This is a genomic window from Corynebacterium ulcerans (assembly GCF_900187135.1).
GTDB lineage: Bacteria > Actinomycetota > Actinomycetes > Mycobacteriales > Mycobacteriaceae > Corynebacterium > Corynebacterium ulcerans.
In genome coordinates this window covers 57,672-115,342 of the sequence record NZ_LT906443.1, presented here as the reverse complement: position 1 = coordinate 115,342, position 57,671 = coordinate 57,672, and the positions used below count along the sequence as shown (strand labels likewise).

The following is a 57,671-nucleotide window of genomic DNA, read 5'->3' as shown; positions in this document are numbered from 1 at the left end:
AGAAGATCGACGTCCACAACCGTCCGGGTTCCCAAACCGTCACAATCAGGGCACGCCCCATAGGGAGAATTGAAGGAGAAAGAACGCGGTTCAAGCTCATCCACGCTCAACACGTGGCCATTGGGACACGCCATCTTCTCTGAAAAACGCCGAAGTCGATTCGGGTCGGAGGCATCGAGGGACACAAAGTCCAAAGCGACAACCCCGTCGGCTAGTCCCAGCGCAGTCTCTACCGAGTCCGTTAAACGCTGGCGCTGCGATGGCTTCACCTGAAGCCTATCTACCACCACGTCAATATCATGCTTGATCTGTTTCTTCAGCGTGGGAGGTTCCGTTAAGGAATACACTTCCCCATCGACCTGCACTCGTGAGAAACCTTGGGAAGCTAAATCTGCGAAAAGATCGACAAATTCCCCTTTACGAGTACGCACAACGGGGGCCAGTACTTGGAACTTCAGTCCCTCTTCCATGGCTAATACCTGGTCAACGATCTGCTGTGGAGTCTGACGCTCGATCACAGCATCGCAAACCGGACAGTGCGCGGTGCCTGCTCGTGCAAACAGAAGTCGGAGATAATCGTAGATTTCCGTGATCGTGCCAACCGTGGAACGCGGGTTGCGGTTAGTGGATTTCTGATCAATGGACACGGCAGGAGAAAGCCCATCAATAAAATCAACGTCTGGTTTGTCCATCTGTCCCAAGAACATCCGAGCATACGACGACAAAGACTCAACATAGCGCCTCTGCCCCTCGGCAAAAATTGTGTCAAAAGCTAAGGATGACTTGCCTGATCCCGATAGCCCCGTGAACACCACCATAGAGTCACGCGGAATATCAATATCCACGCCTTTTAGGTTGTGTTCCCGTGCGCCACGCACTACAAGACGATCTGCCACTCTATTCCATTCCTCACCATTGCCGAGCCATTAATACTCGTTGTAATACTCGCTGTATCCGCAGGCCTATGATTTTTATCAATCTTCTGCTTATACCCAGGTAACCACTAACGCCACAAGAGACGCGCGATACCTTCAACCTCTTTTACACAACTGGCCCAGACAAAGTTGTATTCCCAATCTCGCACGCAAGCTTAGGCATCCGCAGGCCATAGGGTTTCCCCTAGACTACACCACATTCGAACATATGGACGCTTTTTGGGTTCTTCGCTATCGTAGGATGCATGAACAAACAAGACATAACACTTGCGCATATTTCCGTGTCGGAAATGGATAACAACTGTTATCTCCTTTGTGTAGGGAAAGAGGCATTGCTTATCGACGCCGCCGATAACCCACAGGCCCTACTAGATTTAGCCGCCGAAAACGATGTCTCCATCACCGCAGTTCTCAGCACCCACAGCCATTGGGACCATCTGCGGGCACTCCCCCAGATTCTTGAGCGCACAGGCGCCAAGCACTTTGCGCCTCAGCCCGATGCCGCAAATATTAATGCCCCCATAGATGTCCTACTCACAGACTCAGACGTGCTTTCGTTTGCCGGCCACGATTTTCCAGTTCATATTCTGCATGGACATACTGCAGGCGGTGCTGCGATTGCAGTCCCTATCGGAGAAACCACGCATCTCTTTGTAGGCGATTCGCTTTTCCCAGGAGGGGTAGGAAAAACAGAAAACAGCCAGGATTTTATCAAGCTTTTAGATGACGTATCGACCAAACTTTTCCAAAAGTACCCGGATACTACAGTTGTTCATCCTGGCCACGGAAAACCCACCACCTTAGGAACAGAGCGCCCTCACCTCGATGAATGGCGGGCCCGCGGCTGGTAATTCGGCAGCGCACATCACCGCAGCAAGACCTCAGACGCATGCTTCATGCATTAACAATAAAGGAAGGAAAATTCCACCAACACAACGTATTGATATGTACCATGGCTTACGTAGGCGTTGGATAGCGCGCACGCCGTTGCTATGGCATGCGCAAACTCGACTCGCTACCTTTTCTGGCGATTACTTCATTGCTTTTATCGCCAAGATCCCCAACGGCTGCGCGTCGAATAAATTACGAAGGAGACTTTGCCCATGATCCGCAAGATCGCCCGACCGATGCTCGCTTCCGTTTATATTGCTGACGGCGCGGACACCGTTCTCAATAGCCAAGCACATGTGGAAGGGACTCAGACCGTTCTCGGTCATCTCCGTACAGTTCTTCCGCGGAAATATTATCGTCAGATACCGGATGACCCTAAGCTCATCACACAGGCAGTAGGCGGTGCAAAGATTGGCGCAGGAACTTTGCTTGCACTCGGAAAATCCCCGCGTCTTGCTGCAACAACGCTTGCAGCGCTGAGTGTCCCTACGATCCTTGCCCGTCACGCTTTCTGGGAAACTCAGGATCGTGAGGAGAAGACAGCCCGTAAACAAGGTTTCCTTACCAGCGTCGCACTGCTTGGCGGACTGGCTATCACCAGTGTCGATACAGCAGGAAAACCAAGTTTAAAGTGGCGTGCCGATAAAGCAGCACAAAAAGCCAGCGCCCAAATTCAGCAAGCGCTTCCAACAAAATCCGAAACAGATAAGCTCGCTGAGCAGGCACAAGAAACTGCGTCAGCCTTTGCCTCCACTGCTAAGGATTGGATCGGTGATGCCACCGATAAGGTAACCGAGTACGCACAAGCTGCTCAGGACTACGTGGAAGACAACAAAGACGATTGGCTCGCAACGGCTCAAAGCAACGCAAAAATCGCTAAGAAAAAAGCGGTGAAAGTTGCCGCTAAGGCTCAGGAAAGAGCTGCAGAGGCCTACGCTCAAGCCGAGAAGTCAACTGGTCGTTCCGCTAAAAAGGCCAGTAAAAAAGCCTCTCGCTTACAAAACCAGGCAGAAAAATCTTTGAATAAGGCCATGAAGCGTTTCGACGGAGCCTTCTAACTACCTCTACTTTGTTTTTGAGATAATGCCGGATCGGGATACCCGATCCGGCATTTTATTTAACTAAGGACTCGCTGCACACTCTTTTTGTTTTAGCGCTATGCTGGATAACTCTTCAGGCTCTGAAGCGGATCACATTCTGTTTTTGTAGAGCACATCAGATGAAACATATTGTCGAGTTTTATACACGTAATGGGAAAGGCTGTGTATTGAAGTCTCAACAGGGGGCAGAGATTAGTCAACGCCACGATCCTCGAGGGTCCAGCAACACAACAGAACCTCATGCAAGTACCCCAGATAACAACCAGGCTGATGCAGTTATCGCCGAGCAGGGGTACGTCGATAAGCTTTTTGGCAAACTTGACGCCGAGGTCTTACGCGCCAATGAACGACTCCGTGAAGTCATGCTCCACGTTGACCCTTCCAACCCTGATGCGGAAGCTTTGGTACGCCGGGAAACGGAGTATCACTCCCTTAATCAAAAAATTGATCGTCTTAACCTCGCCCAACTGGGCTTAGTCTTTGGTCGTATCGACGTCTACTCTGAGTCAACTGATGCCATCGATAATCCGGTGCCTGGGCAACCCCACGTCGACCGTCGCTACATAGGCAGGATGGGATTAGACGATAGAGACGATGATTATCGGACGCTCCTCCTTGACTGGCGCGCTCCTCTGGCGAGGCCTTTTTACTTAGCAACAACTGCCAACCCGGAGAATGTCTGTGCACGAAGGCACATCCGGACTCGTGGACGCACGGTTACGGGTGTCGATGACGAGCTTCTCTCTGGCAATCAAAGTGCGGAGGCGACCGCAGCGAGCAATGTTGTCAGCGAGGCCGCACTCTATCGAGCTATGCACGAGGCTCGTACTGGCCACATGACCTCCATCGTGGAGACGATTCAACGGGAACAAGATCAGATCATCCGCGACGAGACACGTGGAGTGATGGTCGTAGAAGGAGGCCCGGGCACTGGAAAAACTGCGGTTGCGCTTCACCGGATTGCCTACCTTCTGTACACCTGGCGAGACCACCTGGCTAAAACTGGCGTACTTATCATTGGCCCCAACCGTACTTTTCTGGACTATATTTCTCGTGTGCTCCCTGAATTGGGAGAAACTGGAGTAGTGCTTTCTACTGTTGGGGATCTCTACCCAACAGTTTCTGGTCATGCTTCTGAGCCGATCTTGACTCGGGAAATCAAAGGTAGTGAAGAAATGGTCACCATTTTGAGCAGGACTGTGAAAAATTATCAGACGGTCCCTCAGGATTCCCAAGAGATCATCATAGATGGCAACATTGAGCTCACTGTCCCCCCTAGCCTTATCAAAGCAGCACGCACTCGTGCCAGAAGAACACGCCGACCCCACAATGAGGCACAACCACTGTTCAAAGAAGCGCTCGTAGAACAGCTCACCGCAGTCCTTGCACAGAAAATAGGCGCGGATCCCCTCGGTGGCGTGAATCTTCTCTCTGCAGCAGACCGTGCGCAGCTTCACGACGATCTCCTCGATGACCCGAGCGTCGAAAAGCTCGTGCATACCTACTGGCCTGCACTTGAACCAGAACAGGTACTCACCGCGCTACTTGAAGATCCCATGGTTATTGCCCAGTCGGCTTTCGACTACGATGAGGAAACACAAGCAGCGCTTCTGCGTCCTGCGCATAGCCCCTGGGCTTCCTCAGACGCCGCGCTTCTCGACGAGCTCGCCGTTCTCCTTGGCATTCCAGATCCAGAAACCCAGCGCGCGGAAGAAGACGCCCAATGGCGCGCTCAGATTGAAGAGGCTCAGGATGCTTTGGAGATTTTGACGGGCTCATCGAACACCGACTTGGACGACGAATCCGATGCCGAAATCCTTTCTGCCCATGACGTCATCGACGCAGAGACGCTTGCAAAGCGACAGGAAGTTCGGGATGTGCGTACCACAGCACAGCGCGCCCAAGAAGATCATCTGTGGGCTTATGGTCATGTGATCATAGACGAGGCCCAAGAGCTCACCCCCATGGAATGGCGCATGGTTATGAGGCGGAGTCCATCAAGGTGGATGACACTCGTGGGAGATACCTCGCAAACGGGTTCACCTGCCGGCGTTGATTCTTGGGCAGACACTCTGAGTCCTTTTGTGAAACATCGTTTTCGTACGCATCATCTCACCGTTAACTATCGCACTCCCCGAGAGATCATGGACGTGGCTAACCGAGTTCTCGCCTGTTACTCTCCCGAATCTGAGCCAAGTACAGCGCTTAGGGAATCAGGAAATCCCGTTCATTTTCTTCCTTTAGGGAGCGACTCGATCGCCATTGCACGCTCTTTGCGGGAGTCTGATCCAGAGCGCCTTACCGCGATCATTGCAGCAGATGACGCTACCCGTGAGGGCGTACTGGGAGTAAGCGACATTAAAGGTCTCGAATTTGATCACGTGATCGTCGAGGATCCTCACCACATTATTGAAGCTTCCCCGCAAGGATGGCAAGACCTGTTTGTTTCGCTTACCCGCGCAACACAATCCTTGACCGTTATTGGAGAACTTCCTATTTAATACGGCTAAAGCCCAGTGCTGCTACCACAAGGCACTGGGCTTTTATTTCAATGACCGTTTTGCTTAGTTCACCGTATGGACGATCATCACATCGCAATCGGATTGTCGGGCTACGTCGGCAGGCACAGAGCCCAAAAGGCGCCCTGTCAATGAGTTAATACCACGATTACCCACGACCAATAGTTCCGCATTGCTCTCTCGAACGATATCCATGAGAGCTTCTACAGGGGTTCCGGGGCGAACTTTCGTCTCCACTTTTCCAACGCCAAAGCCCTTCGCATGCTCTGCCGCAGCATCCAGGTTTTTCTGAGCAGGATCGGTGCCAAGGACAGCCACGGAGTCTTGGCGAAGCGTCTTGGATGCTTCTTCCTTACTCTCGTAATATGCACAGCCAATAACGAGGGTGCTGTCTAATGCCGCAGCAATCTTGGCGGCGCGCTCGACAGCAAGCATCGAAGACTTGGATCCATCAGTACCAACGACGATAGTTGAGTAATCGCTCATGAGAACCTTCCGATAGTTCATCTCGAAAATTACGGCGCAGGGGGCACGCCCGGACGGCCATGTTATGTGGGGAGCCGGCCAGGCGAACCAACGAAAACCGAGTCTAACAACAGGTACTACTCGGCTAGGAGGCATGGCGATGTGCTTTTACAGTCAGAAGGAAAAAACCATGACCGGGGTCACGAGTAACGGAAATGTGTACCGTGACCCACTACCGATTTGGGGGCAAAGCGTCTTTTAAGATTTCCTCATAAAGCCAGTTTGGAAGAGTCATCCCCCAAGGACCCCCTATCCCAATTCACATACACAACAAGCCGAAAAACGCAGCTCAAAAGCAGAAAGAAGGAAAGGGAAAAGCTAAGAAAAAGTTAAAGTCCCAATTCTCGCATACCTCGAAGTTCTTTCTTCAAATCAATGATCTCATCTCTCAACCTACCCGCAAGCTCGAACTTCAAATCCCTAGCAGCCTCCCCCATTTGTGCGGTGAGCTCGGATATAAGCGCCTCGACTTTGTCTGCGGGCATAGTAGAAAGATCGCGCTTCTCCGCAATAGCTGCGTCAGCAGCGGCCTCCTGGGTGGCAGCTTCACCGCGCGCTTCTTGAACCTGGTCCAAAATATCCGCAATTTTCTTTCGCAACGGCTGTGGATCAATGCCGTTCTCCGTGTTGTAAGCGATCTGTTTCTCGCGACGTCGCTCGGTCTCATCAATCGCATGCTGCATCGAGTCAGTGATTTTATCTGCATACATAATGACCGCGCCGGACACATTTCTGGCAGCACGCCCGATTGTCTGAATGAGAGACTTGGTAGACCTTAAGAAGCCTTCTTTATCCGCATCCAGGATCGCCACTAGCGAAACCTCCGGCAAGTCAAGTCCCTCCCTGAGGAGGTTAATACCTACCAGCACGTCATATTCACCCAGCCTGAGCTGCCGCAACAGCTCCACCCGCTGCAAGGTATCAATATCGGAGTGGAGATACCTCACCCGAACATTATTCTCCAGAAGATAATCAGTGAGGTCTTCCGCCATTTTCTTGGTCAGCGTGGTAACTAAGACACGCTCTTCTTTCTGCGTTCTTTGCCTGATCTCATGAATCAGATCATCAATCTGTCCCTTTGTAGGGCGAACGTCCACCTGTGGATCAAGCAACCCGGTGGGACGAATGACCTGTTCAACATATTCTCCCCCGGCCGCAGCAAGCTCATAATCACCCGGGGTGGCGGACATATACACGGTTTGCCCGACTCGCTGTTCAAATTCCTCCCAGCGCAGAGGACGGTTATCCAAAGCAGAGGGAAGTCGGAAGCCAAATTCAACGAGATTACGTTTTCGCGACATATCACCTTCGAACATGCCGCCGATCTGAGGAACGGTCACGTGCGACTCATCAATGATGGTGAGAAAGTCTTCTGGGAAATAATCAAGCAATGTTGCAGGTGCAGAGCCGGCTTCTCGACCATCAAGATGCCTCGAATAATTCTCAATGCCCGAGCAGAAACCGACCTGTTCAATCATCTCAAGGTCGTACTCGGTACGCATCCGGAGTCGCTGTGCTTCAAGGAGCTTCCCCCGGTTTTCCAAGTCGGCAAGGCGATCCGCTAGTTCTTCTTTAATCCCCTCGATCGCTTTGGCCATGCGTTCCGGACCTGCGACATAGTGCGTTGCGGGAAAGATGCGAACTTCCTCTACCCGCCTGATCACGTCGCCAGTCAACGGATGAATATAGTACAAAGCATCAATCTCATCCCCAAAGAACTCCACGCGAACCGCGACTTCTTCATAAGCAGGGATGATGTCCACTGTGTCCCCTTTAACCCGGAATGCTCCGCGGGTAAACCCAATATCATTTCGGTCATACTGGATGTCAACGAGGAGCCGCAGGAATCGATCCCGCTCGACTTCCTCCCCAACCTTCAGCATGACCGATCTGTCGAGGTATGACTGCGGAGTTCCCAGACCGTAAATACAGGAAACCGAGGAGACCACAACAACATCTCTGCGAGACAAAAGCGAACTCGTTGCGCGGTGGCGCAGCCGCTCCACGTCATCGTTAATCGATGAATCCTTTTCGATGTACGTATCGGTCTGCGCGATATACGCCTCTGGCTGGTAATAATCGTAATAAGAGACAAAGTATTCCACCGCATTATTGGGAAGAAGCTGCCGCAGCTCATTGGCCAGCTGAGCTGCCAAGGTCTTATTAGGAGCCATAACCAGCGTTGGCCGTTGTTGCTGCTCAATCAACCATGCCGCAGTCGCAGACTTGCCCGTACCCGTTGCGCCCAGCAATACGACGTCACGCTCACCGCGAGTAAGCCGCTCATCGAGTTCTTTAATTGCGGCAGGCTGATCACCCGCCGGCTTATAATCCGATACAACATTAAACGTCCCGCGTGCGCGCTCAATGTCTCCGACCGGACGGAAATCTGATACGGATAATTCAGGATGTTCTGCAGCAAAAGCCATAGCGACGAGTCTACGCGGGAGCACCGCACCAACGCTGCGATATTCTAAAATTCCACAGATGTATGTCCGGCTTCCGTCCACGCTTGCGGCATATACGCACACGTGGGATCGGATGCCCTTAGGTCTCCGGTGAGTGCATACGCTGTTGATCGTGACCCACCACAGAGATCGTGATACTCACACACCGAGCATTTTCCGTGCCAATGATTGGGGTCACGAAGCGCCTTAAAAGCCGGCGAATGCGCATAAATATCTTTGATTGAGGTTTCCTTCACATTGCCGCAGTGCAATGGCAGGAAACCGCTCGGATATACATCCCCAACATGATCAATGAAGACAAATCCGGAACCCGAGTTCACCGCCATGGGAGGCCTAGGAGTCCTAGGCCGTTCAGGAATGGCACCCAGGAGCCTTGTCGTTTCCGCTGTGAGATAGTCGTAAAGTTCTCCACCTTTATACGGTGGTAACTCGCCAGATGCGCGCAGCTTATGCTGAATGACCACGCGACGATATTGCGGGGCTTCGGTGGTTTTGATGGCGATTCTATTGGCGACGTCGGCAAGCCAATAAAGAGCGTCTTCTCGTTCTTGCGGGCTCAGAGCATTCAACGCTGCGCCACGCCCCGTAGGCACTAGGAAGAAGACGTACCACATCTTCGCCCCCATCTCCATCACGGTTTTCAGGAGCAAAGGTGCCTCTCGGATATTATTTTTGGTCAGGGTCGAATTGATTTGCAGCCGGAAACCCGCATCAAGAATTGTCTGCGCCATCGAGACTGTAGCGTCAAAAGTTCCACTAAAACCACGGAAGGCGTCATGCGTCTGGGCCGTGGCCCCGTCCAATGACATCGACATTGCTTTGCCGCCGAGATCATGAAGTCGCTGAATGCGTTCTGCAGTCAAACGCGGGGTGACCGATGGCGACAATGACATCGAAAGGCCCTGCTGTGTCCCGTATTCCACGAGTTCTTCCAGGTCTTCCCGCTCAAAAGGATCGCCGCCGGTAAGAACCACTAACGGTCGTGGCCTGTCATAGGAAGCTAAGTCCCGAAGAAGTGCAAAGCCTTGCTCCGTGGTGAGCTGCCCGGGGTGAGGGTTATGCTGAGCATCCGCACGGCAATGCTTGCACACAAGGCCACAGGCTCGCGTAACCTCCCAAATCGCAATAAAGGGTTTATGGCTTATATCGCCACGCACGCGTCGTACCGCTTTAAAAGCATCAGACTTCCCCGATAACGTCGAAGAATGTGAGGCGGACAGCGATTTCAGTGGAGACGCGGCCATGGATGGATCCCTTCAACAACAGAAAGTCATTCTTTTGGATGACTTTATTTACAAACTATCCTCCTACTTTTTCTGCCGTTATTCTAGGAAGGGCATCCGAAGAACGCGAGTAAAACATAGTGAGAATGGACACGCTGGTATCACATGTTTTCCTGCGAGAGCGACACCTTCAATAGCCGCTCCCATAGTTCCTCTATCTGAGGTTCAAGATCTGAAAGGGCGCAGGAATTATCAATGACAACGTCAGCTTTTTCCAGCCGAGCGGCATCACTCATCTGGCGCGCGATGCGATTCCGCGCGTCTTGCTCTTCAATACCCCGGAACGTAACCAGCCGCTGAACTCGAATCTCAGCCGGGACATCAACAACCACAACCAGATCCACCTCTGCAGCAAGGCCCTGTTCGAGCAAAAGCGGATGATCAAGCACCGCAACACGATTTCCCTCTTCACGGGCTTGAACCAGACGGTCCTTAATCCGGCGGCGGATTTCAGGATGCGTAATCCCATTCAATAGCTGCGTGTGTTCCTCATCGACAAATGCCCGGCTGGCAAGCAAAGAACGATCAAGAACGCCATCCACTACCACGTCTTCCCCGAAGGCTTGCGCCAACTCCAAGAGGACCGAAGATCCTGGTTCCACAACCTCGCGAGCAATCTGATCGGCGTCGATAATGCATGCGCCTTTGCGCGCCAGTGCCCGTGACACCGTGGACTTACCGCTCCCAATTCCTCCAGTTAATCCAACAATGATCATGGATTAAGCCTAGCGCCGCCACGTTGTACTGCATAAGAAAACCGCCCCTTCACGTTGTGTAAAGGGGCGGCGTGGTTCCGTGCGGAGTAAGAACCCTCTAATTAAGCCTTTGTGGTAATGACCGTGGTGTCAAAGTCAACGTGTGGTGCTGGAGCACTGTTAACCTCATCAAACTTAACGGTATTTGTTACCAAAACCGGGGTGATCATGTTGTAGCCCTTGGACGTGATGAAGTCCTTATCAAAGCTGATAAGCTTCTGCCCCTTGGACACATGCTGCTTCTTCTCCACATGCACGGTGAAACCTTCTCCACCTAGCTGAACGGTATCAATACCAACGTGGATCAAAAGCTCTACACCGTTGTCCAGGCGCAGCCCAACGGCATGTCCGGACTTTTGAACAGTCAGGACCGTCGCGTCTTCAGGCGCAACAACATCCGCACCAGAAGGAACGATAGCAATACCTTTACCCAGCTTTTCTGCAGAGAAAATCGGGTCCGGAACCTCGGACAATGCAACAGCTTCACCTTCAAGTGGGCTGCTCAGCAAGGTAACAGCGCCGGCTTCCAGAGCCGTCTTGGTTGCCACGGCCGTTGCAACGGCTGCGCCACCAGCGACAGGAGCTGCAGCGGGTGCAGGCGCAGGTGCGACTTCATTGTTCTCAGCGGCACGAGCAGCAGCAAGGTTGGCAAGAATTTCAGCCTTTTCTTCCTTACCGCGGTAATCGAAGAAGATAACCAGGAAGAACGAGGTGAAGAAGGCCGCAGCGATGGCGATAGCGTAGCCGCCAATGGGATCCATTGCAGGGATCGTGAGCAGCGAGGTGAAGACGAAGGCAGAAGCCTTGATGTCAAAGATGCCGGCAACAACGCCACCAACAAAACAACCGGCAAGCAAGCGCGGGTAGCACTTCTTAAAGCGCAGAACCACACCATAGAGGGAAGGCTCAGAGATACCACCCAAGAGACCGGCCATCACGCCACCCAGCGAGACCTGACGCATCTGTACGTTGCGCTCCTTGATGGAGAGAACCAGAACACCAGCGACAAGACCGAAGCAAGCAAAGTTCCATGTACCCATGGGACCCTGGATGAAGTCATAGCCCAGAGTTGCAAGGTTGGAGACCATGATTGCGTTAAGCGGCCAGTGTAGTCCCAGCGGAACCAGGAATGGGTACAGCAGCGGGATAATGATTGCCAGCACGAATGGCGAGAAGTCATTAACCGCGTAGAGGAAGTTGGAGATGAGGTTACCGATTCCGATACCGAAAGGACCGAGCAAGAATGCGGCCGCGGGAACCATAATCAGCAGGGAGAAGAACGGTACGAACACCATCTGGACAGCGCTTGGGATGATCTTCTTCAGACCCTTTTCCACAAAGAATAGGCCGATAGCAGCGAGCAACGGTGGGAAGACCTGGCCCGAGTAGTCGTTCAAAACCAGTGGCATGCCAAAGATTTCAACGGTGTCGCCTGCTTTACCCATCGCCAAAAACTCAGGAGTAAGCAAAGCAGCGGGGATGGCTGCACCAACCCACTCGTTAGCACCAAGCTTCTTCGCTGCAGTTGCGCCGATCATCACAGGCAAGAAGTAGAAGACAGAGCGCCACATAGCGTGGAGTAGCTGATAACCAGCAGGCTGTTCCTCAATGGGGGCACGGAAATCTTGCCATCCAAAGGTGTCTGCAAGCACCAGCATGGTGATAATCAGCGAAGCACCCAGCAAGGCCCACAAAATGGGACGGAAAGTATCCGAGAGGAACTCAAAGGAATAGTCCACCCAGGAGTACTTGCCACGCACTCCACCGTACTGCTTCTTGGTAGAAGCATTTCCACCGTCGGAGTCACCGGCAGCCTTAGAAGACATACCCGGCAGACGAACGATGTCCTGGTAGTAATTAGCAACACCGCCGCCCATCACTACCTGGAGTCCGCTAGATCCCTGAGGAACGACACCAAGAACATCACTATTAGAGTCCAGAGCCGTTTGGTCTGCCTTGGACTGATCATGAAGCTGGAAGCGAAGACGCGTAGCGCAGTGCGTGAGCGATGCCACGTTATCCACGCCACCAACCTTGTCCAAAATGAACTCAGATGTCTGCTTTGTAGACGCCATGAGCCTACCTTTCAAACGTTGTGTTTGTTCTGTTCCCAACGTCGACACCTGTTCAAATGGTCACAGTCGGAACAAAAACCGGAAAACAATCACAATCCTAGTAAGAAAACGGGCCGGATACAACACAGAAACAACAAGTTCAGAAACTCCCCCTTTTCCCCATTCCCCCCGCTCAGCCCCCCTCTTTAACTTTCCCCAGCCCGACAGCCGTTACAGGCGGCACCACTCCCCCTATGTCCCCTATTGACCCAAGCGCCATATGTCACTGTTTTATTTTTACTGTTTTCAGCATCACACTTTATTGACATGGAAACCAACACCAATTTCAACACTTATTGGTAATCTCCCTTTTCGGAGCCCGCTAATCCCGCACTTCTGCCACCTCTCAATACCGTCGAATCATATAGATCCATCCCCTTGGATAGACCTATATCCGATGAAGGCAAAAGAGCCAACGACATAAATATCAAGGTTATTCACTGGACTCTCTACATAGCAGTCTCTTTGTTCACAGCTACTCTTGTGACGCAAGCCAGAATTATCGGTTTGTCGGACTTATTACCCCGCATTTTGTCCGGGTGATCGTTGGATCTTACATGGTACGTAATCCTTCTGCCTGCTCTCCTTACTCCAGGTTCGGGCGAGATCCGGGTTAATGGCTTAGTTCCCCACTCCCTATCATCGAGACGCTTAACCCAATTAGCTGCCCTTACTAGCGCAGCATTCACAAGCCCACGTGGACTTAAAAGTGGAAGACATTGTTGCTCTAGGAAAATACCCCGTCAACGAGTTCAGCTCGCCTGCGTTTTTTCACCCAAAACCCAGAGGTCCTTTTTACACAAACCAACAAACCACCTCGACCTAGGTGCAGCATGGGAGATTATGGAGGCAATCACCAAGCGCGGTGTGTCTGTTGTTGGAGCCTTCCATAATCTGGACCTGCAGCTCGATTCTGCGATGTCTGCGATGTCATCGTGGCGATGAAAACGGAGAAATTTATGCCTACGGACCCCGAGGAAACTCTTACGCCCAAAATTTAAGAGAAACATACGGCATTACGGTTTACGTCGATAAGCATCCTGTCGACGGACGTCCCTTGATAATTCAAACCGGAGTTACACCGCGATCATGACTTGAACGCCACTTAATCAGCATTGTGCAAAAGACCTAAGGACATAAAGAGAGCGTCTAAGGAATATTCCTTAGACGCTCTCTTTATTGAAGTACTAATTCAAGATTAGTTACCAGCGAGCTTCTCGCGAAGAGCAGCGAGCTGCTCGTCAGAAGCCAGGGAGCCACCCTCAACCTCAGAAGCTGCTTCGGCCGGAGCTGCCTCAGCGGTCTCAGAGGAGTAGTTAGCTTCCTCGCCAGCTGCTGCTGCCTCGGCAGCTGCAGCTACGCGGTTCTTCTCAATCTGAACAGTGTGCAGCTGGAAGCGACGCTCGGACTCTGCGTAGCGAGCCTCCCATGCCTGACGCTGCTCGTCGAAGCCTTCCATCCACTCGTTGGTCTCCGGATCGAAGCCCTCAGGGAAGATGTAGTTGCCCTGCTCGTCGTAAGAGTCAGCCATACCGTACTTGGATGGGTCGAACTCTTCGGTGTAATCCTCGTCAGCCTGCTTGAGGGAGAGGGAGATACGACGACGCTCGAGATCGATGTCGATGACCTTGACCATAGCCTCGTCGCCGACGTTGACAACCTGGTCCGGAACCTCGACGTGGCGCTGTGCCAACTCGGAGATGTGGACCAAGCCCTCGATGCCCTCTTCGACGCGAACGAACGCACCGAATGGAACAAGCTTGGTGACCTTGCCCGGAACGATCTGGCCCACAGCGTGAGTGCGGGCGAAGACGCGCCATGGGTCTTCCTGAGTAGCCTTCAGGGACAGGGAGACGCGCTCGCGGTCGAGATCAACGTCGAGAACCTCAACGGTAACCTCATCGCCGACGGCGACGACCTCAGATGGGTGATCGATGTGCTTCCAGGAGAGCTCGGAAACGTGAACGAGTCCGTCCACGCCGCCGAGATCGACGAATGCACCGAAGTTGACGATCGAGGAGACAACGCCCTTGCGGACCTGGCCCTTCTGCAGCTGGTGAAGGAACTCAGAGCGGACCTCAGACTGGGTCTGCTCGAGCCATGCACGACGAGACAGAACAACGTTGTTGCGCTGCTTGTCCAGCTCGATGATCTTAGCTTCGATCTGCTGTCCGATGTATGGATCCAGATCGCGAACACGGCGCATCTCAACGAGAGATGCAGGCAGGAAGCCACGGAGTCCGATGTCCAGGATGAGGCCACCCTTGACAACCTCGATGACGGTACCGGTAACCGGCTCGTCCTTCTCCTTGAGCTCCTCGATGGCACCCCATGCACGCTCGTACTGTGCGCGCTTCTTGGACAGGATCAGACGGCCTTCTTTGTCTTCCTTGGTAAGAACAAGAGCGTCGATCTGGTCGCCGACCTCGACGACCTCGTCCGGGTCGACATCGTGCTTGATGGAAAGCTCGCGTGAAGGGATAACACCTTCAGTCTTGTATCCGATGTCGAGCAAAACCTCGTCGTGGTCAACCTTAACCACGGTGCCCTCGACGATGTCACCATCGTTGAAGTACTTGATGGTTGCGTCGACAGCTGCGAGGAAATCCTCAGCGGAGCCAATATCGTTGATGGCTACCTGAGGGACGTTGTTGGTGGGCATATGTTAAGTGCTCCGAATTAGGTAGGAATAGTTGATGGACAGGAACGTATCTCTCAAAAAATCACTACTTAAGCTGCGATTTTGATCCCGCTAGAGCCGTACGCCATCCTCCTACTTGGGACTAACATATGACTTAAGCACAGACACGCTCGCTCAAGGATAGTGCATTTTCCCTGCTAGATCAAGATTGACACTCCGTGTTTCTTCCCCCATTGTTGGCACGGGTTAGTCTTCAAGACTATGAGCAGTTTAGACCCCTGCATCCCAGATGCGATCACCGTTTCCACCCGCGAGGCCGCCCACGCGAGCCAAGCATGGTGGGACAGCGATGCACAGCACTATCACGACGAACACCAGGAATACCTATCCGGCTTTTATTGGTGTCCTGAAATGCTCGCCGAGGAAGACGCTCACCTACTGGGAGACGTCCGCAATAAGCGGGTATTAGAAATAGGCTGCGGCTCTGCTCCATGCTCACAGTGGCTCGCTCGCAACGGCGTTGGCTTTATCACGGGCTTTGACCTATCACTCGCGATGCTGCGGCACGCAGATCAAGACGCTACCCCGCTCCCGCTGGTCAACGCTGATGCACAATCACTCCCCTTCAAAGACGCATCCTTTGACATAGCGTTTTCAGCTTTTGGTGCTTTTCCTTTTATCCCCGACATCACCGCAACACTTTTCGACGTCTCCCGAGTCCTCACCACCGACGGCCGTCTAGTATTTTCCGTCAACCACCCCATGCGCTGGATTTTCCCTGATGATCCAGGCCAAGCCGGACTAATAGCTTCCATCCCGTATTTTCAGCGCAGTTACGTCGAGGAAGATGAGGAAGGTCGGCCTACATACGTAGAGTTCCAGAGAACAATCGGTGATTGGGTACGTGCGCTCACCCAAGCGGGCTTTATTCTCCAGGACATCATTGAACCGGAATGGCCCCACGATCTCACCCGTTCCTGGGGCCAATGGTCACCGCTTCGAGGAAAAATCTTCCCCGGCACTGCCATATTCGTGGCCCATAAAGCCTAGGACTTAGCCCCTTCTTTGTCGTTTTTGAGAACGCTAAAAATCCCGTCCTGGAGTTTTACAGGCACCACACCCGCTAGCGTTCTCAAAAACGACATTTTTGGCTTTCCCCCCACAGAAGGCAGGCCACAGCACATGAAACTGGAGTGTCCAATAAAACGTCCACGTCCTCTTTTGCCGTTTATCTCCAGAACACCACACCATAAAAAAAGCGCCACCTACCAGCATAAATCTAGTAAATGGCGCTTATAAATGGTGCCCCTGGTGAGACTCGAACTCACACTGCACGGGTTTTGAATCCGTTTCCTCTGCCAATTGGGATACAGGGGCGCTGCAAAAAAATATTAGCGGACGTGAGCATAAAAAGGCTAATCCGCTCGTAGATGGGGAAAAGTTCGGGTTTTCTCGCAAAACTTGGGCCCAATGATGGCGGGGAGGTGAGCGAAACAAAAAATAACTAGACTAACCACGTGACTTCAACTAGCAACCGTTTAATGCTTATCGACGGCCACTCGATGGCGTTCCGCGCGTTTTATGCGCTGCCGGCCGAAAACTTTTCCACATCAGGTGGACAAGCGACCAACGCTGTCTATGGATTCCTATCGATGCTCTCTTCTCTTTTGAATGAGGAGAAGCCGTCTCACGTGGCGGTGGCTTTTGATATTGGCCGGAAGACTTTCCGCACAGACATGTTCCCTGAGTATAAGGCTCAGCGTGAAGCCACGCCGCCAGAGTTTAAAGGCCAGGTCGAGCTCATTAAAGAGGTTCTTGAAGTTTTGGGGATCACCACCCTGGAAAAAGAGAACTACGAGGCAGATGACGTCATCGCTACGCTGGCCACCGCCGCGCAGCCACTGGGATTTGAGACGCTCATTGTCACGGGTGACCGTGATTCATTCCAGCTTGTCAACGAGACCACGACCGTTCTTTATCCGATGCGCGGGGTCTCAGTGCTCCATCGCTTTACCCCTGAAGCCGTGGAAGAGAAATATGGCCTCACACCTGCGCAATACCCAGACTTTGCGGCATTGCGAGGAGACCCTTCGGATAATCTGCCCAACATTCCCGGCGTGGGGCCCAAAACGGCCACCAAATGGATTGTCGAGTACGGCAGCCTCGATCAGCTGCTGGAACACGCTGATGACATCAAAGGTAAAGCTGGTACGAGCTTCCGTGAGCGTTTAGAGCAGGTTCGGATGAACCGGACGCTGACGGAGATGGTGAAAGATCTTGAGCTACCGTATTCTCCCGACGAACTGGGCCTTAAACCGGCGCAGGTAGTGGGCGTGGCTGAAAAATTTGATGAGCTCGAATTTGGTACCAACCTACGCGAACGTGTGATGGCAGCAGTGGGAGCCGATGCAACCACGGCAATCATGGAAGAACGCGCTGAAGTCACCGTGGAGCAGACAGCGCTTAACGAGTGGCTAGCACAGCGTGAGGGCGAAGGCCTTGCTGTATATGTGCGTGGACGAGGCACTCCGGCAACCGGAGATGCTGAAGCTTTAGCGATCGCGGATAAGCAACGCCGCGTAATCGCCATTGATCTTTCAGATATTGACCCGAAAGATGAAAAGGCTCTGGCACAGTGGCTGAGCAGCGAAGCCCCCAAGTATCTACACGAGGCAAAAGCGACTTTCCATATGCTCTCCGGCCGTGGGTTTGAACTCAACGGAATTGCGCACGATACGGCCATCGCTGCATATCTGCTTAGGCCGGGTCAACGAACTTATGATTTGAAAGATGTCTATCAGCGCCATCTGCAGCGTCAGCTCTCTGGAGAGGAATCTCAGGGGCAACTTTCGCTTCTCGACGCGCCCGGCTCAGAAGAACTCATCGATTCTGCCATTGCAATTCTTGAGCTTTCCGAGGCACTGACTAAGCAGTTAGAAGCTATTGATTCGTTCGAGTTATACCGCGATCTTGAACTACCACTCGCCTTGATCCTGGCACGGATGGAAGCCGTTGGCATCGCAGTTGACGTGGAAACTCTAGAAGATCAGCTCAAGGTTTTTATCGAGCGAGTTCAAGAACATGAAGAGGCGGCTCGACATATCGCGGGTGATCCGTCCTTAAATCTTTCGAGCCCAAAACAGCTCCAAGTTGTTCTCTTTGAGACTCTGGGTCTGCCTAAAACTAAAAAGACAAAGACGGGATACTCCACAGCTGCTAAAGAGATTGAAGCGTTGGCGGTTAAACATCCAGACCCCTTCCTTGATCATCTCCTTGCGCACCGCGAGAATCAGAAACTGAAAACGACTCTGGAAGGGCTCATTAAAGCAGTCGGGTCAGATGGCCGTATCCACACCACTTTTAATCAGACCGTGGCTTCTACGGGGCGTTTAAGCTCAACAGAACCCAATCTGCAAAACATCCCGGTTCGTACGCAAGACGGTAGGAAAATCCGATCAGCATTCATCGTGGACGAAGGGTATGAAACACTCCTTACCGCGGATTACTCCCAGATTGAAATGCGTGTGATGGCCCATCTTTCAGAGGACCCAGGTCTTATTGAGGCTTATCGTAAAGGCGAAGATCTCCATAATTACGTCGGCTCTCGAGTTTTCGAGGTCCCGGTAGATCAGGTAACGCCAGAGTTGCGTCGTCGAGTAAAAGCGATGAGCTATGGCTTGGTCTATGGTCTATCGGCCTTTGGTCTCGGACAGCAGCTAAATATTCCTGCTGGCGAAGCCAAGCAGATTATGACGAGCTATTTTGAGCGTTTCGGTGGAGTAAAACAGTATCTGGATAACGTGGTGGAGCAGGCTCGAAAAGATGGTTTCACCTCTACGTTATTCGGTAGGCGTCGGTACCTTCCTGAGCTTGGTTCAGATAACCGAGTAGCCCGCGAAAACGCAGAACGCGCTGCGCTTAATGCCCCTATCCAGGGAACAGCCGCAGACATTATCAAGGTCGCAATGATCCGTGTTGACCATGAACTGAAAAAGGCTGGGGTTTCCTCTCGCGTGCTATTGCAGGTTCATGACGAACTCGTGGTGGAAATTGCACCAAACGAGTTGGGACAGGTGCGTGAGATAGTGGAAAAGGAAATGGATGCGGCCATTTCTTTGCGTGTGCCACTTGAGGTTTCGGCAGGTAGTGGCCCTAACTGGGAAGTGGCAGCCCACTAGGCGGTAGATACAGCAGCTGAAAGTGCGTTTGTTGGCAAGACAGCCTTCAAGCGCACTTTTGCTTTTCACTTGTTGCGCCCTGCCGCTTTGGTTCTAGGAAGCCACAATGTCGTTTTTGAGAACGCTAGAAATCTTGTCCTGGGGTTTTACTAACGGCACACTCGCTAGCGTTCTCAAAAACGACATTTCCTATCGATTTCCCACCGATCTCCTCCACTCCCCGTCACAGCTTTTCTTCTTCACAATGCCGTGCAGGTTTGTGAGCCATCAGGACTTTCTTTAAAAAACCGTCTAAGGTGTCAAGCTGTACATTTTTAACAACTACAGTGGCCGCTTTCTTGCAACGGCCACCTAGAAGAAAGCGGTTCATGGCAGCCACACCCCAAGCGACTACCAGGTCCTCATCCTTCTCCGGTTCCATTGTGCACGTCATCGCAGGCGGACTTATTGGTCTTGCTGAGATGGTTCCCGGCGTTTCCGGCGGCACTGTTGCGCTCGTCGTAGGTATTTATGAACGAGCTATCCACAATGGCCATTCCCTACTCCATTTAGTTCGCACCATGTTTACTAACCCATCCGGGTTGAAAGAAGCAGCACGACGCGTGGAATGGCTCTTCCTCGCATGCGTCGGATTTGGCATGGTGGCCACGGTTCTTTTGCTTTCTTCTGTGATGCATAATTTCGTGGAAAATCATGGACAATCTGCTCGCGCCCTCTTCTTGGGCATGGTGGCTGTTTCTATTACAGTGCCATTGCTCATGATTTCCCGAAAAGACTATTCACAAAAACGCGTCGCCATCATTGCAGCTTTCATCATCGCGGCGATCCTTACTTTTATCGGCACAGGTTTTACGTCCGAGGAAAAAACTGATCCGTCGTTAGTCGTGATCTTCTTCGCTGCTGCGATAGCCGTATGCGCCCTGGTTTTGCCTGGTATTTCTGGCTCTTTCATCCTCTTGTCTTTGGGCCTCTACGCTCCAGTCATCGGAGCGGTCAGCGACCGTAACCTCACGGTCATGACCGTGTTTGCGCTCGGCGCATTGACCGGAATTGCATGCTTTATCAAGATTCTGGATTATCTGATTACTGTTCACCGAACAATCACGCTGGCTACCATGGCGGGATTGATGCTTGGTTCGCTCCGTGCATTGTGGCCTTGGCAGGATATTTCCGGCTCCCCTGCGGCACCTTCCGGAAACATCGGCATGACTATTCTTTTGATCCTTGTTGGAGGCGGAATTGTAGCAGCAATCATGCTGATAGAACGTCGTTTTAACACCAAGCCCAGCACTGAATCAGAAAACGCTTAACCCTAAGGTTTTCCCTTAAACTCCACCACGTTCGGTTGAACAAAGCCATGGAAGCGATGGCTCCCCGTACAAGATATTACGGGGTTGCATCGATTTTCCATGGCTTTTAGCCTGTCAATTAAACATAATATGTAGGAAGCGGTATTATTTCCTCCATGAAATCCCGCACCCGTGTCTTGGCCTTGTGTACTGCGATTACACTTGCCGTCTCACTCAGCGCGTGTGTGACCAATGAAGAACAAGGTCACCCCGACGGTTGGGAAGAGGTCTCGCCGCCCGCAGTACCCGACATTGCTGCTCTTGTCCCCCAACCTCTTGCAGAAAAGGGAACATTGGTAGCAAGTTCAAACCCGCCATTCGCACCATTTGAATTCAAGAACTCTCGTCATGAGATCATCGGGATGGAAATGGATCTTATGAGGGCAGCTTCATCAGTTATGGGGCTTAAGTATCAACCAATCGAGCAGGATTTCTCCCTCATTCTCCCCTCTCTCAGCGCCGGAACCATTGACGTGGGAGCCTCTGGTTTTACGGACAATGAGGAGCGGCGGAAAAATTATGACTTTGTTGATTTCCTCTATGCGGGAGTTCAGTGGGGGCAACAAGTCGGTTCACCTATCGACCCAAATAATGCATGCGGTCTATCCATTGCAGTGCAACGTACAACGGTCGCCGACACAGATATTGTGCGTCCTATGAGTGATGAGTGTGTAGCTCAAGGTAAAAAACCTATCGAGGTACTCGCGTATGAGACCAGCGATCAGGCCGCAACCGCGCTTGTCTTAGGACGCGCCGATGCCTTCGTCGCAGATTCGCCGGTACTCGCATGGGCTATTTCTAGGTCCGAAGGAAAGCTAGAAACAGTGGGATCCATCAGCGACGCCGCCCCCTACGGCTTTGCAGTACCTAAGGGATCTCAACTCGGCACGGCGCTAGCCGCTGCGCTGCAGCACCTCATTAACACTGGCGATTACCAACGAATCCTCAAAATGTGGGGAATTGATGAGGGGCTTGTTTCCTCAGCGATGATCAACGAAGTACCTATCGATCAATAAGCATCCCTCTCATAACCGCTATCCCTAAAAACATAAGGAAACTACATGACCTCCCCACAACCGAAACCCATTCAAGCGAAGCCGCTGCGTCACCCCGGCCGCTGGGTTGCAGCCGTCCTTATTCTTCTGGTGTTCCTCTGGTTTATCATCAGCGCGGCCACCAATGAAGCATATGGTTGGGACACGTATGTTCAGTATCTCTTTGATACTCGTATCGCCTTAGCAGCAGGCCACACTCTGGCCATCACGGTCTTGTCCATGATCCTGGGCGTTGCCTTAGGCTGTGCCGTGGCCGTCATGCGCATGTCGCCTAATCCAGTCCTGCGCACTGTCTCGTGGTTCTATCTGTGGATATTCCGTGGAACTCCGGTTTACGTCCAGCTCGTCTTCTGGGGTCTCCTCGGTTCGCTGTATCAAACAGTCAACCTTGGTTTTACAGAAATATCCTTGGAAAATGCCCTCTCCAATATGTTCCTACTCGCAGTTTTGGGACTCGGTCTCAACGAGGCCGCATATATGGCAGAAATCGTCCGTTCTGGTTTGCAGGCGGTTCCCGAGGGGCAAACTGAAGCCTCCAAAGCCTTGGGCATGAGCTGGTGGATGACCATTCGCCGTACGGTCCTCCCCCAAGCGATGCGCATTATTGTCCCTCCTACGGGCAACGAGTTTATCTCTTTGCTCAAGACCACGTCCCTGGTCGTAGCAATCCCTTACACCGCTGAGCTTTACGGACGCGCCACCGATATCGCCGCAGCACTGTTTGATCCGGTACCCCTGCTTCTTGTGGCAGCAACCTGGTACCTGGCAATTACCTCGCTGTTGATGGTCGCGCAAAGTTACTTGGAAAAGTATTTCGACCGAGGCGCAACACGTGAGCTGACTGCTCGCCAGCTTGCAGCGCTTGCCGACGCAGAAGGCACCCTCCCCAAAAACGTCAATATCGTCGCCGAACCTCCTACGCGGCAGCATCGACACCCACGTAACCCGCAGAAAGGCGCTTGATAATGGCTGAGAATCTCATGATTAGTGCGCAGCAGTTGTGCAAGAACTTCGGCCAAATTGAGGTCCTCAAGGGCATCGATCTTGAAGTTCCTCAGGGATCTGTGACTTGCCTCATTGGCCCCTCGGGTTCTGGTAAATCCACGCTTTTGCGGTGTGTTAACCACCTGGAAAAGATCAACGCTGGCCGCCTGTACGTAGATGGTGAGCTGATCGGTTATAAAGAACGCGACGGAATCCTCTACGAGATTTCTGAGAAAGAAGCCGCGCGTCAGCGTGCCGATATCGGCATGGTATTCCAAGGCTTCAACTTGTTCCCACACAGAACCGCAATCGAAAACATCATAGAGGCTCCCATTCACGTCAAAGGTGTGCCGGAGTCCGAGGCTCGTGCCAAAGCCATGGAGCTACTCGCGAAAGTCGGCTTGCAGCATAAGGCAGACGCTTACCCGGCTCAGCTTTCTGGCGGTCAGCAGCAGCGCGTAGCCATCGCGCGTGCAGTAGCCATGGAACCCAAACTTATGCTTTTCGACGAGCCCACCTCCGCCCTCGACCCAGAGTTGGTAGGAGAAGTTCTGCGAGTGATGCGCGACCTTGCAGAAGGCGGCATGACCATGTTGGTGGTCACGCATGAGATGGGCTTTGCCCGTGAAGTCGCAGATACCGTCGCCTTCATGGATGGCGGTGTGATTGTTGAAATCGGTGATGCTCGTCAGGTTATTGATAACCCTCAGCACGAACGCACCAAGACGTTCCTCTCCAGCTTGCTCTAAAAAACGTTTTACTTTTATGCCCGAGGCTCTGAGAACACAGCGCCTCGGGCATTGTTGTAGCTATATGTTCACGGTTCCGCTGATAGTAAGCCTGCATTGTCCGCCTACCCACAGGGCGTCGGCACGCTGCGAGACAAAGATTTTTCCGGCCCGCCCTAGCACGGCACCCTGACGCGCCGAGTAGGAAGGAGGGACCATCCCCTCGCGGATAAGCCATTGGGCTAGCCCTGCGTTCAGGCTCCCCGTGACCGGGTCCTCCCCTATGTCTGGGTTGAAGGCGCGCACTTCCATGACATCACCGTCGCTGGAATCTAGGAGGCTCACCACACCAAGCTTGAGTCCTTCCATCAGCGCATAGTGTGGCTTAATGCCTCGTATGTCGACTCCTGGGCTAAGCAGAACGCCGATCCATCCTGTTCCGTTGTCAATTCGCTGAGTCTTCACGATGTCATCAAAAGTTATGCCCAAGGCCTGCGGAATGCGTTGGATCTGTTCCGGAGGAAGCGGCGACGTATCCAGCAGAGCAGGCGCCTGGAAAGACAACACGTCTTTATCGATCTGTATCGGGACTAAGCCCACGGAGCATTCCTGGACAATATGCGCTCCCTGCATCACTCCGCCTGCAGCAAGCCACGCGGCCGCAGAGCCCAAGGTGGGGTGTCCGGCAAAGGGAAATTCTTTGGTGGGGCTAAAAATTCTGACTCTATAGTCTGCGTTGGGAGTGGTTGGCTCAAGGAGAAAAGTAGTTTCCGATAAATGTGTCCATGCCGCAAAGCGCTGCATCTGGCGTTGCGACAATTGGTCGGCATCGTGGACTACAGCCACAGGGTTACCGCTTAAAGGTCCGGTGGAGAAAACATCAACGTAGGAAACACGCATGAGTCAAATATATGTGGCTCAGATCAGAAGAGCCCTACCAAGCCTCGGAGCAAAACCATAACGCCTCCTAGCGTTGCCACGCTCAGAGAAATCTTTCTTGCCGTAGAACGAGGAATCTTTTGGGAGGCTCTCGCACCAATAAAAATTCCGGCGATCATGCCGAGTATCCCAAAGATCCATACCCAGGGAGTCACCGATGCCACCGTTCCCGCGCCTGACGCTACTTTTACCGTCAAGGAAACCAAACCTGAGACTATGAAGATTGGTTGCAGCGTCGCCGCAAAAGGTACTTGCGGCCACCGAGCCACCTGCGCGTAGACGGTAATAGCTGGTCCTGCGATGCCTGCAAGGGTATTCATAAAACCGGCGATAATACCTGCAATAACAGCGGGTGCTCTTCCTTGAGCGTGGGGAATACGTTGAACTCCAAAGGTCACTGTGGCGAGTGCGCCCAGTAGCAAAGTTCCCACCACAACCTGCAGCGTTGGCCCCGACACAACTCTAATGAGCCATGCGCCAGGAATCGCACCAAGCACGAGTACCGGAGCAATGAGCCAAAACTTTTTCCAATCGACGCTCTTGCGCACGATCACAGTGGTCATAGTTGCGTTGATAGCGGCTAGGAGGTTGACCACCAATATTCCCTCTATCGGGCCCATGACGATGCTCAGAATCGAACCAGCAACTAGCCCAAGCCCCATGCCGGATACTCGCTGTAGTAACGACCCGACAGCCACGATCGCAAAAACCAACAGCGCGAGACCCATATTGCTCCTAGCATCTAAAAAATTTGAGTGTGACTCAAATTACCAGAATCGCACGCACATGTTGACGCGTCCCCCATATTCGGGAGGCCGTTTAACCGCTAGCCGAGTTTTTGTTTCATTGCCACAGAAACTGCAGCCGGGAGCATGTCATCAACATTTCCGCCGTATTTAACAACCTCTTTGCACAAAGTCGAAGAGATATAACCATAAGCCGGATCAGTCATCAGGAATGCCGTGTCAATCCCAGATAGCTTCCTGTTCATCTGTGCCATCGGAAGCTCGTACTCATAGTCAAGGGCTGTGCGCAGTCCTTTCACCAGAACACTCACGTCATGAGCGTTTGTGTAATCGACTAAAAGCCCGCCCCAATGGTCCACAGAGACGTTGTCCAGCCCCCCGACCTCTCGTACTGCAGCCCGAATAAGATCTTTGCGCTCTTCAACGTTGAACATTCCGGAGGGTTTATTCGGATTTGCCGTAACCAGTACGGTCACGTGGCCATACATTTCGGAGGCACGGCCGATAATGTCAATATGGCCTTTTGTTACGGGATCAAAAGAACCAGGGCAAACAGCGTGTATGGCCATCAAGCATCCTTATTAGTTAAAAAAGTAGCGTGCACAGTAGCGGTCATTCAGCAAGCATCATTGTGAGACAAGGTCTTGATGAAATACGGCCATGTCCATGCGCGCGATTCCAAAAGTCCGCTTTTTCAGCTTCTGTGTGGTGGGAACAAAGCATGCAGGCCATGCGGTCTCCGGGGACTCGCGATGGCGCTCTACGACGACCGCTGCTCCGTCGACAAGCGTAGGGATCAGTGCCACGAGCATCTCCGCTATGTCTGAATCTGGTAGGTCATAAGGAGGGTCTGCGAGCACCATGTCAAAGTATTCTTTGGGAGCACTCGCCACGTAGGTGGAGGCCTTCATTTCCGCAACCGTGACGTTAGGATGCCCAACAACCTGCATATTGTGGCGAATAATCTGCACGGCCTTGGGGTTGTTTTCTACCAGTACTACTTCATCCGCGCCCCGGCTCGCGGCCTCAAGACCGAGCGCCCCAGATCCCGCAAAAAGATCCAGAACCTTCGCACCAACAAAGCCAAAGCGCACCTGAAGAGAAGAAAAAAGTCCTTCGCGAGCACGATCCGACGTAGGCCGTGTTCCTTGCTCAGGCACCTTAATTGTGCGACCTCGGGCTTCACCAGAAATAATTCGAGTCATCTATGCTTCCTCCACGATAAGTAGCACGTCCCCGCCCATGACGTCGTCAAAGTTGTCTTTGGCCAAAGTTGCTACGATCCCTGGCCCCGGCGCGATGATGGGGGCCTCAAGCTTGATAGCTTCGACTGATGCGAGCTCTTGACCGGTATCAACGGTATCGCCAAGTCCTACTTTGTAGTGGACTATTCCGGCGAATGGGGCACAGATTTTCATGCTTTTAACCATAGCGTACGGTTTGTGAGCCTTTTGAGCTTAGGTGGGTGGGATTGCTCCGGTAGTGCGGTGATCTGTTTATGTTTTATCCAGATAGTCTTGCGAGCGGTCGTCGATGTCGCTCACCATGGATCGGGCTGCTTCTGGGTTGTGTTGGACTATGGTGGCGGCGTCGTGGTTGGCGCGTTGGATCAGTTCTTTGTCTTTGATAAAGCTGATGCGTTTGTGGGAGGCTCCTGATTGTTGGGCGCCTAGGATGTCTCCTTCTTGTCGGTATTCGAGGTCTATTTCTGCGAGGGCAAAGCCGTCTGTGGTGGCGGCGACTTTGTGGATACGTTCGCGTGCAGGGGTATCGGGTTCTGCGGTGGTGTGGAGGAAGCAGATTGATTCTTTGCCACCTCGTCCTACGCGTCCGCGTAATTGGTGGAGTTGGGAGACTCCGAAGTTTTCGGCTTCTCGGATAAGCATGACGGTGGCGTTGGGTACGTCTATGCCGACTTCTATGACGGTCGTGGCTACGAGGATGTCAATCGTTCCTGCGGCGAAGGCTGCCATTATGGTTTCTTTGTCTTCGGGGTGCATGCTTCCGTGGAGCATTTCTACTCGTAGATCGTTGAAGATTCCGTGTTGTAGGGCTGTGGTGGTTTCTTCTACCCCGCCGTGGTTTTTCACCCGAGGGCATACCACGTAGATTTGTTGGCCTCGTTCTACTTCTTCTCTGATGCGTTTCCACATGCGTTCGCCCCATGTGGGGTTGTCGGAGCTGACTACAAAGGTCTTGATTGGCCGGCGTCCACCGGGGAGTTGTCGGAGTGTGGAGACGCTGAGATCACCAAATGCGGTCATGGCGATTGTTCTTGGGATGGGCGTGGCCGTCATGACGAGGAGGTGTGGTGTGAGTTCTGTATTTCCTTTGGCTCTTAAGTAGTCGCGCTGTTCCACTCCGAATCTGTGTTGTTCGTCGACGACGCAGAGACCGAGGTCGTAGAAGTTGACGGTGTCTTGGATAAGGGCGTGGGTTCCGATGATGATGTCGGCATCGCCGGACATGATGTCTAGGAGTGCTTTTTTGCGTTCAGCTGTGGGTAGTGACCCGGTAAGTAGTACGACGGTGAGCTGTATGTCTGCGGCGGCCAGCGTGGCTCGGATGCTGTGTGCGTGTTGGGTTGCAAGGACTTCGGTTGGGGCGAGAAGGGCGCATTGTTTGTGGGCATCGATGACCTGGAGCATCGCGATGAGCGAGACGATGGTTTTTCCGGATCCGACTTCTCCTTGTAGCAGGCGCGACATGGGAGTGTTCTTCCCTAGGTCTTCTGCGATTTCTTGTGCTACCTGTTGTTGGCCTTCTGTGAGTGTAAAAGGCAGGGCTTTGAGTAGCGTGGCGCGGAGTCCGGTGTGGGAGGTGGGCATGGGGAAGGCTTGACGACGTTTCATGTCTGCGCGTCGCAGCGCCATCACTAGAGCGATGCTGAGTGCTTCGTCGTATTTCAGTCTGTTGAGGTAGGGTTCGGCTCTCTCGCAGTCTGTCTCGTGGACACCCCGTAGTGCTTGGTCGAGCGTAGGCATGTCATCGGGTACGAAGTCTCCTAGTGGGTCCACGATAGGAGGGGTTTTACCCAATATCTCGTGTATTGCTCCTAGTATCCGCCACGTGGGCATTGCTTTTTTGGCTGGATATACCGGTATGTATGTGAGCGAGTTGATGATGTGGGTGACGTCGTCAAGCTCTCCTGTAGTGGATAGTGCTTGTAAGCCTCCCGAACCACGGGTTTTGGCGCCGGGATCGGGGAAAAGGAAAAAGTCTGGATGCTGTAGTTGTGGTTTGTCTCGGAAAAATTTGAGTTTTCCGGTGAACATGCCGCGTGCGCCTGTGGTGAGGACTTTGGAGATCCAGTTAGCGCGGAAAAACGTTGCGCTGGTGGTGGCTGTACCGTCGGAGATTGCGATGGTGTAGATGAGGTTTCCGTTGCGGTCTCTTCGCTCGGTGGCGGAGACAATCTCCCCTATGCATGTGATGATGTCGCCTTCTTGTGCATGGCCTGCGCTCAGCCCTGACCCGTGGGCGGCATAGGCTCTGGGTAGGTGCATGAGGAGGTCTTCGGCGCAGCGATATCCAAAGTGCTTGGCAAAGGCCTTGGCTTCTTTTTCAGGCAAGAGTTGTGTGAGTGGTCGCGTGTCGTGCCAGCCCAGCATGGGTTACTCCACTCCGATTTCCACGAGGCTGTCCACGTGGTCAGCTAGGTAGATGGTGAGGTCAAGTTCCGAGTTGGGAGGCAGCATTGCGGCTATCTCGGACTCGTTAAGCCCAAGTGATTCTAACGCTATGATCGTGACGCGTTCTCCGCCGCCATCCAACATTCTGCGCACGGCTTGTTGGGTACACGTGTAAATGTCTTCATCTACTGCAATCGTCTCAGAACCCAGTGTGGCTGCGTAGTCGCCTTTGGCGCAGGCACCAGCAGCGGTGAGGGCGGCTTTTGAGGTGGGGCGGATCTTGGCCGTACGCATACCAGTGATGGCTTCAGTCATGGCATAGGTATCGACGGCGAGTGCTTGGCTGGAATCGTGCATTGATAGTGCTGCTAGCCCACGGACGAGGCTACCTGTGGGCAAGATGGTGATTGATTGTTTAAACGACCGCGCCGAGCGCTCCACCGACGCCATCTCTCCCCTGGTGAGCATGCCGTTGGGAAGCAAAATCACTTCGGTCGCTCCGCTTTCATGCGAACGAGAAATGAGCTCGTTGACTATTGCCACGCCGTCTGTCAACGGGGTGGGTTCCTGGCCAAGGTCCGCTGAACCGACGATGGCAAACTGTTTGCCTTTTCGGACTACCACAAGTGCACCAGCTGCGTTGTAGAGCTGGGCCAGTGTTCCTTCCGGGGCAAGTGCTAGCACGATTCGGGTTGGGTGGTCGGTTTCGCCGAGGGACGGTAGTACCTCAATCCGAAGGTCACTGACCTTTCCCATGGCGTATGCCTGTTCAATGACTCGTCCGACGTCAAAGGTGTGGATATGAATTGTTCCAGCTTTTTCGCCAATGCCCGCGATCACAAGGCTGTCTCCTAATGCGAGGAGTTCGCCTCGTAGTGCGTCTAGGTCAACGTCCTCGATGTAGAACATTACCTCCAGGAAGGCCTCATGCCCGTGCTGGGAAAAGCTATGGGAGTGTGCTCTGTGCGAAAGTTCTGCCGAGTGATGAGAATCGCCCGCGGCCTCTCCTTGAAAGTCTTGACCGCAGTGAGCCGCATTCATGGGGTCTGCGAGCACGGCATCCACAAGAGCATCCAGGAGGATTACGAGTCCTTGGCCTCCGGCGTCGACAACACCTGCTTCTCTTAGCACGGCAAGCTGTGAGGGAGTGTTGTGCAGGGCTACTCGTGCTGCCTCCGCAGCCACTGTGACAACCTCATAGAGATTGTCGGTGTCGCAGGTTCGAGCAGAAAATGCGGCAGCGCGCAGCACAGTGATCACAGTGCCTTCAATGGGGTCGGTAATCGCTGCAGCCACAAAATCGAGTGCATTGAGAAGTGATTTTTGGATGCAGGAGGCGTCAATGACACCCGAGTTTGCTGCCTGCGCGATGCCGCGTAGTACTTGGCTTAAAACGACACCCGAGTTTCCGCGTGCCCCACGTACAGCACCGGAGGCCAACGCTGTGGCAACGTCGGAAGCGCTCAGTTCTTGAGGCTCATCGTGTGAGGTTTCTCCCCCGGCACTGGCGATCAGCTGGTGGACGGCTTCTACTGCAGCATGCATGGTATGCGCCATATTTGAGCCAGTATCTGCGTCTGGTACCGGGAACACATTCAGGCTGTTGATCTCCGCCCGGCGCGCGACGAGCTCATCTGTTGCGCATTCCGCCCAGCGTAGGAGGCTGCGTCCGCTAAGAAACGTGATGTCGGGCATGGTAGAAAAGTTTACAATCGCCAATCGATGCCGGAGACTCCGAGGTCTTGAAGCAAGCTGTTTGTCCTGCTAAAGGGGCGAGAACCAAAGAATCCTCTCGATGCAGATAGCGGTGATGGGTGCGGGGACATAATGCAGGGGGTATTCCCCAGAAATGCTTTGGTTGCTTGTGCGTCTCGTCCCCATAGGATAGCGACTAAGGGGGTGTTGCGTGCGGCGAGGGCTCTGATGGCTACCTCGGTGACTTCTTCCCAGCCGCGTCCGCGGTGGGATCCGGCTTTACCTGGTTGGACGCTAAGTACCCGGTTAAAGAGTGCAACTCCTTGGCTCGACCAAGGGGTCAGATCGCCGTCGTGGGGTGCCGGGATGCCTAGGTCTTGCGATAGTTCTTTGAAGATATTGCTAAGACTCCTAGGTAGTGGGCGCACGCCTGGTTGGGTGGAAAAGGACAATCCCATCGCGTGACCTGGGGTGGGATAGGGGTCTTGTCCGACGATGAGGACTTTGATCTCATCAAAGGGGTAGCTAAACGCGCGCAGTACGTCTGCGCCTGCGGGTAAGTATCCCCTACCTGCTTTTATTTCTTCTCGGAGAAAGTCTCCCATCGCGTGGATCTGCTCTTCTACAGGGGCCAACGGCTCTAGCCACGAGGGGTGGACTGGTAGGGGTTGGTGCTGTCGTTGGGGTGCAGAAGTGTGTGGGGCACCGTTGTTCGATGCAGTGTCGGTCATTCGTGTTCCTCGTATGTATGTGCTGTGCTCTACTGCGGTTGTTCAGTGATGGTTAAAAGCTGACCCAGCCGTCGTCATAAGCGGGTGATTTTCCGCCGACGAGTACTTGTCCATGGTCGTGGCCTACGTGAAAGAGTCGTTTTCCTACGGTTCCGATGGCTCGGAATCCTGTGGGAGGTGCGCCGGCAGTGGTTCCCATGAGTGTGTGGTCTTCGCCGCCTCCGAGGACCCAGTGCCAGGGGTCGGCGTCGAGAAGCTCTGCGGCTTCCAGCATCAATGGTGTTGGGGCGATGGCTTCTGGGTCTAGGTCCATGGATACGCCGGATTTTTTGGCCATGGTTCTTAAGTCCACGATGAGCCCATCCGAGTTATCGGTCAGGGAGCTTACGCCTGCTGAGCGTGCGACAAAGCCGCGGCCTTCTGGAACGATGGTCGCGCAGTGTGCGGTTACCAGTGGTAGGAATTTTTCCGGGATGTCCGTGCGTCCAAAACGCTGAAGGAGCGCATACCCTGCGGCGGATTCGCCGATTCCTCCCGAGGCGATGATTGTGTGTCCTGGTCGCGCGCGGTCGAGGGAAAGCTCTGGAAGTGAACCACCTAGTTGTCCCACGGCAGTTACTGCAATCACGATAGCTTCGCCGTCTGTGATGTCTCCGCCGACGAGTTCTGCGGAATAGTCTTTTACTCGGGAGGAAATGCCCCTGGCGAGTTCAGAAACAAAGTTAAGTCGGGTGTAGGCCGGCGCCGAGATCGCTAGGAGGGCTGCCACGGGGCGCGCTCCCATTGCCTCGATATCGGCAAAGTTTTGGGTGATTGCTTTGCGGCCTATCTCTGCGGGCGTAGACCAATCGAGGCGGAAGTGTCGGTCTTGGACCAACATGTCTGTGGTCACTACTGCCCGGGAATTCGCGGAAGCATGCCCAAGTACTGCGGCATCGTCGCCGTTTCGGGAGCTGGGCGCATGAGCGATGATCACGTTGATTGCGGCGCGCTCTCCTACCTCGGCAAGCGTCGGATTCAGATGTTCTTTCACTAGTGTTCTCCTCCGTCGCGTATGTTATGACCTTATTTTTACAGTGTGCAGCAGTACACGATGCAATCGGCGGTGCGACCCGATCTTGTTCATCGCAGAAACTATGATTATTCCTTATGCAGAATGAAGCTTCTTTCAAACGAGGGCCCATCGCACTCGCGTTGGCATTAGCCATTGTATTGGTCGTGGGGGTGCTTGGAGGGGCGAAGCTGGTTTACGATCGGGTAGCCCACCGTCCGGTAGCAATGACTTCTGCAAATTCCCCTGAGGCTGAAAGCTCCGAATGCGCATCTCTTATTGGTGCGCTTCCGCATAAGGTTCTCGGGCACAAGCGTGCTGAGCTTGCCGATCCCGCGCCTGCTGGTGCGGCGGCATGGCAGTCAGATTCCACTCACCGAGTAACTTTGCGGTGCGGAGTCAACCTTCCGTTGCAGTACACGCAGCTTTCGGAGCTTTCGCTTATCGACGAAACATCGTGGCTAGAAGTCAGGGATACCACGCCGGGATCGACGTTTCGCACGTGGTACGCGGTAGACCGTTTTCCGGTAGTAGCCCTGACGGCTGATGATGCGGGGCTTGGAAAAGCGACATCACCTATCCCAGAGCTGTCCACGGCAGTTGCTTCTTTACGCAAGGAAACGGCACAGCCCAACCCGCTGCCTCTTCAGTCGTTGCAGCAAGATGCGGATCCTCGCACAAACGCTCATTCGGATCGTTGTACCGAGTTGATGTCAGATCTCCCGGAACATTTTGGAGACTCTCCGCAGTATTCTCGTCGTGATGTGCCAGGACTTCCAGCTGGCTCCACAGCGTGGAGCGCACCAGGCTACGAGCCTGTTATGGTGCGTTGCGGCGTTGCCTTCCCATCGGCTTATGAGGCTGGGGCACGTATCCAACAGATAGATTCCGTTGCGTGGTTTGAGGATACGACCTTAGGTAATGGGACCACGGCGTCAACCTGGTATGCACTCGGCCGTGACGTGATTGTGGCAGTTAGCGTGCCGCAGAACTCTGGCAATGCAGCGCTCGTGGAGTTGACCAAAGCCATAGAAAAACACACGGCGGAGTCATCTGTTAAGCGCTAGGCAGTCCCAAAGTAAAAGAGGTCGGCACCAAGTCCTGTGGTGCCAACCTCTTTATTTTTAATGCTTTGGTTTTTATTGAGCCAGCGCCTGGTCGATCAGGTGAGAGAGCAGCTCTGCATACCCTATCCCGGTGGCCTCAAACACCTGCGGATACATGGAAATCGGGGTAAAGCCCGGCATTGTGTTCACCTCATTGAGGACTGGCCCCTGGGCGGTGATAAAAAAGTCCACGCGAGAAAGGCCTCGGCAGTTAAGTGCTTGGAAGGCCTCTAGCGATAGCGATTGGATGAGCTTGGTTGTTGCCTCATCAAAGGGCGCTGGGATGGTGGCTGTGACTACGTTGTCTAGGTATTTGGTATCAAAACCATAGAAGCCTTCTTCGCCTTCATCAACGTCTTCTAGCTGTGCCGGCACTGAAGCGATCAGGGAGCCGTCGGCACGCTCAAGTACGCCGCACTCTACTTCTACGCCTTTAATCTCCGCTTCCACGATCACTTTGGTGTCATGCTCTCGGGCTAGGGTGAGGGCAGCATCGAAGTCGTCCCACTCGGCTACGCGGGAAATTCCGATGGATGATCCGCCTCGTGCGGGCTTAACAAACACAGGGAGACCCAGCATGTGCTTATCGGCATCTGTGAGGGTTTCGTCCCCACGAAGGATCACTTCTTTGCCCACGGGCAGGCCTTCCGCCGCAAGAAGTTTCTTGGTGTACTCCTTGTCCATGCCACAGGCAGAACTCAACACTCCGGTTCCCACATAAGGAATGCCAGAAAGCTCGAACATTCCTTGAATGGTTCCGTCCTCACCAAATCGACCATGCAAGGCCGGGAAAATCACATCGGCATGTGCGTACAGCGTTCCGTCCTCATACCGGAACTCACCGGCAGAACGAGGATTCACGGAAAGCTTTACTTCACGGACAAACTCCACCTCTGGCATAACGCGGTCCACAGTCCGCAGCTTGGTGGCGTCGGTCTCCCCTACGGTCCACACACCATCACGGGTGATTCCTACGGGAAAGACCTCGTATTTTTCTGGGTCTAGGTGAGACATAATCGCCCCGGCAGAAACGCAGGAAACGGAATGCTCTGAGCTTTGGCCGCCATAAACTACGGCAACCCTGACACGGGGATTTTCGGAAGGATTCTGAGTCACAACCACAAACTTTACCTTGTGTGCTACTCGGATTTCTTTGTACGCCCCATCAACGCCGCAACCATGTCATGAACACTTGCACCCATATGGCACACACCGTAGACAGCACGAGTAATAGGCATATCTACTTCATGGATTTCTGCCAGACGGGAGATAGACATCGAAGAGATAACGCCTTCTGCCACTTGCCCGTTAGTGGCGGCTTTTGCGTCCTCCAGCGTCTTTCCTTCTCCTAGTCGCGCGCCAAAAGTACGGTTACGAGACAGCGGTGAGGAACACGTAGCCACCAGGTCACCTAATCCGGCAAGTCCGGCGAAGGTACGCGGATCAGCGCCCATTGCGGTGCCCAACCGGGTAATTTCCGCCAAGCCGCGAGTGATCACGGTGGCCACTGTGTTTTCACCGAGTCCTCTACCAGCGGCCATACCGCACGCTAATGCAATAACGTTTTTGCAGGCTCCACCGATTTCACAACCAATAACGTCTGTATTGGTGTACGGGCGGAAGTACGGGGCAGAGAGTGCAGCTTGAACTTTTTGGGCGTTCGCCTCGTCGGTACAGGCAATCACTGTTGCAGCTGGCTGTTCCTCAGCGATCTCGCGGGCTAGGTTTGGCCCGGAGAGAACGGCAATCTGAGTATCGGGAGTCCCAGCGACTTCAGCGATTACTTGGCTCATCCGCTCGAAAGTATCTTTTTCTATGCCTTTAGCCAGGCTCACAAGGATCGCGGTCTGTGGAATCGCAGCGGCCCACTCGGATAAGTTGTCTCTTAATGTTTGGCTAGGCACGCCCAGCACCACAATGTCAGAATCCTCAAGCGCCTGCGCAGGGTTATCCGTGGCACGCAAGGCTTCCGGAAGAACTATGCCAGAAAGGTATCGGTTGTTGGTGTGCTGCTGGTTGATCTCAGCTGCGACTTCAGAACGTCGTGCCCATAGGCGAACATCACACCCTGCATCTGCAAAGACCTTAGCCAGGGTTGTTCCCCACGATCCGGCTCCCATTACCGCAACTTTCACCGCATACTCCTCTGGTTGCACTATTGGACACTTCAGAGCTGCCGCCACGATGCGTGCGCTCTGTTTTACTTCACTCACGTCAATGTACATGGATATAGCAACTTTGTTGGCTTTAGGCTCTCTGTTGTGCCTCGTCCCTGCCATATGTCCGAGCAATAGTAGGACTCATGAGCACCAGTTATTCCCTGTATCGGCGTAGCCTCGGTGTAGTGTTTGTGCTCATGAGCAGCCCACGCTAACGCTATCCGACGAGCTATGAGCACCCACCCAAAGACGTTGGTCAAGTAGCTAGGCTAGATATATCCATACTTCCGCTACCCCGTCATCATTCGCCACAGACCGCCACAGACTAGAGAAAGCTACAGCGATGCATAAAACCAGTCACACCGAAGCGACTAAGGACCAGCAATCTTCACTTGCTATTACGGGAAGATTCCAAAGCATCGTGGCCGAGCCTGCGCAGGAATATAGACGCTCTACTCTTGCAGCAGGAGCGGTCTTGTGGCGTGGCGACCATACCGATCCTGATTCCATCCAATACGCAGTGATCCACCGACCGCATTATGACGACTGGTCGCTGGCCAAGGGAAAAGTCGATCCAGGTGAATCTTTGCCGGTCACGGCAGCGCGCGAGATTGTCGAGGAAACCGGATTCCGCGTGAGACTGGGAAAGCTACTAGGCAAGGTCACGTACCCCGTCGGCGACCGCACCAAAGTGGTCTACTACTGGACTGCCGAGGTCCTAGACGGAACCTTTACCCCTAATAATGAGGTGGATGAGATCCGCTGGCTCGATTTTCACCAGGCTCGCGAGCTTCTCAGCTACGACGTGGACAAAAACATCATGGATAAAGCCCGCAAGCGCTTTGAGGTTCCAGCGACTACCCGCATCCTGTATGTCCGGCATGCACGAGCTTTCCGACGCAGCAACTGGGCAGGCAACGATAATCTGCGCCCCTTGGACAAAAAGGGACGCAGACAGGCGCAGCTGCTCGCCCCTTTGTTGGAGGCGTTTCGCCCCACCGCCATTTATTCTGCCCTGCCAGACAGGTGTCAGCAGACCGCTGCCCCGTTAGCTAAGGCCCTGGACCTTGAGGTTTCCGTAGACGCAACGCTTGGCGACGAAGGCTGGTTATCCGCCATGACCGATTCCCAAGCAGCGTTCTCTCGGATTATCGATCAAGGCGGTGTGTCCGTGGTCGTCGCACAAGGCATGGTCATCCCTGACACGATCGCCTGGCTATCAGCCTCCGGCAGACTCCCCTTGGAAGAAATACCGGCAAAGAAGGCCAGTGTCTGGGTTCTATCCTTTACCAACGGCGAACTGACAGGAGCCGATTATCTTGCCAGCCCGCTTCCGGCAAAATAGCGCAGCTTCTACTGAGTGACGGGTTTAAACGTTGGTCGGGATTGCTCGTAACGAGCGATCTCTGACTCCTGTCTAAGCGTAAGCCCAATGTCATCGAGGCCTTCGAGTAGACGCCACCGCGTGTAGTCGTCTACGTCGAAGGTGTAAACGGAACCATCGCATTCCACAGTTCGGGTTTCTAGGTTCACCGTTACCTCTAGACCCGGCTGTTGCTCTAGCTGCTTCCACAGAAGCTCAATATCGGACTGTTCCATTTTCGCGGCTAAGAGCCCAGATTTCCCTGCGTTCCCCCGGAAAATATCCGCGAATCGAGAAGACAGCACCACCCGGAATCCATAGTCCATCAGTGCCCATACCGCATGCTCGCGGGAGGAGCCTGTGCCAAAGTCTGGCCCTGCGACAAGCACTGAGCCCCTGGAATAGGAAGGCTGGTTGAGCACAAAGTTGGGGTCATTGGTGCGCCAATTGTTAAAGAGGCCGTCGTCAAAGCCCGTGCGCGTGACCCGTTTTAAGTAGACTGCCGGGATAATCTGGTCGGTGTCCACATTCGAGCGGGTCAGTGGGACTCCAATACCCGTATGGGTTGTGAATTTATCCATAATTGTTCACTCCTCGTCCAAGTCCGCTGGGCTAGCCAATGTCCCTTTAATAGCTGTTGCTGCTGCGACTGCTGGTGATACCAGATGCGTTCTCCCCTTAGGGCCTTGGCGGCCCTCGAAGTTTCGGTTAGAGGTAGAGGCAGAGCGCTCGCCAGGCGCCAGTTGATCTGGGTTCATCCCTAGGCACATAGAGCACCCTGCTGAGCGCCACTCGGCACCGGCAGCGATAAAGATCTTGTCTAGCCCTTCCGCTTCTGCCTGTTGCTTAATCATGGTTGAGGAAGGAACCACGAGCATCCGTACTGAATCTGCGATGGTGCGACCAGCAAGAATTTCTGCGGCTGTGCGCAGATCTTCCATGCGCGCATTGGTGCAGGAACCAAGAAATACTGTGTCGATCGCAATATCTCTTAACGGTGTCCCTGGGGTCAGCCCCATATAATCCAGCGCTTTGTGCGCGGCGGCTTTCTCATTATCGCCAGCAAAGTCTTCAGGCGACGGGACGTTTTCACTGAGCGGAAGCCCCTGACCTGGGTTTGTCCCCCAGGTAATAAAGGGGGTGACTGCCGAGCCGTCGATGTCCACCACGGTGTCAAAAACAGCACCCTCGTCTGTAGGCAGCGTCTTCCAATACTCCACCGCCTGATCCCAGTCCCGTCCTTGCGGGGCAAGCTCTCGGCCTTTGATGTAGTCAAAAGTGGTCTGGTCGGGTGCGATCATGCCTGCACGCGCACCGGCCTCAATGGACATATTGCACATTGTCATGCGTGCTTCCATAGACAGCTTCTCGATGGCCTCACCGCGATATTCAATAACGTGGCCTTGTCCCCCGCCCGTCCCAATCTTGGCGATGATCGCCAAGATGAGGTCCTTGGCAGAAACCCCAGGCTGCAATTCCCCAGAGACGTTGATCGCCATGGTTTTAAAAGGTTTGAGGGAAAGCGTTTGGGTGGCCATCACGTGCTCCACCTCTGAGGTGCCAATGCCAAAGGCCATAGCACCAAAAGCGCCGTGCGTGGAGGTGTGGGAATCGCCGCAGACGATAGTCATTCCGGGTTGAGTCGCCCCCAGCTGGGGTCCCACCTGGTGGACGATACCTTGTTGCGCGTCCCCCATGGCATGAAGACGAACACCAAATTCCGCACAGTTCTTACGCAGTGTTTCCACCTGTCTGCGAGAAACCAGGTCATTGATTTCTAGCAATGATCCTGCCGCAATACCTTCCGTGGGAACGTTGTGGTCCTCGGTGGCAAGGTGTAGCTCAGGGTGCCGCATTGTGCGCCCAGCCATGCGTAGGCCGTCAAAGGCTTGGGGTGAGGTGACCTCGTGTAGGAGTTGCAGGTCAATGAAGATAAGATCAGGTTGGTCGCCCTCGCCGCGCGAGATGACATGGTCACGCCACACTTTTTCTGCAAGGGTTAGCTTCTCTTCTTTCGATGCCACGGGGCTGGTCATGGATCGAATCACCTCTTTACATAATCAATTCCATACTTAAGGATGAATCCCATAAAATGGAATGCTAGTATCGTGTCATGGGAAAGATTAACATAGATCCAGCCGCCACAAGCGGTATTAAGGTCCTCGACCGCGCAGTAACCATAATGCTGACCGTCGCAGAGCACCCCCTCTCTCTGACAGAGCTGTGCGAGGCCACCGATCTCCCCCGCGCCACCGCCCACCGTTTAGCCACAGCACTGGAAACGCACAATATCCTCACGCGCACTTCCGACGGAAAATGGACAATCGGCGCGGTGCTCACCTCCCTTGGGGCAGGAAGCTCCACCAAGCTTATCGACGTCGCCACCCCCATCATGGCGCACCTCATGAACGTCACAGGCGAATCGGTACAGCTCTACCAACTCGCCGGAGCAACCCGCGTGTGCATTGCTGCGCAAGAGCCCGCTATCGGCCTCCAAAACACCGTCCCAGTAGGAACACGACTCCCCCTGACCGCGGGTTCCGCAGCAAAAGTCTTCCTAGCGTATTCCTCCCCCACGCTACGTGAGGCCATGCTAGACGCGGGAGCGCAATTTACCGCAGAAGACCTTGAAGAAGCCCGCAGCAATGGCTGGGCCGAGTCGATCAGCGAGCGCGAAGTTGGCCTGGCCAGTATCTCCGCCCCCGTCTTTGATAGCGAGGGCCTGTTTATCGCGGCACTATCAATTTCCGGCCCCACCGAACGGCTACGCCCCGCACCATCAACACTCTGGGCGCGCGACCTTACCCTCGCGGCCCAACGACTATCAGAATCTCTATAAAGCTCCGAGCTTTTCCACCATCATCCCCATCTGCCGCAGCACAGGATTATCTTCCCCTAAGCGGTCAGCAAGCACGCCATACACACTTGCATACCACCATTGTTGACGTTCTTTCCCTGCGTTAAAGCGCTCCCACAGAGCATCCCCTAGAGCATCATAATCTTGCAGTATGGAGGCGAGGTTATGGGACTTATCCGCAGCGCATACGCATAGAGCTGCTTCGGAAGCTGAGCGAAGATGCTGCAGGTAGGCGTCGCTACGCTCCTGCCAGGAAGACAGCGACTCGTCCTTGGTCACCTCCCCCACGATTTCCAAGACTCGTGGGCCAAAAGTTTCCTCGATCTGCTCTGCTGAGAACTCGTCCGGCGCATCTTCGAGGACATCGTGAAGCAAGCAAGCTATAAGGATGTCCTCATCGTCCGTCATGGCGCTGGCGATATTCATCACCGCGAAAACGTGAGAAACGTACGGGATAGCAGTTCCTTTGCGGTACTGATTCCTGTGGGCCACCGCAGCGATGTTTATCGCATTGAGGAGGCGCGGGGAAAGGGCTAATTGTGCGTGTGTCATGCTTCCATCCTAACGGTAGCAAGGGCACCCAAAGCGCTCTATGCCACAGTCAATTTGCCCTACCGAACACAGCCAACAGTGGTTAAATCACATTCATGACCACCACATTGAACGATGTTCAAAACTTAAAAGAACGCGTACTCGCAGGTGAAATCATCGACCGCGACACCGCCCTCGCGCTTCTCGACACACCCCTCGATGAGCTTGCCCAAGCCGCCGATGACATCCGTCAACACTTCTGCGGCAACGGCTTTGACATGTGTTCCATCATCAACGCCAAAAGCGGACGATGCCCAGAAAATTGCACCTTCTGCGCCCAAAGCATCCGCTTTCCCAACATTGAAATAGACAAATACCCGCTCATCACCGTCGACGAGCTGCTTGCACAAGCCAAAGAGAACAAAGAAAAGGGCGTACTCCGCTTCTCCATCGTCACATCAGGGCGGAAATTACGACGCGACGAAGTAGAGCACATCTGCGAAGGCGTGCGCCGAATCCGCGCAGAAATAGGCATCGAAGTCTGCATTTCCGCAGGCCTTCTCACCGAAGAACAATTCACCTTGCTGCATAACGCAGGGGTAAGCCGCGTTCACTGCAACCTAGAAACATCACGCAACAACTTCCCCAACATCTGCACATCCCACACCTTTGAAAACAAAATAGAGACGCTAGAAGCCGCCAAGCGCGCCGGGATGAGTCTCTGCTCCGGTGGCATTTTAGGCTTAGGCGAGACCTTTGAAGACCGCATCGATATGGTCATCTCCGCCCGGGAACTCGGCGTAAAGTCCATACCGGTCAACGTCCTGGTAGCCATCGAAGGAACCCCGCTCCAAGGGATGGTTCCCGTGGCTCCAGAAGAAGTACGCCGCGCAGTAGCCATCTTCCGGTTCCTCTGCCCTGACGCCGCAATCCGACTCGCCGGCGGGCGCGAATTACTTGGCGACCACGGCGAAGCCTGCTTTACCTCCGGCGCTAACTCGGCCATCAGCGGTGACATGCTCACCACCACTGGCTCTACCATTGCCAGCGACTTGGCGCTGGTCAAGGAGCTGGGGTTTGATGTGGTGCTGGATCATGACGATCGTACTGTGAACGGATAGCGCCCTCACTTTGTCGTTTTTGAGAACGCTAGCAGCTACAAGCGTTGCAAAACCCCAAGAAGCAAAATCTAGCGTTCTCAAAAACGACAATTTCTTCCTACCGGCCCCTCAATATCACGCGGTTTGAGCAAGAAAACCGATGCCCTTTGATAAGGAGCACCGGCTTTCTCTGATTCTTAGGCCTATCAGGGGGTGTGATTACTTCTCTAAGAACGAGGAAACGTTGATAATGCCTTCACCTTTTTGGAAGACAAAGCCATCATAAATAGTGGGATTATGCACGGTAATCAGTTGTCCGTACGCATAAGGCCGCGCAATGATGGTCTCTGCATATATCTTCTCTAGTTCCTTGACCAGGCTTTCCTTTTCTTCTTTTGACCCGGACTTCACGTAAGCATCAGCACGTTGGTCAAACGTGGGATTCTTATACTTGCCAAGGTTAAAGTCTCCCAGCGTTGGGTCTGATGCACCCATCTGGACGATCGTCGATGCTCTCAATTGCGTTGGCCCCGACCACCCAAAGATCGTCATCTGGTAGTTAGGCTCTTGGGAGACATCAAAGCCAGGCCATACATGCTCGTCAAGAGTGTCTGAGTCCATGGATTTTACGCGGACATCGAGACCGATTTTTGCCAGTTGCTGCGCAATGGTTTGTGCTGCGGCAAGCCGCAAGGCAGATTCTGAAGAAAGAAGCTCGATGGTAAAAGGCTTGCCGTCTTTGTTTGTGCGGAAATCGCCCTCACGCTTATATCCAAGTTTGTCGAGCATCTTTTCTGCCTTGGCGGTATCAAACTCATACTTGAGCGACGTATCTGCCCACGGCGAATGTGGTGAATAAAAGCCCGCGGTGGGATGGTCGGCATGCCCCAGATAAACCCGCTCGATGAGAGCGTCCTCGTCGATGGCAAGGCTGATGGCCTGGCGGAATTCCACGTCCTTAAAAGGCCCCACGCTTGTATTCATGTAGATCATGTCATTTCCAAACCCTGGCCCGCTGGTTACTTTGAGGCTTTTCTCTTTCTCAAAAGTTTCGGCGAGCTCTGGCGCGAGGGCGGAGAATGCTGTCAAATATTCTCCCGATTTTAGCCCCTGGTGGATGGCGGCGGAATCGGTGATGATCGGTATATTCAGCGTGCCGATGGCAGGTTTCCCTAGGAAGAATTCGTCATTAGCGGTAAGCACGTACTTCTGCCCTGGGACGTATTCGGTCAGTGAGTAGATGCCGGTGCCCACGTGTTCGGTGACTTCATTAGCCTTTTTGTCTTCAAAGACATGCTTGGCAATGATCGGCATATCCGTCAGTATTTCCTCAACAAAGTAAGGATTTGAGTCGGCCAGAGTGAAGGTCACGTGGTTTCCGTCGACATCCATAGAGGAAATCCGGTTCGCAATGTTCTTCCAGCGAGCTCTGTCGCTGCCTTTGGCGTAGTTGAAGGTGAATGCTACGTCTTCAGGCGTTAGTTTCTTCCCGTCATGCCAGCGCACGTTATCGCGGACCTCGATGGTGTACTTGGTGTAGTCACCATTGACTTCATATGACTTTGCTAGATGCGGCTGAACTTGTGCATCCTTATCGACGCTAAAGAGCGCGTCATACACTAGACGCAGGGCGGTAAGTCCGGGGCTTCCCGTGACATAGCTGTAGGATTAAGTGAGTTTTCGTCTCGGTGAATAGGGATCACCGCGCTTGCGACCTTATGCCCCGAGGCTGTGTTGGTCGAGGGTGAAGACCCTTGAGTGGTACAAGCGGCGAAGCTCAAAGCCATCACTGCCGCACATAGAAGGGAGAAGACTCTCCGCATGAATTTTCCTTTCAAAAATGCCCGCTACCTGGACATATTGAGGTGACGTACATAGGCGGCAAGATCATTCGCCGCACAATCCATCTCCCGAACGTACGGTAGTTGACTAGTTGTTAAATCGTTGTTGTCCGTGATGTGTTCGATCATCTTCCCCTGACGCATCACAACGGTTGAATCTGCTATCCCTTGTGCAAAGCCAAGATCATGCGTGACCACCACAACCGCAGCGTCGTGTTTCATCTTCGCAATTATTTCGCCGATTCTTTGGGTGTTTATGGGGTCCACCATCGATGTCGGCTCGTCCATCACGATGAGATCTGGTTGCATAAGAACGGCGCGTGCGATGTTGATACGTTGTAGTTGTCCCCCTGATAACTCGTGGGGCCGACGCTGCGCTAAAGCTGAAAAATTCAGTCCTAGGCGAGAAAAAACCGAGTCGATACGGTGAGCGTCGATGCGTTTTTTCGCAAGCTTGAATGGTTCCGCCATGCTCTGCTCTATGGTGAGCAGAGGGCTTAAAGACGTATATGGGTCCTGCAGAACAAGCGCCGCCTGTTGCGCAGGAAAGACGCGCCCTGCGGTGGGCTTGATCAGGCCCAACAAGACGTTGATCAGAGTTGTTTTGCCGCTTCCGCTTTCACCCACGATGCAGACAACATGCCCCGTGGGGAAATCGAGAGATACGTCCGAAACACCGATCGTCTTCCCATAGCGCTTGGTAATCCGCTCAACGCGGATCGGGCAGGTACTCATTGGACCTCCTCAAGGGAGACGACAGAATCCGCCAAAGCACTCATAATCCGCGGATCGTGAGAAACGAGGATCGCTGCTAATCCCAGATGTTTTCTCAGCCTGTCCAGGAGAGCCACGATATGCGCTTCCACCAGCACGTCGAGACCTGTCGTTGCCTCATCAAGCACGACCATCCGGGGGTTGCAGGCCAGGGCGAGTGCGATGCAGACGCGTTGCCGCATCCCTCCTGAAAGTTCGTGAGGAAACTGTGCCGCAACGTTTGGGGCAAGCTCGACGACGTCGAGAAGCTCGCAGATACGTCGGTGCGAAAAATCTACGTTGTTTGCTTTGCAGGTTTCTTCAATGGTGGTTCCGATGCGAAACGACGGATTCAACGATGACATTGAAGACTGAGGAACAAGCGAAATATCACGCCACCACCGATGCGCTCCCATCGGCGTGCCAGAAAACAGGATTGTTCCCTCGACGCTCGTTCCGGCTGGGAGGTTGCCAAAGATTGAGCGAATAATCGTTGTTTTTCCGCTTCCGGAACTTCCCATCAGGCCCACGAACTCGCCTTCTCTTACCTTAAGGTCAAAGTCTTTGACCACCGGTTTTACCGCGCTCGGATACGTGACTGAGAGGCTACTGACATCAAGCAATGGCATGAGACAACCTCGCATCTGAGCGTTCTTCAATCTTGTAGGCCAACATCATGAGTGAAAAACTCACCACGATGATGCACATGACCGCAGGGAGTGCCCAATAAACCCAGGTACCAGTGGTGAAAGCATGCCTTGCTTGAGCGTGGTGCAGGATTGTTCCCCACGATGTGGTGGTGAGAGCACCGATTCCAAGAAAAGCGAGCGTGGATTCTGTCAAAATAGTCGACTTAAACCTCAAGACATAGCGATAGACGAGCATGGGTGCGAGCTCTTGTAGAACGTGAACTCGCACAATATAGAGGTCAGATGCCCCCATCGCACGGATTGTTCGGATGTATCCGCGCCGCTTAATGTCAACGACTTCACCGCGCACAAGACGGAGAAGATAAGGCCAGCTCATGACCGTGAGGACAAAGACCATCGACCAAAAACCTCCCTGCATGATCGCAGCAAGAAGCAGTATCGCCGGAAGCGCAGGGACAGCCATGAAGAACTCAGCTACCCGCATGATCGCACAATCAGTAGCGCCTCCGCGAAGCCCCGCAATCGCACCTCCTACAAAAGCAATCGCGAGCGTGATCAGACTGGCCACAGTCGCAATGGCTAGTGAGTGCCGGGTTCCCATAATGAGCTCCGACAGGATGTCTTCTCCCAGGTGGTTCAAGCCGAGCCAATGCTTGGCACTCGGTGCGCTAAAAGGGCGACCTTGCTGCGCGGAGGGGTCATAAGGCGCAAGGGCTGGCGCGAAGATCGCAACGATTATAAGAATCGCAATAATAACGAGGGGCCACCAAGATCTGAGAAATTTCATGGTTATATCTCCGCCCCGATGTTGACTCGGGAATACAAACGATCCGATAGGTAGCTGCTAGCCAACACCAAAAGCGAGATTGCAAGGAAACTCGACTGTATGAGCGGATAGTCCCGGTTAAACACTGCCTCAGTCATAACCTGGCCGAGGCCGGGATAAGAGAAGACCGATTCCACGACAAGAGAGCCGGAAAAGAGATAGCCCACGTCGATCATGAAGATAGTAAATACCTGGGTTAAAGCATTGCGCGTGATATACCACCGACGCACGCGGTCCTCGCTGATATTGCGTAACCGAGCAAGCTCAACATAGCTGTTGTTGATAACGCGTAATGTCCCCTGGCGCATTGCAATGAAGTACGTGGTAATCGTGCCAAACACCATCGCTAGGAGTGGGAGCGTTAGGTGGTGGGCAACATCCACGACCCATGCGATTCCTGAGTGTTTGTGCCACAGGTCTACTGCCCCTCCTAGCGGGAACAGGCGCCACGTGGCAGCAAACAGCGAAAGCAGCACAATGCATACCCAGAAAATAGGAATCGAGCTCATCAAAGCTGCCCCGACAACATAGCGGCGGTCTTTACCCTCGCCTCGCTTAAGCGCGGAACGACGTCCCAGCCATGCACCGATGAAGGTGGAGAGAATCAAGTTTGCGCTGGCTAGGAGCAGTGTCCACGGTGCCGCACGTAACAGAATCGCGGTTATCGACTCTTTTTTGGCAAAAGACGTTCCCCAATTGAGCGTGAAAAAATCGCGGATGTAGAGGAAAAACTGTTGCCACAACGGTTTATCTAGCCCGTATGCCGTTAGAAGGTTCATCCGGTCTGCTGCGGTTAATTCGCCCACGGCATCACCCGCGACGTGCTTAAGCGGAGAGCCAGGCATAAACCGGGGCAGGGCAAAATTCACGATGAGCAACGCGATAAACACGAGTGCGTAGAAGTATGCGCTTCGATTTCGATGCATCGACGGTGGCTTTTCAGACTCGTGAATGGCGGTGTGGGCGCAGGAACTGGGCGATCTGCATGCGTTATAGGTGATCGACGTGGAACATGCCTACCTTGCGATATGCCTCGGCAAACGCAAAGTGACCATGCCCCAAAGAACCGTTGTTCAAGTAAAGGGCCCTATTGAACTCGCGCAGGGATTTCTTGCCCCGCTCAAGGTTATCCATCGTGGCCCAGCCCGGAACAATTTTTTCCATGGTCTCCGAACCGTGGTAGCGATCATAGTGCTGCGCAGAGAATTCCAGCTGAGATTCCAAAAGGTCGAGCGCCCCCTGCTTTTCCTCCCACACATCTGAAATAGACACGATGGTGTTGGGTGAATCAGGACTCATAAAGTAGACCTCAGGCAGCGCCACGGGATCACCGAGTTCGACCCGCCATTGGCGAGCTGACAGCGCAATCGAGTCCAAAATCAAGTTCATTGCTTCACGACGATCCGGGTCAAAATCCTCAACGGAGTGCTCGGGATCCTGCGTAATCAACACCTCAGGAGCCGCTGCTCGTATCGCCTTAACGATCTCAGCCTTATGGGCCACATCATTTTGTATTTCGCCCAGTGCAAAGCCAAGATAATCAACCGAAATTTTAAGTTTTTCACACGCCGCGGTGACCCCTGGGCGCATCTCCTCACCGCACAACATAATTGCAGCACTCGACTGGCCACCCCTATTCGCGTTTTTAAGAAGCGCACCTCCCACTTCCACAGCTTCCATTCCGTATACGCCTAGCAGCATGATCCGTTTGCCAGCTGGAACGGTTGCCATGGTGAGGTCTCCTTGGTTATGTCCAAATATTGTCGAGCATTACGCGCAATCATGAATCTATGCATCGTAATGACACCTTAATACTCTAATAAACAATTGAATGTTTACAAAGTATGGTGAGCTTTCCTATGAGTTATTGCAGAAGGAATACTTTGTCGCGACCTCTATCCCCCATAGCCTGCATAACCATAGACAAAGAGCACTAAAACCACAGAAAATACCGCCACTGTCTATGGTTATGCAGGCATGTACACTCCCCGAGCCTACGTCCCTTACGACCCAGCACAACAAAAACCACCCAAAGCACTGAGCTTTGGGCGGTAAGTGGTACCCCGTACGGGATTTGAACCCGTGTTACCGGCGTGAGAGGCCGGCGTCCTAGGCCGCTAGACGAACGGGGCAAGTCGTTCATCGCAAGCTTTCGCTGCGGACTCATAAGATATTAAGTGCAACTGCCATGAACTAGCAAATCGCCACGTAGATGGCCAGAAATCAAAATCCCCACCGCCTGGAAAGACGGTGGGAACCCTTCTTGAGTGGATTAATCGTTTCAAGCCCTAAGGCTCTTCCTTATCAATCTTGAGGAACGCTCGAATCTCATCGACATGTAATGCGAAAGTTTCGTAAGCCGGCATCTCGCCGCTTCGTCCGCGCAACCCTGAAGGGGAAGTATGTCGGGATTGGCTAATACCTCTTGAAACTAAGGGACGTTACCGCTCCAGTAGTTCTTAGTAGCTCCGGCTTCACGCATCCCTGGCGCTTAGAAGTCCGGATTAGGGCACTGCCGGCGTTGAAAGAGCTGCCGACGCGGTAACCGGAATGTTCTGTTGAATCACTTGCTGCCACGCAACCTCCTTTGCTGGCTCGACTAGCATGAGCTGTCGACCATGAAGGCCAGTCCCTAAGGAGGCGTTAGATTCCTAGCAGCGTCGTTTTATTTCCTCTAGGATCTTCACCCTTAAAGTTGTGACCTAATCGGTCCGACACCCCACAGTCTAGGCGGATCACACCTCGTTGTGAAGCACTTTTGCTAAATTTCCTCAAATACCCAGCTCAATAGGATTTTATAAGCGCTGTCCCCGATCGGCATTACTCGACATTACGGGGACAGCGCTCTTTATCAGAGGTCAAAATACTCCCATATGTCACGCGTCATCTTGCTGCGCTCTCCAAAAATCTTTTTGGTCAGCCACCAGATTGGTGCTCCCACTTTCTGGAGAAGCCCCATGCGTGCAGTCTGAGGGATTTCCGGCAATGCTGGCCCACCCAGATGCGCCGCTACCACTTTGGACATATCGGTTTGGATCCAGTCGTCTACCCGCTGCCCCTGGATCGTGGTAGGCGTGCTGCTATCACCGGTATAAGAGACGTGCCTGGAGGTCGCACCAAGCGCCAGGGAGGTTTCTGCAAGCCCAATTTTGCTGTGCAGCGAGCCGACGATGTTGATGAGGCGATCCATGGCCATGTTGCCAGTCAGGTGTTCTTGGGTAATGCCAAAGATCTTCGCGCTATCCAGGTAACGCATCAAACTTGAGGTTTCCTCGGCTACGATTTCCAAGGCATTGCGCTGGGCGTCGTTAAGCCATGTGTTGCGCGATGCTGCGTAGAAGCCGTCGCGAACCGGCTGAGGCTCCCCATAATAAAATCCAGAGAGGATCTGGCCAAGGTAAGGCCCCACGGAGATGACAAAGCTACCGTCTTTAAACATCGAGCCCAAAGAAACGCTGGGACGGTCGTAATTAATCTCTTTGCCTTCTTTGGTAGCCCACTGAGCTACCGCAGCCAGTGCTCCGTTAGGGATCACGCTACACACCGGGTCGCCCGAGCTGCACACGGAACGAACTTTTCCAGGCAGGTTGCTAAAGGCACCAGCAGGACGTGGGCTGGCAATGCCCACCGAACCTGGATCTGGGAGACCATAGTTTGTGTCAACCATGATCGCCCCATTTTCTGTCACTCTGCCGGAGTAACCGGTGGTCGTGGTGGCGCTATTAGCCGTTATGCGCGACCGACCGGGATCCGCTAGGAGGTACGAGGCGAGAAGTTTTTCCGCAGTCACGCCTTTAATCTCACCGCGCGAAATACGCTCAGTGATTGCCCCGGCGATATCCGCGCCCTGGGAGTATCCGGCCAAGATAAAGGACGTTCCTGGGCAAGCGGCAGCGACTTCTTCAACGTGCTTATGCAACGTATCCACGCCGCCCCGGTAGGAGTCACCGTAGGTTAAAAAGCGATCGAATCCGGTTTTGCTTCCGCCACCGACAACACCGATTGAGGAGTAATACGGGGTTTGCCACACACGCACATCCGAATGTAGACGAGCAACGTGCTTGGCAAAGTTTGTTCCGCCGAAGCTGAGGATGTCTTGGGGGTCATCCAAGGGGCTCGAGTTTCCCGATCCCCCAGTTACCGCGATCTCTATCCTCGGACACTGCGCCGGTTGCGCCCCTGCTGCTGGTATTCCCACGATAGTGCTGCCAGCGCATACTACTGCCACCAGGCCAAGATAGCGCTTTATCCCACCACCCATAAGCGACCTATTCCTCCCTGCATCTTCACATCAATCTCAAACCACTTGGAATGTGCCCACATAAAGTGAACGGATAGGAAAAAACTCCTTTACGTTAAGCAAATATATACCTTTAGCCTGGATTGTTTGAAGGCTTACCCGAAAATTCCCCAAAATTTTCCCATAACCATGCAAAACCTGTCACACCCCACCTAATAACAGGCTAAAACATGAAAAAACCGCCCAAAGCATTGCGCTTTGGGTGGTCATTTTGTACCCCGTACGGGATTTGAACCCGTGTTACCGGCGTGAGAGGCCGGCGTCCTAGGCCGCTAGACGAACGGGGCATAGAACTTTCTATCAGAAGCGATTTCTCGCTGCTGGCCTACCAGGACTCGAACCTAGAATGACGGTACCAGAAACCGTAGTGTTGCCAATTACACCATAGGCCATCGCTTAACAGCTCGGTTTGTTTCTCAACACCTTGCTGTGCAACGGGAACTAATATAACCACAACCACTAGAAGTGCACAAATCTGGTGGTCATAGCCCTTTTTATAAATGCTGCCGGCTCAAAAAGTTCCATGCAGCGGTAGAAGCATTGGGGGCTTGGTTCCATACGTGACCTTGGCCCAACACTCGCATGTGTTCGGTCTCGGCAGCGCACCCGTTAAATCTTTCGATCTCAACATCTCCAACCTTGAGCTGCGTCGGCTTTTCCGGCAGGCAGCCATTGCGCTGCGAGACAGTAGCAAGATAGTCCGGAACGGAGTGATATGGGACGCCATGACGATGACCGCCTTCATAAGCCACCACATGGTCAACCGTGCCGTGTATATCCAGCGTAGGTACCGGCTTACCCTTGCATCCTGCGGTAACCGGAAGATAGTACGCGGATGAGACACTTACGATTCCGGCAAAAACATCAGCAGCATGGCATCCAAGGATCGCAGCCATTCCCCCGCCGTTAGACATACCCGCGGCATACACACGGGTGCGGTCGATCAGATAATCGCGGTCAATGGTTTCAAGGATCTGTTTAACAAACGCTATGTCTTCCCCAGGAGCGGCAACGGAATAGGGAGCGCCTTCCCAAGAGTTTTCACGCCCAGCAGGAAAAACTAACAAGGCATCATTGCCGGCTTCCCCATCAGCAAACTTGGATTCACGAGCAAAATGCTCAGGGTCTACCCGCCATCCCGCAAACGCAAACAAGACGGGAGAGGGCGCCGGCCGCTCCGGCCTGTAGTTTTTCCCCACGTGTAAGAGATACCTACGGCGAACGCCATTGGTGGCTGTGATCTCTATATTGCGCATCTGTCCAGGCAGAACGGCCGGATGCGGGTTATACGTGGAGTCAAAAGGATAAGGACCGGAAAACACAGGCACTGTTTCCGCCGCACCGCCATAGGGCGCAGCAGCACTCTGAGCAGGAGCATCGTTGTCTTGTGGAATGGCGGGAGTTTGCCTCACCACACTTTTGCTCACCAACGTAGGGTTCGCTTCAACGTCAGTAATTAGAGAAATCGGTACGGCAAGGCAACCAATAAGAGCTGCTGAGGCGACTGCTATCGCCACACGACGATCCCGCGTCAGAGCCCTCCACGCGCGCCTTTGGGCCGTGGGCCGTGCATGGCGCGGCCTATAACCTTCGGTGTGCGAGGCTTTCTCGCCGAATCCAAATATCACAAAGATTTACTTTAACTGCTTTATCGCTATTTTCAACGGTACATTCATTTACGGCGCGTCTCATTCACCATCAATCGCAAGCCCAATCTTATAAGCCCATCCTGTTCCCCATAAGCCATGGTTATGCATCAACTTTTATGAGGATGCAAAAATCCCCGAACCAGCGGCTAAAACATCAGCTTAACCTGCCTGTATGATTGCCGGTTCGGGGTTTTTCTCGTTCTCAGTTCCATCGAGCCCACTGGGCACTAAGCCCACCGAGCTACTGCCCTACTGTGCCGAGTAAGGCGTCACCTTAAGAACAGCACGCAAGCGGTTGAGCGTGGACTCTCGTCCCAAAAGCTCCATCGACTCGAACAATGGCGGCGAGATAGCCTGGCCGGAGACGCCCACACGCAATGCGCCATAGGCAACGCGTGGTTTGAGCTCCAGGTCCTCGATGAGGGCCTTCTGCAACGCAGCCTCAATACCAGGAGTGGTCCACTCGTCAAGGGCTTCCAGAGCCGCAATGCCGGCTTCCAGTGGCTGCACAGCGGTCTCTTTGAGATTCTTCTTCGCGGATTTCTCATCAAGCACGAGGTCCTCATCCGCGGTATCGAGGAATTTCAGAAGCGCATAGGCGTCGCCAAGCATCTTGATGCGGGTCTGAACCAAGTCGGCGGCGATAGCAAACTTCTCCTCTGGGTAATCCGCAGAGAAATCCGTGTACTCCGTGAGGTAGTCGCGCAGGCGCTGTTTGAAGTCTTCTGGGGCCAGCAGTCGAATGTGGTCGGCGTTAATGGCCTCAAGCTTCTTCTGGTCAAAACGCGCTGGGTTAGCCAAAACGTTCTTCACGTCAAAGTTGGCAACGAGCTCGTCTACAGAGAAAATATCCTTCTCCGACGACAGCGACCAGCCAAGCAGCGCGAGATAGTTCATCATGCCCTCAGGGATGATGCCGGCATCTCGGTGGTTGAACAGGTTCGACTGCGGATCGCGCTTGGAGAGCTTCTTGTTGCCTTCGCCCATCACAAAGGGAAGGTGCCCAAACTCAGGAGTCTGCTCCGCCACCCCAATTGCCTTCAGCGCTTCATACAGCGCCAGCTGCCTAGGAGTTGAGGGAAGCAGATCCTCGCCGCGAAGAACGTGCGTGATGCCCATGAGGGCATCATCAACCGGGTTGACCAGCGTGTAGAGCGGTGCCCCATTGGAGCGGGCCACTACATAGTCGGGCTGGGTAGCGGCTTTAAACTCGATCTCACCACGTACCAGGTCATTCCACTTCCAGTCCTGATCTGGCATGCGCAAGCGCCAGACCGGCTGGCGGCCCTCGGCCTCAAAAGCGGCGATTTGTTCTTCGGTGAGGGTGCGGTCGTAGTTATCGTAGCCAAGCTTGGGGTCTTCGCCCTTGGCGCGATGGCGTTCCTCTACCTCTGCTGCTGTGGAATACGCGGGATACACAAAACCTGCGGCTTTAAGCTTTTCCAGCACCTCAGCGTAAATATCCATGCGCTGGCTCTGGCGGTATGGCTCGTGTGGTCCACCGACCACTACGCCTTCATCCCAATCCATCCCAAGCCACGTCAGGGAGTCAATGATTGCTTGATAAGACTCTTCAGAATCACGGGCTGCATCTGTGTCTTCGATGCGGAATACAAGCTTGCCACCGGTGTGACGGGCCTGTGCCCAGTTGAACAAGGCTGTGCGCACCATACCCACGTGTGGAGTTCCTGTGGGTGATGGGCAAAAACGTACGCGTACTTCAGACATGTCTTTCATCGTAGACCAGTGCACTAGACTGGTTTGTCATGTGTGCCCACCGCCCCTCAACTGCGCCCGACTTTTTGTTGTCACGTGCCCATGGTTCCATCCGAACCCAAGGTGCTCAGAAAACCTTCTCCGACCCCTGGGAAGCCATAGAAGCACTACACAACGGCACCGCAGATCTTGTGGTGGGAGCCCTCCCCTTTCGCCGCGATCACGCGTGTGCTCTGACTGTGCCGGAAACGGTTATCCGGGAAGAAGGACCACTAGAGCCGCATGCGTATTATCGCCACGGTGAGGGCAGCGTTATGCACGCTCATCTCGATGCTCTGGTACCCGAATTGGGCGAGCACCGGGATCGCGTCATCGCAGCGATTGAGACGCTCAAAGCAAGCACGTTAGAAAAAGTCGTCTTGGCACGAGCAGTGGACATGCGTTTTGATCCACCCGTGGATCCACGCCTGATAGCTGCACGTTTGATCGACCTTTCCCAGAATCGCGATGGATTCATCGCAGACCTCTCTCCTGCTGGCGAAGACTTTGTGGGCGCAATGCTGGTGGGGTCTTCCCCGGAAGTACTGATTAAAAAACAGGGGTCAACGATTTCCGCATACCCATTAGCCGGTTCGGCTCCCCGCAGCGCAGATAAGCTTCTCGACGCCCGCGCGGGGGAAGAGCTACGCCGTTCACCGAAAGATCTCGCCGAACATTCCTACGTTGTCGATCACCTGCGAACGCTTCTCACACCTTTGTGTTCCTCCCTTGATATCCCCCAGTACCCAGAGCTCACGCGGACTAACGAGATGTGGCACCTAGCTACCCCCGTCGTGGGCACGCTCAAAGACCCCGCGATGACCGCACTAGAACTCGCGTTGGTCGTGCACCCCACTCCTGCTATCTGCGGCACGCCGACAGACGCAGCCGAAGAAATTATCGGAATTGCTGAGGGCGACCGCCGCTTTTATTCCGGAGCCGTGGGATGGTCCGACGCAGCCGGCGACGGTGAATACATGGTCGCCATCCGGTGCGCGGAGGTCAACGGAAGCGGAACCGCCGCACGGGCGTGGGCCGGCGGCGGCATCGTCGCAGATTCCGACGCAGATGCAGAGGTCGAAGAGACCTCCGCAAAGCTGCGCACTATCATGCGAGCACTCGGACTCTAGCTCTGATTAAGAGCCCTGCTTAAGGCGCGCGACGAGCACATTGTCAAGGGTATGGCCATGACCAAGCCCGGTAGCCACATGACGCTCACGGGACTCGTTGATCACGATTGTCCACTGCGACGCTGACAGCATTTCTGCGATGTGCGAGGGGAAGAGATAGTCTTTTAGCACGTCGGGACTCTGGTGCCCCGTGGCGATCATCTCTTCAAGATCGTGGTGCACGAGAACAAGGTAGCCGCCTGGGGACACCAAGCTGGTCATCGCTGCAAGCCCCTCCTCCCCCTTCACAGGAATATAGAAGCCGGTAACTAGGCCGTAGCGCTCCTGCAACGCCTGCGCAGTGCCAGAATTATCGGGTAGCTTTGCCACTTCAAAATCCGCAGCGATCCCGCGTTCTGTTGCCGCAGCTATGGCACGGGAAATAGCAATCTCCGACGGATCCACCCCCACGGCTTTCCAGCCATGCTCTGCCAACCACAGAACATCCGCGCCTTCACCGCAGCCAACATCAAGGCTCTGAGAAGGTGAAGCGTTTAGATCCAGCTCCTGGATCACCGCCACTAATGAGCTATTAGGGTTGCCCGACCACACAGGTCCTGCTGAATCTGTATAAATATCATCCTCTGGATGCCTAGGAGGAGCATCGTGATGTGAATGGCGGTGTTCAGTAGTCATATGCAAAAAGCTACCGCACTGGCGCGTGCCGTGCGATAGCTTTTTTACAACGAGACTTCCTGTTATGCCCGCTCTACAGGGTTTCCGAGGCTTCCCAGTCCTGGGATTTCTACCTCGATAAAGTCGCCTGGGACCATCTCCGCAGTACCTGCTGGTGATCCGGTGCAGATCACATCACCTGGTAGAAGCGTGAAAGAAGCCGTGATGAACTCTATGATCTCGCCCAGGTTCATAATCATCTGATCAGAGTTGGAATCCTGCTTAGTTTCCGTCACACCATCATGTGTGAGGTGAGCTTTGATCGGAAGGTTGGTGGTGTCAATAGAATCCAGGTCTGTTTCAATCCACGGCCCAAGCGGTGCAAAAGTGTCGATTCCCTTAGCGCGCGCCCACTGTCCGTCTGCAAATTGGAGATCGCGGGAAGAAACATCGTTAATGATGGTGAACCCAAGAACGACAGACTTCCAGTCTTCCTTCTTAACATTTTTGCAAGGCTTGCCGATCACCATAGCCAGCTCGCCCTCAAACTCCACCTTGGTGGCAAACTCCGGAATCCTAATGGGCGCACCCGGGCCAATGACGGCAGTCGGCGGCTTGAGGAACAGCGTAGGAGGAAGATGCTCTGCGCTCTTTTGGAAAACTTCTTTAACGTGATCCGCATAATTGCGACCAATAGCCACGATCTTGGACGGAAGCATAGGGGCTAACACCCGCACGTTTTCTAGTTTCCACTCCCGACCCGTCTTTTTCGGCTCGGTAAACGGAGTGCCTTCAATTTCTTTGCACACAGTTTCTGCACCGTCGCCCTCGACAACGCAGAAGCACATGCCATCTGGGGTAGCTATTCGTCCAAAACGCATAGCAAAGATAGTACTCACTCAGTCGAGTTTTCCCACCACCACGGTTTTTCTGGGGTATCGCGTGAGGTACTGGCTTCCGACGAACCCCCATCAGCTGACGCACATGGCGGCACGCACTTTTACATACTGTCAACCAGATTTTTCGCCTCAAGCAAGCCTAAGCCTGGGTACCAGATCCGCGCCTTTTTCACAGCCGCAACCGTCTGGCCTGTAGCTTTTAATGCCCGCAGCTCATCAAGTTGCGCCTCAGAAAACTCCCTTAGCTCGCCGCCCGTTGTCCGTTTCAGTTTTTTATCTGAAATAATTTTGAGGACGGACCCTGCAATAAGCAGTATGACCCCAACCACACCTATCCACGTGACAAGAAGATTCTCACCATAGTAAAAATTATGTCCAATCATGAACAGCAGGTAGACACAACACAAGACGAGGCACGCGCGATAAAGGTAGGTCTTCATGGCTCTACTTTACGTGTCCCCGGTCGTTATACTCACAAAAATTTTATTATTTTATAGAGACGTTATCCGTTTAACGCTAGATAAAGCTCCGCGCACGCCAACGCGTCTGTCAGCGCATTGTGACTGCGGTAATGGGGTAATCCATACCTATTGCGTACTCGCGCAAGCCTTAAGTCTTCTCCCCGCGGATACGTGCCCATGCGTTCCATATGTCTACGCTCTAATTCCATGGTGTCCACGTATGGCACCCGCAGCGGCGCTCCGAAGTGCCGACGGCAAGCAGCATCCCCAAAGCGCACTTCTATGGGGGCAAAGTGGGCAAGGAGTACGCGCCCACGGAGGGCGTCGAGAAGCATGCCCACCGCGCTCTGTTCGCTCACCCCTTCCTCTAACATCGCATCCGTAATGTTGTGAAGAGCTGCGGACTTGCCCACAGAATCCCTGTCCAGATTGTCCGGCTTAATCAACACATGTCCGGCACCTGCGAGTTGTATTTTTCCATCATCGATGGGCACCCAACCGATGGAAAGGATTCGTCCCTCCGTAGGACGGAGCGCAGTCGTTTCCATGTCTACTGCCAAGAGCCGGGTGTGATCGTTTTTCTCCGGAAGCTCTTGATAAACCTGCGCCAACGGCCCCTGCGCCTTGCGGATGGCGTTACTCCCCCACCACATCACATGCTCCGGGTGGGATATTTAGTGCTCAACGCTTGCTGCATCCCCTTGATGATGTGGAAGGCATCGCGCACATGCTCACGATCCATCTTTCCGAGCTGCTCCGGGTCCACGTGATAGCTTGGTGCATTGCCCACGCGGAGATCCGTTGCCTGATGATCAAACGCAATGGTGTTAAGCACGTCAAAGGCATCCAACAGGTCATGTGCGCCTTTTTCAGACACAGCCCCGAGGCCTGCCGCAGCATTCAGTCTCTGACGAGTGTCCAAGGCGTCTGCCCCACACGTCAGCGCGTACAAACGCGCCATCTGAACAATCGCGTGAATCCCTCCCTTTTTGATGTCCAGGGTATGGGCATAGTCACCGCCGCGTTCCACCACAAAACCACGGAAAAAACCTAGTGGCGGTTCTCGTCGTGAAGCAACCGTTGCAAGGTGGGCATGGAAACGCCTCGCAGAGCGCGCCTGATCCAGGGAGCTGGCCCGGACGTTGGAGTACAAGGACTCATCGCCATGCACGAGCCTCATGTCAAAGAAGGTTTGCGCAAACATGAGAGCCTCTGGCTCAGGTGCAGTAATCCACGAGGTAAAGGTAGATATCCACTCGCTTTCGGTGAGTCGCCACTGTGGGTTAGATGCCATCATGTCTCCAGGGCAAAGCACCTG

49 protein-coding genes and 4 tRNA genes (2 of these 53 cut by a window edge) are annotated in these 57,671 nt (G+C 53.7%); 14 read left to right on the top strand and 39 right to left on the bottom strand.

All coding sequences use genetic code 11. From position 1 onward, the window contains the following. Nucleotides 1-896: the 5' portion of an excinuclease ABC subunit UvrA gene (uvrA, locus tag CKV68_RS00515; protein ID WP_013911378.1), read on the bottom strand. 1,969 nt of this gene lie to the left of the window's left edge; 896 of the gene's 2,865 nt are visible here — the first part of the coding sequence; it begins with the start codon at nt 894-896; the stop codon falls past the left edge of the window. 284 nt (nt 897-1,180) lie between these two features. Here uvrA and CKV68_RS00510 point away from each other — a divergent pair, with 284 nt between their 5' ends. The 3 genes from CKV68_RS00510 to CKV68_RS00500 all read left to right on the top strand — a co-directional run bounded on the left by CKV68_RS00510 (nt 1,181) and on the right by CKV68_RS00500 (nt 5,427). Further along, complete coding sequence (locus CKV68_RS00510; RefSeq protein WP_013911377.1) at nt 1,181-1,786, top strand: MBL fold metallo-hydrolase; 606 nt, start codon at nt 1,181-1,183, stop codon at nt 1,784-1,786. Between the two features lie 252 nt (nt 1,787-2,038). Further along, complete coding sequence (locus CKV68_RS00505; RefSeq protein WP_013911376.1) at nt 2,039-2,884, top strand: DoxX family protein; 846 nt, start codon at nt 2,039-2,041, stop codon at nt 2,882-2,884. A gap of 161 nt (nt 2,885-3,045) precedes the next feature. Further along, nucleotides 3,046-5,427 (top strand): HelD family protein, encoded by a 2,382-nt coding sequence (locus tag CKV68_RS00500; protein ID WP_029975353.1) that lies wholly within the window; start codon nt 3,046-3,048, stop codon nt 5,425-5,427. A 63-nt stretch (nt 5,428-5,490) separates the two neighbouring features. Here the strand turns inward: CKV68_RS00500 and CKV68_RS00495 are convergent, their stop codons facing one another. The 6 genes from CKV68_RS00495 to rpsA form a co-directional block, all read right to left on the bottom strand. After that, the gene (locus CKV68_RS00495) at nt 5,491-5,931 is read right to left on the bottom strand and encodes a universal stress protein (protein ID WP_013911374.1); all 441 of its coding nucleotides are present in this window, start codon (nt 5,929-5,931) and stop codon (nt 5,491-5,493) included. A gap of 368 nt (nt 5,932-6,299) precedes the next feature. Then, nucleotides 6,300-8,399, bottom strand: a complete 2,100-nt coding sequence (gene uvrB / locus CKV68_RS00490; protein ID WP_014525692.1) for an excinuclease ABC subunit UvrB — start codon at nt 8,397-8,399, stop codon at nt 6,300-6,302. 44 nt (nt 8,400-8,443) lie between these two features. After that, nucleotides 8,444-9,682: a TIGR04053 family radical SAM/SPASM domain-containing protein gene (locus tag CKV68_RS00485; protein ID WP_014525691.1), complete on the bottom strand. Its 1,239-nt coding sequence runs from the start codon at nt 9,680-9,682 to the stop codon at nt 8,444-8,446. A gap of 140 nt (nt 9,683-9,822) precedes the next feature. Continuing rightward, complete coding sequence (gene coaE, locus CKV68_RS00480) at nt 9,823-10,437, bottom strand: dephospho-CoA kinase (RefSeq protein WP_029975351.1); 615 nt, start codon at nt 10,435-10,437, stop codon at nt 9,823-9,825. Nucleotides 10,438-10,538: 101 nt separating this feature from the next. Then, nucleotides 10,539-12,551, bottom strand: coding sequence for a glucose PTS transporter subunit IIA (locus CKV68_RS00475; RefSeq protein WP_014525689.1), 2,013 nt, complete (start codon nt 12,549-12,551; stop codon nt 10,539-10,541). Nucleotides 12,552-13,788: 1,237 nt separating this feature from the next. Further along, nucleotides 13,789-15,252, bottom strand: coding sequence for a 30S ribosomal protein S1 (gene rpsA / locus CKV68_RS00470; protein WP_013911369.1), 1,464 nt, complete (start codon nt 15,250-15,252; stop codon nt 13,789-13,791). Nucleotides 15,253-15,492: 240 nt separating this feature from the next. Between rpsA and CKV68_RS00465 the strand changes: the two genes are divergently transcribed. Continuing rightward, a complete protein-coding gene (locus tag CKV68_RS00465) occupies nt 15,493-16,281 on the top strand; it encodes a class I SAM-dependent methyltransferase (protein ID WP_013911368.1) in 789 nt (262 codons plus the stop codon). Between the two features lie 250 nt (nt 16,282-16,531). Here CKV68_RS00465 and CKV68_RS00460 read toward each other — a convergent pair. After that, nucleotides 16,532-16,608: transfer RNA gene (locus tag CKV68_RS00460), tRNA-Leu, on the bottom strand. Between the two features lie 140 nt (nt 16,609-16,748). Between CKV68_RS00460 and polA the strand changes: the two genes are divergently transcribed. The 5 genes from polA (at nt 16,749) to CKV68_RS00435 (ending at nt 23,546) form a co-directional block, all read left to right on the top strand. Beyond that, nucleotides 16,749-19,409: a DNA polymerase I gene (gene polA / locus CKV68_RS00455; RefSeq protein WP_414017490.1), complete on the top strand. Its 2,661-nt coding sequence runs from the start codon at nt 16,749-16,751 to the stop codon at nt 19,407-19,409. A gap of 368 nt (nt 19,410-19,777) precedes the next feature. Beyond that, nucleotides 19,778-20,719, top strand: coding sequence for a DUF368 domain-containing protein (locus CKV68_RS00450; RefSeq protein ID WP_095075391.1), 942 nt, complete (start codon nt 19,778-19,780; stop codon nt 20,717-20,719). A 155-nt stretch (nt 20,720-20,874) separates the two neighbouring features. Then, complete coding sequence (locus tag CKV68_RS00445) at nt 20,875-21,774, top strand: ABC transporter substrate-binding protein (protein WP_013911365.1); 900 nt, start codon at nt 20,875-20,877, stop codon at nt 21,772-21,774. Nucleotides 21,775-21,819: 45 nt separating this feature from the next. Next, the gene (locus tag CKV68_RS00440) at nt 21,820-22,776 is read left to right on the top strand and encodes an ABC transporter permease subunit (protein ID WP_095075390.1); all 957 of its coding nucleotides are present in this window, start codon (nt 21,820-21,822) and stop codon (nt 22,774-22,776) included. A 2-nt stretch (nt 22,777-22,778) separates the two neighbouring features. Next, the gene (locus CKV68_RS00435; RefSeq protein WP_013911363.1) at nt 22,779-23,546 is read left to right on the top strand and encodes an amino acid ABC transporter ATP-binding protein; all 768 of its coding nucleotides are present in this window, start codon (nt 22,779-22,781) and stop codon (nt 23,544-23,546) included. A gap of 60 nt (nt 23,547-23,606) precedes the next feature. On the opposite strand, the gene CKV68_RS00430 is transcribed toward CKV68_RS00435, so the two are convergent. The 9 genes from CKV68_RS00430 to CKV68_RS00390 all read right to left on the bottom strand — a co-directional run bounded on the left by CKV68_RS00430 (nt 23,607) and on the right by CKV68_RS00390 (nt 32,301). Beyond that, a complete protein-coding gene (locus CKV68_RS00430) occupies nt 23,607-24,425 on the bottom strand; it encodes a PhzF family phenazine biosynthesis protein (RefSeq protein WP_014836302.1) in 819 nt (272 codons plus the stop codon). A gap of 23 nt (nt 24,426-24,448) precedes the next feature. Next, nucleotides 24,449-25,192 carry a sulfite exporter TauE/SafE family protein gene (locus CKV68_RS00425; RefSeq protein WP_013911361.1) on the bottom strand — a complete coding sequence of 248 codons (744 nt, stop codon included), beginning with the start codon at nt 25,190-25,192 and terminating at the stop codon, nt 24,449-24,451. 98 nt (nt 25,193-25,290) lie between these two features. Further along, nucleotides 25,291-25,779: a pantetheine-phosphate adenylyltransferase gene (gene coaD, locus CKV68_RS00420; protein ID WP_095075389.1), complete on the bottom strand. Its 489-nt coding sequence runs from the start codon at nt 25,777-25,779 to the stop codon at nt 25,291-25,293. A gap of 57 nt (nt 25,780-25,836) precedes the next feature. Then, the gene (rsmD, locus tag CKV68_RS00415; protein WP_014525684.1) at nt 25,837-26,415 is read right to left on the bottom strand and encodes a 16S rRNA (guanine(966)-N(2))-methyltransferase RsmD; all 579 of its coding nucleotides are present in this window, start codon (nt 26,413-26,415) and stop codon (nt 25,837-25,839) included. After that, the gene (locus tag CKV68_RS00410; protein ID WP_029975349.1) at nt 26,416-26,628 is read right to left on the bottom strand and encodes a biotin/lipoyl-containing protein; all 213 of its coding nucleotides are present in this window, start codon (nt 26,626-26,628) and stop codon (nt 26,416-26,418) included. It abuts the gene before it with no gap. Nucleotides 26,629-26,706: 78 nt separating this feature from the next. Continuing rightward, nucleotides 26,707-28,821: an ATP-dependent DNA helicase RecG gene (locus tag CKV68_RS00405; protein ID WP_095075388.1), complete on the bottom strand. Its 2,115-nt coding sequence runs from the start codon at nt 28,819-28,821 to the stop codon at nt 26,707-26,709. Nucleotides 28,822-28,824: 3 nt separating this feature from the next. Next, nucleotides 28,825-30,537 (bottom strand): DAK2 domain-containing protein, encoded by a 1,713-nt coding sequence (locus tag CKV68_RS00400; RefSeq protein ID WP_095076204.1) that lies wholly within the window; start codon nt 30,535-30,537, stop codon nt 28,825-28,827. Nucleotides 30,538-30,548: 11 nt separating this feature from the next. Next, on the bottom strand, nt 30,549-31,268 hold the full coding sequence (locus CKV68_RS00395) for a uracil-DNA glycosylase (protein ID WP_095075387.1): 720 nt from the start codon (nt 31,266-31,268) through the stop codon (nt 30,549-30,551). Nucleotides 31,269-31,320: 52 nt separating this feature from the next. Then, nucleotides 31,321-32,301 carry a thiamine-phosphate kinase gene (locus CKV68_RS00390; protein ID WP_014525679.1) on the bottom strand — a complete coding sequence of 327 codons (981 nt, stop codon included), beginning with the start codon at nt 32,299-32,301 and terminating at the stop codon, nt 31,321-31,323. A gap of 116 nt (nt 32,302-32,417) precedes the next feature. Between CKV68_RS00390 and CKV68_RS00385 the strand changes: the two genes are divergently transcribed. After that, nucleotides 32,418-33,386 carry a DUF3515 domain-containing protein gene (locus CKV68_RS00385; protein ID WP_095075386.1) on the top strand — a complete coding sequence of 323 codons (969 nt, stop codon included), beginning with the start codon at nt 32,418-32,420 and terminating at the stop codon, nt 33,384-33,386. Between the two features lie 72 nt (nt 33,387-33,458). Here CKV68_RS00385 and CKV68_RS00380 read toward each other — a convergent pair whose 3' ends face one another. Continuing rightward, nucleotides 33,459-34,541, bottom strand: a complete 1,083-nt coding sequence (locus tag CKV68_RS00380; protein ID WP_029975347.1) for a D-alanine--D-alanine ligase family protein — start codon at nt 34,539-34,541, stop codon at nt 33,459-33,461. Nucleotides 34,542-34,564: 23 nt separating this feature from the next. Further along, nucleotides 34,565-35,560, bottom strand: a complete 996-nt coding sequence (locus CKV68_RS00375; RefSeq protein ID WP_038620961.1) for an NAD(P)H-dependent glycerol-3-phosphate dehydrogenase — start codon at nt 35,558-35,560, stop codon at nt 34,565-34,567. A gap of 367 nt (nt 35,561-35,927) precedes the next feature. Between CKV68_RS00375 and CKV68_RS00370 the strand changes: the two genes are divergently transcribed. Continuing rightward, nucleotides 35,928-36,929 carry an NUDIX hydrolase gene (locus CKV68_RS00370; RefSeq protein WP_095075385.1) on the top strand — a complete coding sequence of 334 codons (1,002 nt, stop codon included), beginning with the start codon at nt 35,928-35,930 and terminating at the stop codon, nt 36,927-36,929. 8 nt (nt 36,930-36,937) lie between these two features. Here CKV68_RS00370 and leuD read toward each other — a convergent pair whose 3' ends face one another. Together leuD and leuC are read right to left on the bottom strand one after the other, a co-directional pair. Further along, a complete protein-coding gene (gene leuD, locus CKV68_RS00365; protein ID WP_095075384.1) occupies nt 36,938-37,528 on the bottom strand; it encodes a 3-isopropylmalate dehydratase small subunit in 591 nt (196 codons plus the stop codon). 6 nt (nt 37,529-37,534) lie between these two features. Next, on the bottom strand, nt 37,535-38,983 hold the full coding sequence (gene leuC, locus CKV68_RS00360) for a 3-isopropylmalate dehydratase large subunit (RefSeq protein WP_095075383.1): 1,449 nt from the start codon (nt 38,981-38,983) through the stop codon (nt 37,535-37,537). 77 nt (nt 38,984-39,060) lie between these two features. Here leuC and CKV68_RS00355 point away from each other — a divergent pair, with 77 nt between their 5' ends. Beyond that, complete coding sequence (locus CKV68_RS00355) at nt 39,061-39,786, top strand: IclR family transcriptional regulator (RefSeq protein WP_014836292.1); 726 nt, start codon at nt 39,061-39,063, stop codon at nt 39,784-39,786. On the opposite strand, the gene CKV68_RS00350 is transcribed toward CKV68_RS00355, so the two are convergent. Further along, nucleotides 39,781-40,356: an HD domain-containing protein gene (locus CKV68_RS00350; RefSeq protein WP_095075382.1), complete on the bottom strand. Its 576-nt coding sequence runs from the start codon at nt 40,354-40,356 to the stop codon at nt 39,781-39,783. The two genes, CKV68_RS00355 and CKV68_RS00350, sit on opposite strands and share 6 nt — an antisense overlap. Nucleotides 40,357-40,451: 95 nt before the next feature. On the opposite strand from CKV68_RS00350, the gene bioB reads away from it, so the two are divergent. Further along, complete coding sequence (gene bioB, locus CKV68_RS00345) at nt 40,452-41,456, top strand: biotin synthase BioB (protein ID WP_095075381.1); 1,005 nt, start codon at nt 40,452-40,454, stop codon at nt 41,454-41,456. Between the two features lie 198 nt (nt 41,457-41,654). Here bioB and CKV68_RS00340 read toward each other — a convergent pair whose 3' ends face one another. From CKV68_RS00340 to gltX, 12 genes are all read right to left on the bottom strand, one after another. Beyond that, nucleotides 41,655-43,055 (bottom strand): ABC transporter substrate-binding protein, encoded by a 1,401-nt coding sequence (locus tag CKV68_RS00340; protein WP_231910444.1) that lies wholly within the window; start codon nt 43,053-43,055, stop codon nt 41,655-41,657. A gap of 227 nt (nt 43,056-43,282) precedes the next feature. After that, nucleotides 43,283-44,011 carry an ABC transporter ATP-binding protein gene (locus CKV68_RS00335; RefSeq protein ID WP_095075380.1) on the bottom strand — a complete coding sequence of 243 codons (729 nt, stop codon included), beginning with the start codon at nt 44,009-44,011 and terminating at the stop codon, nt 43,283-43,285. Beyond that, nucleotides 44,008-44,658, bottom strand: a complete 651-nt coding sequence (locus CKV68_RS00330; protein ID WP_095075379.1) for an ABC transporter ATP-binding protein — start codon at nt 44,656-44,658, stop codon at nt 44,008-44,010. The genes CKV68_RS00335 and CKV68_RS00330 overlap by 4 nt, the downstream gene beginning before the upstream one ends. Beyond that, the gene (locus tag CKV68_RS00325) at nt 44,645-45,466 is read right to left on the bottom strand and encodes an ABC transporter permease (RefSeq protein WP_095075378.1); all 822 of its coding nucleotides are present in this window, start codon (nt 45,464-45,466) and stop codon (nt 44,645-44,647) included. Before CKV68_RS00325 ends, CKV68_RS00330 begins: the two co-directional genes overlap by 14 nt. Nucleotides 45,467-45,468: 2 nt before the next feature. Then, complete coding sequence (locus CKV68_RS00320; protein ID WP_095075377.1) at nt 45,469-46,431, bottom strand: ABC transporter permease; 963 nt, start codon at nt 46,429-46,431, stop codon at nt 45,469-45,471. A gap of 64 nt (nt 46,432-46,495) precedes the next feature. After that, the gene (locus tag CKV68_RS00315; protein ID WP_013911339.1) at nt 46,496-47,236 is read right to left on the bottom strand and encodes a PIG-L deacetylase family protein; all 741 of its coding nucleotides are present in this window, start codon (nt 47,234-47,236) and stop codon (nt 46,496-46,498) included. A gap of 325 nt (nt 47,237-47,561) precedes the next feature. Further along, nucleotides 47,562-47,637 (bottom strand) — tRNA-Glu (locus CKV68_RS00310). Between the two features lie 719 nt (nt 47,638-48,356). After that, nucleotides 48,357-49,766, bottom strand: a complete 1,410-nt coding sequence (locus CKV68_RS00305) for a cutinase family protein (RefSeq protein ID WP_013911337.1) — start codon at nt 49,764-49,766, stop codon at nt 48,357-48,359. Between the two features lie 253 nt (nt 49,767-50,019). Then, a tRNA-Glu gene (locus tag CKV68_RS00300) sits at nt 50,020-50,092 on the bottom strand. 33 nt (nt 50,093-50,125) lie between these two features. Then, a tRNA-Gln gene (locus tag CKV68_RS00295) sits at nt 50,126-50,197 on the bottom strand. 102 nt (nt 50,198-50,299) lie between these two features. After that, nucleotides 50,300-51,433: a CE1 family esterase gene (locus CKV68_RS00290; protein ID WP_095075376.1), complete on the bottom strand. Its 1,134-nt coding sequence runs from the start codon at nt 51,431-51,433 to the stop codon at nt 50,300-50,302. Between the two features lie 270 nt (nt 51,434-51,703). Beyond that, nucleotides 51,704-53,191 carry a glutamate--tRNA ligase gene (gene gltX / locus CKV68_RS00285; RefSeq protein WP_014836276.1) on the bottom strand — a complete coding sequence of 496 codons (1,488 nt, stop codon included), beginning with the start codon at nt 53,189-53,191 and terminating at the stop codon, nt 51,704-51,706. Between the two features lie 29 nt (nt 53,192-53,220). Here gltX and CKV68_RS00280 point away from each other — a divergent pair, with 29 nt between their 5' ends. Then, nucleotides 53,221-54,339 (top strand): isochorismate synthase, encoded by a 1,119-nt coding sequence (locus CKV68_RS00280; RefSeq protein WP_095075375.1) that lies wholly within the window; start codon nt 53,221-53,223, stop codon nt 54,337-54,339. A gap of 6 nt (nt 54,340-54,345) precedes the next feature. Here the strand turns inward: CKV68_RS00280 and CKV68_RS00275 are convergent, their stop codons facing one another. The 5 genes from CKV68_RS00275 to CKV68_RS00255 all read right to left on the bottom strand — a co-directional run. Next, nucleotides 54,346-55,014, bottom strand: a complete 669-nt coding sequence (locus CKV68_RS00275) for a class I SAM-dependent methyltransferase (RefSeq protein WP_095075374.1) — start codon at nt 55,012-55,014, stop codon at nt 54,346-54,348. 62 nt (nt 55,015-55,076) lie between these two features. Then, nucleotides 55,077-55,874, bottom strand: a complete 798-nt coding sequence (locus CKV68_RS00270; protein WP_023635560.1) for a fumarylacetoacetate hydrolase family protein — start codon at nt 55,872-55,874, stop codon at nt 55,077-55,079. A gap of 119 nt (nt 55,875-55,993) precedes the next feature. Then, entirely contained in the window at nt 55,994-56,332 is a 339-nt protein-coding gene (locus CKV68_RS00265; protein WP_095075373.1) for a hypothetical protein, read from the bottom strand. Between the two features lie 62 nt (nt 56,333-56,394). Further along, nucleotides 56,395-57,006 carry a 3'-5' exonuclease gene (locus CKV68_RS00260; RefSeq protein ID WP_231910443.1) on the bottom strand — a complete coding sequence of 204 codons (612 nt, stop codon included), beginning with the start codon at nt 57,004-57,006 and terminating at the stop codon, nt 56,395-56,397. Continuing rightward, nucleotides 57,006-57,671 carry the final stretch of a DUF294 nucleotidyltransferase-like domain-containing protein gene (locus tag CKV68_RS00255; protein ID WP_095076202.1) on the bottom strand. The gene runs 1,203 nt beyond the window's last position, so the window shows 666 of its 1,869 coding nt (coding positions 1,204-1,869); its start codon lies off the right edge, out of view; it ends in the stop codon at nt 57,006-57,008. The genes CKV68_RS00260 and CKV68_RS00255 overlap by 1 nt, the downstream gene beginning before the upstream one ends.

Bases quoted from the DNA above. Each gene is read 5' to 3' on its own strand.
- CKV68_RS00400 (WP_095076204.1), bottom strand. From the start codon at position 30,537: ATGCCCGACATCACGTTTCTTAGCGGACGCAGCCTCCTACGCTGGGCG.
- CKV68_RS00485 (WP_014525691.1), bottom strand. From the start codon at position 9,682: ATGGCCGCGTCTCCACTGAAATCGCTGTCCGCCTCACATTCTTCGACG.
- CKV68_RS00350 (WP_095075382.1), bottom strand. From the start codon at position 40,356: ATGACACACGCACAATTAGCCCTTTCCCCGCGCCTCCTCAATGCGATA.
- CKV68_RS00335 (WP_095075380.1), bottom strand. From the start codon at position 44,011: ATGAGTACCTGCCCGATCCGCGTTGAGCGGATTACCAAGCGCTATGGG.
- CKV68_RS00450 (WP_095075391.1), top strand. From the start codon at position 19,778: ATGGCAGCCACACCCCAAGCGACTACCAGGTCCTCATCCTTCTCCGGT.
- CKV68_RS00440 (WP_095075390.1), top strand. From the start codon at position 21,820: ATGACCTCCCCACAACCGAAACCCATTCAAGCGAAGCCGCTGCGTCAC.
- CKV68_RS00280 (WP_095075375.1), top strand. From the start codon at position 53,221: ATGTGTGCCCACCGCCCCTCAACTGCGCCCGACTTTTTGTTGTCACGT.
- leuD (WP_095075384.1), bottom strand. From the start codon at position 37,528: ATGGATAAATTCACAACCCATACGGGTATTGGAGTCCCACTGACCCGC.
- CKV68_RS00270 (WP_023635560.1), bottom strand. From the start codon at position 55,874: ATGCGTTTTGGACGAATAGCTACCCCAGATGGCATGTGCTTCTGCGTT.
- CKV68_RS00500 (WP_029975353.1), top strand. From the start codon at position 3,046: ATGAAACATATTGTCGAGTTTTATACACGTAATGGGAAAGGCTGTGTA.
- coaD (WP_095075389.1), bottom strand. From the start codon at position 25,779: ATGGCCATACACGCTGTTTGCCCTGGTTCTTTTGATCCCGTAACAAAA.
- CKV68_RS00325 (WP_095075378.1), bottom strand. From the start codon at position 45,466: ATGAAATTTCTCAGATCTTGGTGGCCCCTCGTTATTATTGCGATTCTT.
- CKV68_RS00475 (WP_014525689.1), bottom strand. From the start codon at position 12,551: ATGGCGTCTACAAAGCAGACATCTGAGTTCATTTTGGACAAGGTTGGT.
- CKV68_RS00430 (WP_014836302.1), bottom strand. From the start codon at position 24,425: ATGCGTGTTTCCTACGTTGATGTTTTCTCCACCGGACCTTTAAGCGGT.
- CKV68_RS00495 (WP_013911374.1), bottom strand. From the start codon at position 5,931: ATGAGCGATTACTCAACTATCGTCGTTGGTACTGATGGATCCAAGTCT.
- CKV68_RS00510 (WP_013911377.1), top strand. From the start codon at position 1,181: ATGAACAAACAAGACATAACACTTGCGCATATTTCCGTGTCGGAAATG.
- CKV68_RS00315 (WP_013911339.1), bottom strand. From the start codon at position 47,236: ATGGCAACCGTTCCAGCTGGCAAACGGATCATGCTGCTAGGCGTATAC.
- CKV68_RS00370 (WP_095075385.1), top strand. From the start codon at position 35,928: ATGCATAAAACCAGTCACACCGAAGCGACTAAGGACCAGCAATCTTCA.
- CKV68_RS00395 (WP_095075387.1), bottom strand. From the start codon at position 31,268: ATGACCGACACTGCATCGAACAACGGTGCCCCACACACTTCTGCACCC.
- leuC (WP_095075383.1), bottom strand. From the start codon at position 38,983: ATGACCAGCCCCGTGGCATCGAAAGAAGAGAAGCTAACCCTTGCAGAA.
- CKV68_RS00305 (WP_013911337.1), bottom strand. From the start codon at position 49,766: ATGGGTGGTGGGATAAAGCGCTATCTTGGCCTGGTGGCAGTAGTATGC.
- CKV68_RS00275 (WP_095075374.1), bottom strand. From the start codon at position 55,014: ATGACTACTGAACACCGCCATTCACATCACGATGCTCCTCCTAGGCAT.
- CKV68_RS00265 (WP_095075373.1), bottom strand. From the start codon at position 56,332: ATGAAGACCTACCTTTATCGCGCGTGCCTCGTCTTGTGTTGTGTCTAC.
- coaE (WP_029975351.1), bottom strand. From the start codon at position 10,437: ATGATCATTGTTGGATTAACTGGAGGAATTGGGAGCGGTAAGTCCACG.
- CKV68_RS00355 (WP_014836292.1), top strand. From the start codon at position 39,061: ATGGGAAAGATTAACATAGATCCAGCCGCCACAAGCGGTATTAAGGTC.
- CKV68_RS00465 (WP_013911368.1), top strand. From the start codon at position 15,493: ATGAGCAGTTTAGACCCCTGCATCCCAGATGCGATCACCGTTTCCACC.
- rpsA (WP_013911369.1), bottom strand. From the start codon at position 15,252: ATGCCCACCAACAACGTCCCTCAGGTAGCCATCAACGATATTGGCTCC.
- CKV68_RS00385 (WP_095075386.1), top strand. From the start codon at position 32,418: ATGCAGAATGAAGCTTCTTTCAAACGAGGGCCCATCGCACTCGCGTTG.
- CKV68_RS00405 (WP_095075388.1), bottom strand. From the start codon at position 28,821: ATGCTGGGCTGGCACGACACGCGACCACTCACACAACTCTTGCCTGAA.
- uvrB (WP_014525692.1), bottom strand. From the start codon at position 8,399: ATGGCTTTTGCTGCAGAACATCCTGAATTATCCGTATCAGATTTCCGT.
- CKV68_RS00435 (WP_013911363.1), top strand. From the start codon at position 22,779: ATGGCTGAGAATCTCATGATTAGTGCGCAGCAGTTGTGCAAGAACTTC.
- rsmD (WP_014525684.1), bottom strand. From the start codon at position 26,415: ATGACTCGAATTATTTCTGGTGAAGCCCGAGGTCGCACAATTAAGGTG.
- CKV68_RS00410 (WP_029975349.1), bottom strand. From the start codon at position 26,628: ATGAAAATCTGTGCCCCATTCGCCGGAATAGTCCACTACAAAGTAGGA.
- CKV68_RS00505 (WP_013911376.1), top strand. From the start codon at position 2,039: ATGATCCGCAAGATCGCCCGACCGATGCTCGCTTCCGTTTATATTGCT.
- CKV68_RS00320 (WP_095075377.1), bottom strand. From the start codon at position 46,431: ATGCATCGAAATCGAAGCGCATACTTCTACGCACTCGTGTTTATCGCG.
- CKV68_RS00445 (WP_013911365.1), top strand. From the start codon at position 20,875: ATGAAATCCCGCACCCGTGTCTTGGCCTTGTGTACTGCGATTACACTT.
- CKV68_RS00425 (WP_013911361.1), bottom strand. From the start codon at position 25,192: ATGGGTCTCGCGCTGTTGGTTTTTGCGATCGTGGCTGTCGGGTCGTTA.
- gltX (WP_014836276.1), bottom strand. From the start codon at position 53,191: ATGAAAGACATGTCTGAAGTACGCGTACGTTTTTGCCCATCACCCACA.
- bioB (WP_095075381.1), top strand. From the start codon at position 40,452: ATGACCACCACATTGAACGATGTTCAAAACTTAAAAGAACGCGTACTC.
- CKV68_RS00330 (WP_095075379.1), bottom strand. From the start codon at position 44,658: ATGCCATTGCTTGATGTCAGTAGCCTCTCAGTCACGTATCCGAGCGCG.
- CKV68_RS00260 (WP_231910443.1), bottom strand. From the start codon at position 57,006: ATGTGGTGGGGGAGTAACGCCATCCGCAAGGCGCAGGGGCCGTTGGCG.